The sequence below is a fragment of the Pseudomonas sp. ACN8 genome (assembly GCF_002303925.1).
Lineage (GTDB): Bacteria > Pseudomonadota > Gammaproteobacteria > Pseudomonadales > Pseudomonadaceae > Aquipseudomonas.
In genome coordinates this window covers 1-57,671 of the sequence record NZ_MRCS01000021.1, presented here as the reverse complement: position 1 = coordinate 57,671, position 57,671 = coordinate 1, and the positions used below count along the sequence as shown (strand labels likewise).

Annotated in this window: 51 protein-coding genes and 2 pseudogenes (1 of these 53 running past the window's edge); 41 read left to right on the top strand and 12 right to left on the bottom strand. The window is 55.2% G+C overall.

The window, feature by feature from the left end:
- Both BSF44_RS13910 and BSF44_RS13905 read left to right on the top strand, forming a co-directional pair.
- Window positions 1–540: the 3' portion of a thiolase family protein gene (locus BSF44_RS13910; protein WP_095943977.1), read on the top strand. 645 nt of this gene lie to the left of the window's left edge; 540 of the gene's 1,185 nt are visible here — the last part of the coding sequence; the start codon falls outside the window, past its left edge; the stop codon is at window positions 538–540.
- Between the two features lie 265 nt (window positions 541–805).
- Window positions 806–1,765, top strand: coding sequence for a DMT family transporter (locus BSF44_RS13905; protein ID WP_095943976.1), 960 nt, complete (start codon window positions 806–808; stop codon window positions 1,763–1,765).
- 99 nt (window positions 1,766–1,864) lie between these two features.
- Here BSF44_RS13905 and BSF44_RS13900 read toward each other — a convergent pair whose 3' ends face one another.
- On the bottom strand, window positions 1,865–3,259 hold the full coding sequence (locus tag BSF44_RS13900) for a class II fumarate hydratase (RefSeq protein ID WP_008048978.1): 1,395 nt from the start codon (window positions 3,257–3,259) through the stop codon (window positions 1,865–1,867).
- Between the two features lie 191 nt (window positions 3,260–3,450).
- On the opposite strand from BSF44_RS13900, the gene BSF44_RS13895 reads away from it, so the two are divergent.
- The 7 genes from BSF44_RS13895 to BSF44_RS13865 all read left to right on the top strand — a co-directional run bounded on the left by BSF44_RS13895 (window position 3,451) and on the right by BSF44_RS13865 (window position 11,270).
- Complete coding sequence (locus BSF44_RS13895; RefSeq protein ID WP_007997268.1) at window positions 3,451–3,975, top strand: DUF2059 domain-containing protein; 525 nt, start codon at window positions 3,451–3,453, stop codon at window positions 3,973–3,975.
- A 12-nt stretch (window positions 3,976–3,987) separates the two neighbouring features.
- On the top strand, window positions 3,988–4,287 hold the full coding sequence (locus BSF44_RS13890) for a BolA family transcriptional regulator (protein WP_008048982.1): 300 nt from the start codon (window positions 3,988–3,990) through the stop codon (window positions 4,285–4,287).
- Window positions 4,288–4,389: 102 nt separating this feature from the next.
- Window positions 4,390–5,331 (top strand): rhodanese-related sulfurtransferase, encoded by a 942-nt coding sequence (locus tag BSF44_RS13885; RefSeq protein ID WP_046042587.1) that lies wholly within the window; start codon window positions 4,390–4,392, stop codon window positions 5,329–5,331.
- A 3-nt stretch (window positions 5,332–5,334) separates the two neighbouring features.
- Window positions 5,335–5,970: a DsbA family protein gene (locus tag BSF44_RS13880; protein ID WP_095943975.1), complete on the top strand. Its 636-nt coding sequence runs from the start codon at window positions 5,335–5,337 to the stop codon at window positions 5,968–5,970.
- Window positions 5,963–7,780, top strand: coding sequence for an ABC transporter ATP-binding protein (locus BSF44_RS13875; RefSeq protein WP_095943974.1), 1,818 nt, complete (start codon window positions 5,963–5,965; stop codon window positions 7,778–7,780). Before BSF44_RS13880 ends, BSF44_RS13875 begins: the two co-directional genes overlap by 8 nt.
- 192 nt (window positions 7,781–7,972) lie before the next feature.
- Window positions 7,973–10,432: an EAL domain-containing protein gene (locus BSF44_RS13870; protein ID WP_095943973.1), complete on the top strand. Its 2,460-nt coding sequence runs from the start codon at window positions 7,973–7,975 to the stop codon at window positions 10,430–10,432.
- 76 nt (window positions 10,433–10,508) lie between these two features.
- Window positions 10,509–11,270 (top strand): TenA family transcriptional regulator, encoded by a 762-nt coding sequence (locus BSF44_RS13865; protein WP_371918249.1) that lies wholly within the window; start codon window positions 10,509–10,511, stop codon window positions 11,268–11,270.
- 138 nt (window positions 11,271–11,408) lie between these two features.
- On the opposite strand, the gene BSF44_RS13860 is transcribed toward BSF44_RS13865, so the two are convergent.
- The 5 genes from BSF44_RS13860 to BSF44_RS13840 form a co-directional block, all read right to left on the bottom strand.
- Complete coding sequence (locus BSF44_RS13860; RefSeq protein ID WP_095943971.1) at window positions 11,409–12,335, bottom strand: GGDEF domain-containing protein; 927 nt, start codon at window positions 12,333–12,335, stop codon at window positions 11,409–11,411.
- Between the two features lie 377 nt (window positions 12,336–12,712).
- On the bottom strand, window positions 12,713–13,453 hold the full coding sequence (locus BSF44_RS13855) for a YciK family oxidoreductase (RefSeq protein ID WP_007999919.1): 741 nt from the start codon (window positions 13,451–13,453) through the stop codon (window positions 12,713–12,715).
- Between the two features lie 150 nt (window positions 13,454–13,603).
- The gene (mupP, locus tag BSF44_RS13850) at window positions 13,604–14,275 is read right to left on the bottom strand and encodes an N-acetylmuramic acid 6-phosphate phosphatase MupP (RefSeq protein ID WP_057713765.1); all 672 of its coding nucleotides are present in this window, start codon (window positions 14,273–14,275) and stop codon (window positions 13,604–13,606) included.
- 4 nt (window positions 14,276–14,279) lie between these two features.
- Window positions 14,280–14,978, bottom strand: a complete 699-nt coding sequence (gene ubiG, locus BSF44_RS13845; protein WP_007985381.1) for a bifunctional 2-polyprenyl-6-hydroxyphenol methylase/3-demethylubiquinol 3-O-methyltransferase UbiG — start codon at window positions 14,976–14,978, stop codon at window positions 14,280–14,282.
- Window positions 14,979–15,036: 58 nt separating this feature from the next.
- A complete protein-coding gene (locus BSF44_RS13840; protein ID WP_095943970.1) occupies window positions 15,037–16,371 on the bottom strand; it encodes a TRZ/ATZ family hydrolase in 1,335 nt (444 codons plus the stop codon).
- 108 nt (window positions 16,372–16,479) lie between these two features.
- Here BSF44_RS13840 and mtnA point away from each other — a divergent pair, with 108 nt between their 5' ends.
- From mtnA to BSF44_RS13690, 30 genes and pseudogenes are all read left to right on the top strand, one after another.
- Window positions 16,480–17,556 carry an S-methyl-5-thioribose-1-phosphate isomerase gene (mtnA, locus tag BSF44_RS13835; protein WP_095943969.1) on the top strand — a complete coding sequence of 359 codons (1,077 nt, stop codon included), beginning with the start codon at window positions 16,480–16,482 and terminating at the stop codon, window positions 17,554–17,556.
- 416 nt (window positions 17,557–17,972) lie between these two features.
- Window positions 17,973–20,627, top strand: coding sequence for a DNA gyrase subunit A (gyrA, locus tag BSF44_RS13830; protein ID WP_095943968.1), 2,655 nt, complete (start codon window positions 17,973–17,975; stop codon window positions 20,625–20,627).
- 247 nt (window positions 20,628–20,874) lie between these two features.
- Entirely contained in the window at window positions 20,875–21,960 is a 1,086-nt protein-coding gene (gene serC, locus BSF44_RS13825; RefSeq protein ID WP_095944015.1) for a 3-phosphoserine/phosphohydroxythreonine transaminase, read from the top strand.
- Window positions 21,960–23,054, top strand: coding sequence for a prephenate dehydratase (gene pheA / locus BSF44_RS13820; RefSeq protein WP_007939916.1), 1,095 nt, complete (start codon window positions 21,960–21,962; stop codon window positions 23,052–23,054). The genes serC and pheA overlap by 1 nt, the downstream gene beginning before the upstream one ends.
- A gap of 13 nt (window positions 23,055–23,067) precedes the next feature.
- Window positions 23,068–24,180, top strand: a complete 1,113-nt coding sequence (gene hisC / locus BSF44_RS13815; RefSeq protein WP_095943967.1) for a histidinol-phosphate transaminase — start codon at window positions 23,068–23,070, stop codon at window positions 24,178–24,180.
- A gap of 28 nt (window positions 24,181–24,208) precedes the next feature.
- Window positions 24,209–26,416, top strand: a complete 2,208-nt coding sequence (locus BSF44_RS13810) for a bifunctional prephenate dehydrogenase/3-phosphoshikimate 1-carboxyvinyltransferase (protein ID WP_256589077.1) — start codon at window positions 24,209–24,211, stop codon at window positions 26,414–26,416.
- Window positions 26,413–27,102, top strand: a complete 690-nt coding sequence (cmk, locus tag BSF44_RS13805) for a (d)CMP kinase (protein WP_095943965.1) — start codon at window positions 26,413–26,415, stop codon at window positions 27,100–27,102. Before BSF44_RS13810 ends, cmk begins: the two co-directional genes overlap by 4 nt.
- Window positions 27,103–27,222: 120 nt before the next feature.
- Window positions 27,223–28,914: a 30S ribosomal protein S1 gene (gene rpsA, locus BSF44_RS13800; RefSeq protein ID WP_007973639.1), complete on the top strand. Its 1,692-nt coding sequence runs from the start codon at window positions 27,223–27,225 to the stop codon at window positions 28,912–28,914.
- A 214-nt stretch (window positions 28,915–29,128) separates the two neighbouring features.
- The gene (locus BSF44_RS13795) at window positions 29,129–29,413 is read left to right on the top strand and encodes a hypothetical protein (RefSeq protein ID WP_095943964.1); all 285 of its coding nucleotides are present in this window, start codon (window positions 29,129–29,131) and stop codon (window positions 29,411–29,413) included.
- A 149-nt stretch (window positions 29,414–29,562) separates the two neighbouring features.
- The gene (gene ihfB, locus BSF44_RS13790) at window positions 29,563–29,859 is read left to right on the top strand and encodes an integration host factor subunit beta (protein WP_003189779.1); all 297 of its coding nucleotides are present in this window, start codon (window positions 29,563–29,565) and stop codon (window positions 29,857–29,859) included.
- A 30-nt stretch (window positions 29,860–29,889) separates the two neighbouring features.
- Window positions 29,890–30,117, top strand: a complete 228-nt coding sequence (locus BSF44_RS13785; protein WP_095943963.1) for a LapA family protein — start codon at window positions 29,890–29,892, stop codon at window positions 30,115–30,117.
- 227 nt (window positions 30,118–30,344) lie between these two features.
- Window positions 30,345–31,427, top strand: coding sequence for an LPS O-antigen chain length determinant protein WzzB (locus tag BSF44_RS13780; RefSeq protein ID WP_095943962.1), 1,083 nt, complete (start codon window positions 30,345–30,347; stop codon window positions 31,425–31,427).
- 291 nt (window positions 31,428–31,718) lie between these two features.
- Window positions 31,719–32,783: a dTDP-glucose 4,6-dehydratase gene (gene rfbB, locus BSF44_RS13775; protein WP_095944014.1), complete on the top strand. Its 1,065-nt coding sequence runs from the start codon at window positions 31,719–31,721 to the stop codon at window positions 32,781–32,783.
- A gap of 7 nt (window positions 32,784–32,790) precedes the next feature.
- Window positions 32,791–33,660, top strand: coding sequence for a dTDP-4-dehydrorhamnose reductase (rfbD, locus tag BSF44_RS13770; RefSeq protein WP_095943961.1), 870 nt, complete (start codon window positions 32,791–32,793; stop codon window positions 33,658–33,660).
- A complete protein-coding gene (gene rfbA, locus BSF44_RS13765) occupies window positions 33,657–34,550 on the top strand; it encodes a glucose-1-phosphate thymidylyltransferase RfbA (RefSeq protein ID WP_095943960.1) in 894 nt (297 codons plus the stop codon). The genes rfbD and rfbA overlap by 4 nt, the downstream gene beginning before the upstream one ends.
- Window positions 34,547–35,110: a dTDP-4-dehydrorhamnose 3,5-epimerase gene (gene rfbC, locus BSF44_RS13760; protein ID WP_095943959.1), complete on the top strand. Its 564-nt coding sequence runs from the start codon at window positions 34,547–34,549 to the stop codon at window positions 35,108–35,110. The genes rfbA and rfbC overlap by 4 nt, the downstream gene beginning before the upstream one ends.
- The gene (locus BSF44_RS13755; protein ID WP_172435348.1) at window positions 35,110–35,514 is read left to right on the top strand and encodes an FdtA/QdtA family cupin domain-containing protein; all 405 of its coding nucleotides are present in this window, start codon (window positions 35,110–35,112) and stop codon (window positions 35,512–35,514) included. The genes rfbC and BSF44_RS13755 overlap by 1 nt, the downstream gene beginning before the upstream one ends.
- Complete coding sequence (locus BSF44_RS13750) at window positions 35,507–35,971, top strand: acyltransferase (RefSeq protein WP_095943958.1); 465 nt, start codon at window positions 35,507–35,509, stop codon at window positions 35,969–35,971. Before BSF44_RS13755 ends, BSF44_RS13750 begins: the two co-directional genes overlap by 8 nt.
- Window positions 35,968–37,095, top strand: a complete 1,128-nt coding sequence (locus BSF44_RS13745; protein ID WP_095943957.1) for a DegT/DnrJ/EryC1/StrS aminotransferase family protein — start codon at window positions 35,968–35,970, stop codon at window positions 37,093–37,095. Before BSF44_RS13750 ends, BSF44_RS13745 begins: the two co-directional genes overlap by 4 nt.
- Entirely contained in the window at window positions 37,092–38,369 is a 1,278-nt protein-coding gene (locus BSF44_RS13740; protein ID WP_095943956.1) for an O-antigen translocase, read from the top strand. Before BSF44_RS13745 ends, BSF44_RS13740 begins: the two co-directional genes overlap by 4 nt.
- Complete coding sequence (locus tag BSF44_RS13735) at window positions 38,366–39,811, top strand: hypothetical protein (protein WP_095943955.1); 1,446 nt, start codon at window positions 38,366–38,368, stop codon at window positions 39,809–39,811. Before BSF44_RS13740 ends, BSF44_RS13735 begins: the two co-directional genes overlap by 4 nt.
- Window positions 39,811–40,992 (top strand): hypothetical protein, encoded by a 1,182-nt coding sequence (locus tag BSF44_RS13730; protein ID WP_141250028.1) that lies wholly within the window; start codon window positions 39,811–39,813, stop codon window positions 40,990–40,992. Before BSF44_RS13735 ends, BSF44_RS13730 begins: the two co-directional genes overlap by 1 nt.
- Window positions 40,982–41,902 carry a glycosyltransferase family 2 protein gene (locus tag BSF44_RS13725; protein WP_095943953.1) on the top strand — a complete coding sequence of 307 codons (921 nt, stop codon included), beginning with the start codon at window positions 40,982–40,984 and terminating at the stop codon, window positions 41,900–41,902. The genes BSF44_RS13730 and BSF44_RS13725 overlap by 11 nt, the downstream gene beginning before the upstream one ends.
- Window positions 41,903–41,976: 74 nt before the next feature.
- Window positions 41,977–42,888 carry a glycosyltransferase gene (locus tag BSF44_RS13720; protein WP_371918247.1) on the top strand — a complete coding sequence of 304 codons (912 nt, stop codon included), beginning with the start codon at window positions 41,977–41,979 and terminating at the stop codon, window positions 42,886–42,888.
- On the top strand, window positions 42,885–43,850 hold the full coding sequence (locus tag BSF44_RS13715; protein ID WP_095943952.1) for an SDR family oxidoreductase: 966 nt from the start codon (window positions 42,885–42,887) through the stop codon (window positions 43,848–43,850). The genes BSF44_RS13720 and BSF44_RS13715 overlap by 4 nt, the downstream gene beginning before the upstream one ends.
- Complete coding sequence (locus tag BSF44_RS13710; RefSeq protein WP_095943951.1) at window positions 43,847–44,866, top strand: glycosyltransferase family 4 protein; 1,020 nt, start codon at window positions 43,847–43,849, stop codon at window positions 44,864–44,866. Before BSF44_RS13715 ends, BSF44_RS13710 begins: the two co-directional genes overlap by 4 nt.
- 82 nt (window positions 44,867–44,948) lie before the next feature.
- On the top strand, window positions 44,949–46,943 hold the full coding sequence (locus BSF44_RS13705) for a nucleoside-diphosphate sugar epimerase/dehydratase (protein ID WP_095943950.1): 1,995 nt from the start codon (window positions 44,949–44,951) through the stop codon (window positions 46,941–46,943).
- 247 nt (window positions 46,944–47,190) lie between these two features.
- Window positions 47,191–47,466 carry an IS66 family insertion sequence element accessory protein TnpB gene (gene tnpB / locus BSF44_RS13700; RefSeq protein WP_256589075.1) on the top strand — a complete coding sequence of 92 codons (276 nt, stop codon included), beginning with the start codon at window positions 47,191–47,193 and terminating at the stop codon, window positions 47,464–47,466.
- Between the two features lie 18 nt (window positions 47,467–47,484).
- Window positions 47,485–48,159, top strand: a pseudogene (locus tag BSF44_RS13695) (transposase); the annotation flags it as partial.
- A gap of 98 nt (window positions 48,160–48,257) precedes the next feature.
- A complete protein-coding gene (locus BSF44_RS13690; protein WP_095943949.1) occupies window positions 48,258–50,027 on the top strand; it encodes a hypothetical protein in 1,770 nt (589 codons plus the stop codon).
- Window positions 50,028–50,196: 169 nt separating this feature from the next.
- Here BSF44_RS13690 and BSF44_RS13685 read toward each other — a convergent pair whose 3' ends face one another.
- The 6 genes from BSF44_RS13685 to BSF44_RS13660 are packed head-to-tail and all read right to left on the bottom strand — an operon-like array spanning window position 50,197 to window position 56,101.
- On the bottom strand, window positions 50,197–50,556 hold the full coding sequence (locus BSF44_RS13685) for a GtrA family protein (protein ID WP_218194552.1): 360 nt from the start codon (window positions 50,554–50,556) through the stop codon (window positions 50,197–50,199).
- A gap of 22 nt (window positions 50,557–50,578) precedes the next feature.
- Window positions 50,579–51,538: a WxcM-like domain-containing protein gene (locus BSF44_RS13680; protein ID WP_095943947.1), complete on the bottom strand. Its 960-nt coding sequence runs from the start codon at window positions 51,536–51,538 to the stop codon at window positions 50,579–50,581.
- Window positions 51,531–52,463, bottom strand: coding sequence for a glycosyltransferase family 2 protein (locus tag BSF44_RS13675; RefSeq protein ID WP_095943946.1), 933 nt, complete (start codon window positions 52,461–52,463; stop codon window positions 51,531–51,533). Before BSF44_RS13675 ends, BSF44_RS13680 begins: the two co-directional genes overlap by 8 nt.
- A gap of 13 nt (window positions 52,464–52,476) precedes the next feature.
- Entirely contained in the window at window positions 52,477–53,568 is a 1,092-nt protein-coding gene (locus tag BSF44_RS13670) for a DegT/DnrJ/EryC1/StrS aminotransferase family protein (RefSeq protein WP_095943945.1), read from the bottom strand.
- On the bottom strand, window positions 53,565–54,641 hold the full coding sequence (locus tag BSF44_RS13665) for an acyltransferase (RefSeq protein WP_095943944.1): 1,077 nt from the start codon (window positions 54,639–54,641) through the stop codon (window positions 53,565–53,567). The genes BSF44_RS13670 and BSF44_RS13665 overlap by 4 nt, the downstream gene beginning before the upstream one ends.
- On the bottom strand, window positions 54,641–56,101 hold the full coding sequence (locus BSF44_RS13660; protein ID WP_095943943.1) for a hypothetical protein: 1,461 nt from the start codon (window positions 56,099–56,101) through the stop codon (window positions 54,641–54,643). The genes BSF44_RS13665 and BSF44_RS13660 overlap by 1 nt, the downstream gene beginning before the upstream one ends.
- 842 nt (window positions 56,102–56,943) lie before the next feature.
- Here BSF44_RS13660 and BSF44_RS31110 point away from each other — a divergent pair.
- Both BSF44_RS31110 and BSF44_RS13650 read left to right on the top strand, forming a co-directional pair.
- A pseudogene (locus BSF44_RS31110) lies at window positions 56,944–57,051 on the top strand (hypothetical protein); the annotation flags it as partial.
- Window positions 57,052–57,163: 112 nt separating this feature from the next.
- The gene (locus BSF44_RS13650; protein WP_095943941.1) at window positions 57,164–57,499 is read left to right on the top strand and encodes a ComEA family DNA-binding protein; all 336 of its coding nucleotides are present in this window, start codon (window positions 57,164–57,166) and stop codon (window positions 57,497–57,499) included.
- The last annotated feature ends 172 nt before the right edge of the window (window positions 57,500–57,671 follow it).

Sequence of the window (57,671 nt, the reverse complement as noted above, 5' to 3'; positions counted from 1 at the left end):
CGAGATGACTGCAACCGCCCGGACACCACCCTGGAAAGCCTGGCCGGATTGAAACCGGTGTTCGCCGAAGATGGCTCGGTCACGGCGGGCAACTCTTCGCAACTGTCCGACGGCGCGTCCATGACCCTGGTGATGAGCCTCGAAAAAGCACTGGAGCTGGGGCTCAAGCCGAAAGCGTTCTTCCGCGGCTTTACCGTGGCCGGTTGCGCGCCGGACGAGATGGGCATCGGCCCGGTGTTTTCGGTACCGAAACTGCTCAAGGCCAAAGGCTTGCGGATTGACGACATCGACCTGTGGGAACTCAACGAAGCGTTCGCCTCGCAGTGCCTGTACAGCCGCAACCGGCTGGAAATCGACAACGCCCGGTACAACGTCAACGGCGGCTCGATTTCCATCGGTCACCCGTTCGGCATGACCGGCTCGCGCCAGGTCGGGCATCTGGTTCGTGAATTGCAGCGACGCAATCTGCGGTACGGCATCGTCACCATGTGCGTGGGTGGCGGGATGGGGGCTACGGGGTTGTTTGAGTCGGTGCGTTAAGCCTCGATATTTTTCGTTGTCTGCCAGATAGCTTTCGCGAGCAGGCTCGCTCCCACAGGTTTGGTGGCGTACACAACATTTGTGATCGCCGCTAATCACTGTGGGAGCGAGCCTGCTCGCGATGGGCTCACCTCGGTTGTAAAAAATCCCCCTCAAAGATTGCGACCCGCACAGTTTCATTCGCGGCCAGTCCAAAACTGTGCCTGTGTACGCCACCGCTGCGAGCCTAGAATGACGACTTCTGTCAATTGGCGTTGGGGTTCACATGCACATTTCATCGGGTCGCTGGGGTTACGGTCTGTTCCTGGCCTTGTTGACCGCGCTGTTGTGGGGAATCCTGCCGATCAAGCTCAAGCAGGTGTTGCTGGTGATGGATCCGGTGACGGTGACCTGGTTTCGCCTGCTGGTGTCCGGCGGCTGCCTGTTCATTTACCTGGCGGCCACCAGGCGTCTACCCAGCCGCAAGGTGCTCGGACCTCGTGGTGGCTGGTTGGTGCTGATGGCGGTGCTCGGACTGGTCGGTAACTATGTTTTGTATCTGATGGGTCTGAACCTGCTCAGCCCCGGCACGGCGCAATTGGTGGTGCAGATGGGCCCGATCATGCTGCTGATCGCCAGCCTGTTTGTGTTCAAGGAGCGTTTCAGCCTGGGGCAGGGGATTGGCTTGCTGGTGCTGTTGATCGGCTTTGCGCTGTTTTTCAACCAGCGCTTGAGTGAGTTGCTCACGTCGCTGACGGACTACACCGCCGGCGTGCTGCTGGTGCTGCTGGCGTCCACGGTCTGGACCTTCTATGCCTTGGGGCAGAAGCAATTGCTGACGGTGTGGAATTCGCTGCAGGTGATGATGGTGATCTACCTGTTTTGCGCGCTGTTGTTGACGCCGTGGGTGCATCCGCTCGAAGCGTTGCAATTGAACCCCTTGCAGGGGTGGTTGTTGCTGGCGTGCTGTCTTAACACCCTGATTGCCTATGGCGCGTTTGCCGAGGCCCTGGCCCATTGGGAAGCTTCCCGGGTCAGCGCGACGCTGGCCATCACGCCGCTGGTGACCTTTGCCGCGGTTGCCATGGCTGCGTGGCTGTGGCCCGACTATGTGCATGCCGAGACGATCAATGGCCTGGGATATGGCGGCGCGGTGCTGGTGGTGCTGGGGTCGGCGCTGGTGGCGTTGGGGCCTTCGTTGATTGCCGGATTGAAGGCCAGAAAAGCCAAAATGGTCGTTGGCTGAAAATCTTCATCGCGCCCTTCGCGAGCAGGCTCGCTCCCCCAGAGATCCAGTGTGGGAGCGAGCCTGCTCGCGAAGACGGACTTTCAATCAGCGCAAAATTCAGCCCTTGGCCCCAGCCTCCAGCATGTTCTCCGGCCTCACCCACGCATCGAACTCTTCGTCAGTCAGATACCCGAGCTGCAACGCCGCCTCGCGCAAGGTCAGGCCTTCGCTGTAGGCCTTCTTGGCGATCTCCGCCGATTTGTCATAGCCGATGTGCGGGTTGAGCGCCGTCACCAGCATCAGACCGCGCTCCAGGTGTTCAGCCATTTTTTCCGCATCCGGTTCCAGGCCGGCCACGCAGTGCTGCTGGAAGTTGCTGCAGCCATCAGCCAGCAAACGGATCGATTGCAGCAGGTTATGGATGATCACCGGTTTGAACACGTTCAACTGCAAGTGACCCTGACTGGCGGCAAAACCGATGGCGACGTCGTTGCCCAACACCTGGCAGGCGAGCATCGACAGTGCTTCGCACTGGGTCGGGTTGACCTTGCCCGGCATGATCGAACTCCCCGGTTCATTGGCCGGCAGCCTGACTTCGGCGAAGCCGGCGCGCGGGCCGGAACCCAGCAGGCGCAGATCGTTGGCGATTTTCATCAGTGTCACGGCGAGGGTTTTCAGCGCGCCGGACAACGTGGTCAGCGGCTCATGGCCGGCCAGTGCGGCGAACTTGTTCGGCGCGGTGATGAACGGCAAGCCGGAGAGGGCTGCCAATTCCGCGGCGATGGCCTCGCCGAAGCCGTGGGGTGAGTTCAGCCCGGTGCCGACGGCCGTTCCGCCCTGGGCCAGCTCGCAGACCGCGGGCAGTGCACTGCGGATTGCCCGCTCGGCGTAATCGAGTTGCGCGATGAAAGCCGAGATTTCCTGACCGAAGCTGATCGGTGTCGCATCCATCATGTGGGTTCGACCGGTCTTGACCAGTTTCATATGGCGTGCGGCCAGTTCGGCCAGCCCGCCGGTCAGTTCACTGATCGCCGGCAGCAAGTGCTGCTGCACCGCCTGGACGGCTGCGATGTGCATGGCGGTGGGAAAACAGTCGTTGGAACTCTGGGAGCGATTGACGTGATCGTTGGGGTGCACCGGGGACTTGCCGCCACGAGGGTTGCCGGCCAGCTCGTTGGCGCGACCGGCGATCACTTCGTTGACGTTCATGTTGCTCTGGGTACCGCTGCCGGTTTGCCAGACCACCAGCGGAAACTGGTCGTCGTGGTCGCCGGCGAGCACTTCGTCGGCCGCCTGCTCGATCAGGCGCGCGATATCGGCGGGCACGTCGCCGTTGCGATCATTGACCCGTGCCGCGGCTTTCTTGATCAGCGCCAGGGCATGCAACACGGCCAGCGGCATGCGTTCGTTGCCGATGGCGAAGTTGATCAGTGAGCGTTGCGTCTGAGCGCCCCAATAGGCTTCATCCGGGACTTCAACCTGGCCGAGGCTGTCGGTTTCGATACGGCTCATCTTGCTCACTCCTGTAGGTCCGATTGCGCAGTTTAGGCCGTGATCGACGGCCGTGGTTCCATCAGTCTGAATTTGACCATTCAACCCCTCTAAATCAGGCGCGACAAGGCTTGGGGTTGAGCGACACACTTTTTTAGGCGCAGAATGGACGCCCTTGGGGTCTTACCTCGCCAGCTAGAAAAGGAAACTCGATGACTCGTCTTCGTGCCATCTGTACCGCCGTTGCTTTGGTCTGCGCCAGCGGCCAGGTTCTTGCCGACACCGCCAGCCATAACGCCAGTGCCGAGGCTTTCCTGACCATGGCGCACGCTGACAAACTGGGCACCCCGGTGTACATGCAAGTACAGCAGATGTTTGCCCAGCGTTTCGAACAAACCAAAGCCCCTGAGTCGAAAAAAGCCGTGCTGGAAACCTACCAGGCCAAGGCCAACGCCGCTCTGGACCAGGCCATTGGCTGGAACAAGCTGAAACCGGACATGGTCAAGCTCTACACCACCAACTTCACCGAATCCGAGCTCAAGGACCTGGTTGCGTTCTACCAGTCGCCACTGGGCAAGAAAGTCCTGGAAAAAATGCCTCAGCTGACCCAGCAATCGGCCCAGATGACCCAGGCCAAGCTGGAAAGCGCGGTGCCTGTGGTCAACAAGCTGCTGGCTGACATGACCGCCGAGCTGACGCCGAAAGACGCGGCTGCTCCAGCCAAGAAAAAGCCTTAAGCGGAGTTCGGTATGACCATGCAACAACGCATCGAATCGACGCTGGCCCTGCTTCAGCCCGAGCATCTGCAAGTGCTGGATGAAAGCCACATGCACAGCCGTGGGCTGCAAACCCATTTCAAGGCGGTGGTGGTCAGCGCGCAGTTCGAAGGCCTGAACCGGGTCAAGCGTCACCAGAAGGTCTACGGCACGCTTGGCGAGCTGATGGGCGAGTTCCATGCGTTGGCGCTGCATACCTACACGCCAGAGGAATGGGCCCGGATCGACGCGGCTCCGGCCTCGCCGACCTGTGCCGGCGGCAGCAAGCACTAAACACAGGTTTTTTGTTAGAATGCCCAACGCGCCGCTAACCCGGCGCGTTTTTTTTCGCATCCGGTTCACCCCTTACGAGGGTAGCCACCTGGAGATTTACCCATGACACAACAGATTGTCGTGGCGGCACTGTATAAGTTCGTCACCCTGGAAGATTACGTCGCCCTGCGCGAGCCCCTGCTGCAAGCGATGGTCGACAACGGCATCAAAGGCACCCTGCTGATTGCCGAAGAAGGTATCAACGGCACCGTGTCCGGCAGCCGCGAAGGCATCGACGGGCTGATGGCCTGGCTCAAGAACGACCCGCGCATGGACGACATCGACCATAAAGAGTCGTACTGCGACGATCAGCCGTTCTATCGCACCAAAGTCAAACTCAAGAAAGAAATCGTCACCCTCGGCGTGGAAGGCGTGGACCCGAACAAAAAGGTCGGCACCTACGTCGATCCGCAGGACTGGAACGCCCTGATCAGCGACCCCGAAGTGCTGTTGATCGACACCCGTAATGATTACGAAGTCTCGATCGGTACCTTCGAAGGCGCCATCGACCCGAAAACCACCAGTTTTCGCGAGTTTCCCGATTACATCAAAGCCAACTTCGACCCGGCCGTGCACAAGAAGGTCGCAATGTTCTGCACCGGCGGCATCCGCTGCGAGAAGGCCTCGAGCTACATGCTCAGCGAGGGCTACGGTGAGGTTTTTCACCTCAAGGGTGGCATCCTGAAGTACCTCGAAGAGGTGCCGCAGGAAGAAACCAAGTGGCAGGGCGACTGCTTCGTGTTCGACAACCGCGTGACCGTTCGTCACGACCTGAGCGAAGGCGACTACGATCAATGTCATGCCTGCCGCACGCCGGTGAGCGTGGAAGACCGCGCGTCCGAGCATTACGTGGCCGGCATCAGTTGCCCGCATTGCTGGGATAAGCTGAGCGAGAAGACCCGTCGCAGCGCGATCGACCGGCAGAAGCAGATCGAACTGGCCAAGGCTCGTAACCAGCCTCACCCGATCGGCTTCAACTACAAGCAAGCATCCTCCGAGGCCTGAACCATGTCTGCACGCCTGCTTTATGTGATGGACCCGATGTGTTCCTGGTGCTGGGGGTTTGCCCCGGTGGCCAACGCACTGGTCGAGCAGGCGCAAGCCGCGGGTGTGGATGTGCATCTGATCGTGGGTGGTTTGCGCACCGGTAGCGGTGCGGCGCTGGAGCCGACCACCCGACGCTACATCCTTGAACACTGGCAGGCGGTCACCGAAGCCACCGGCCAGTCTTTCAAGTTTGAGGGCGCGTTATCCGATGGCTTTGTCTATGACACCGAGCCTGCCTGCCGGGCACTGGTGACGGCGCGCGGACTGGCGCCGGATTGCGCCTGGAAGCTGCTCGGGCTGATCCAGCATGCGTTTTATGTCGAAGGCCGGGATGTCACCCGCGCCAGCGTGCTGGTGGAACTGGCCGAGCAAGCCGGCGTGCCGCGCATCGAGTTCGCCGCCGCGTTTGACCGCGCCGATATGCATGCCGCAACGGCGGCTGATTTCACCTGGGTCCAGGACTTGGGCATTGCCGGTTTCCCCACTCTGCTGGCCGAGCGTAACGGCCAACTGGCGTTGTTGACCAATGGCTATCAGCCGTTGAGCGAGTTGTCCCCGCTGCTCGGCCGCTGGCTGGAGCGTGCTGCCTGTGCATGACCTGCCTGATGATGTCGCACCCGCTAAACGTGTCGACCGTCTGAGCTGGGCGGAAATCCGCCGCCTGGCCCTGCATCACAAGAAATCCCTGTGGATCGCCAACGGTGTGGCCGTGCTGGCGACCCTGTGCAGCGTGCCGATTCCCTTGCTCCTGCCGTTGCTGGTGGACGAGGTGTTGCTGGGGCATGGTGATGCCGCGCTGAAGATCATGAACCACGCGCTGCCCGAAGGCTGGCAGAAGGCCGCGGGCTACATCGGCCTGATGCTGGTGGTGACCTTGACCCTGCGTTGCACCGCGTTGCTGTTCAACGTGGTGCAGGCGAAATTGTTCGCCGGGTTGGCCAAGGACATCGTCTACCGCATTCGCATACGCCTGATCGAGCGTCTCAAGCGTATCTCCTTGGGCGAATACGAAAGCCTGGGCAGCGGCACGGTGACCACGCATCTGGTCACCGACCTGGACACCCTGGACAAATTCGTCGGCGAAACCCTCAGCCGTTTCCTCGTGGCCATGCTGACCCTGGTCGGCACGGCAGGCATTCTGATGTGGATGCACTGGAAACTGGCATTGCTGATTCTGCTGTTCAACCCGCTGGTGATCTATGCCACGGTGCAATTGGGCAAGCGGGTCAAGCACCTGAAGAAACTCGAGAACGACAGCACTTCGCGCTTCACCCAGGCACTGACCGAAACGCTGGATGCCATCCAGGAAGTTCGCGCCGGCAACCGCCAGGGGTTTTTCCTCGGTCGCCTGGGGCAACGCGCCCGGGACGTGCGTGACTATGCGGTGAATTCGCAATGGAAAACCGATGCGTCGAATCGGGCCAGCGGTTTGCTGTTCCAGTTCGGCATCGATATTTTCCGGGCCGCGGCGATGCTCACCGTGCTGTTTTCCGACCTTTCAATCGGCCAGATGCTCGCGGTGTTCAGTTACCTGTGGTTCATGATCGGTCCGGTTGAACAACTGCTGAACCTGCAATATGCCTACTACGCTGCCGGCGGTGCGCTGTCGCGAATCAACGAACTGCTGTCCCGTGCCGATGAGCCCCAATACCCGGGCGGCGTCGACCCTTTCGCCGGTCGCGAGACGGTCGGGCTGGAAGTACAAGGGTTGAGCTTCGGTTACGGTGATGAACTGGTCCTGAACCAGATGAACCTGTCCATCGCCCCCGGCGAAAAGGTTGCGATCGTCGGCGCCAGTGGCGGTGGCAAGAGCACGTTGGTGCAACTGCTGCTGGGCTTGTACACGCCGTTGGCCGGAACCATTCGCTTCGGCGGTTCGACCCAGCAGGAGATCGGCCTGGAAACCGTGCGGGAAAATGTTGCCGTGGTCCTGCAACATCCGGCGCTGTTCAACGATACCATCCGGGCCAACCTGACCATGGGCCGCGAACGCAGTGACGAGGCCTGCTGGCAGGCGCTGGAAATTGCCCAGTTGCATGGCACGGTCCGGGATTTGCCCAATGGCCTGGACAGCATCGTCGGGCGCTCCGGGGTGCGTTTGTCCGGCGGGCAACGTCAACGCCTGGCCATCGCCCGAATGGTGCTGGCCGAGCCCAAGGTGGTGATCCTCGACGAAGCCACCTCGGCACTGGACGCCGCCACCGAATACAACCTGCACCAGGCTTTGGCGCGGTTCCTGAGCAACCGCACCACGTTGATCATTGCCCACCGCCTTTCGGCGGTAAAACAGGCGGATCGGGTGCTGGTGTTCGACGGCGGGCAAGTTGCCGAGGATGGCGACCACCAGCAACTGATTGCCGACGGTGGGTTGTACGCCAAGCTGTATGGGCATTTGCAGCGGTTGTAGCGGTTGTAGCGAGGTCGCTTCAAGGTTGCAGAGCGCTGTTTCAATACTATAAAAATTCATCGCGAGCGAATTCAGTGGCCGATACTCCCTCCGGGCAAAGCTTGTCGCTTGCCGGAAGCAGGATCGCCCCCTAGTCTAGCTATAGCGATTTCGTCCGGAAGACGAGCAGACAGTGCCAATGCAAGGGACCCCATGAATCAAACGCGGACTCTCGGAACGCCACGGCTGTTGGGTATCGTCTGGCCATTTATCGCCGTTGTGGTGTTTCAAGCCTTGTTGGGCGGCGTTAGCCTTTACGTGCTGTCGGCGGTTCGCGGCTATGTTGCCGGCGAAAGTCTCTGGTCCAAGGGCCAGAAAGACGCCATCTATTACCTCAACCTCTACGCCGACAGTGGCGACGAAGCGATTTTTCGTAAATACCAGCACGCGATGTCCGTGCCCCAGGGCGGACATGAGTTACGTGTGGCACTGGACCACCAACCGCCGAATATCGAGGCGGCACGTGTGGCGATTCTCAAGGGCGGCAACCACCCGGATGACGTTTCCAGCCTGATTTGGCTGTACCTCAACTTTCGTCACTTCAGCTACCTCGAAAAAGCCATCGACCTCTGGACCGTGGGTGATGCCTATCTTGTCAAACTCGATAACGTTGCCAGGGACATGCATCGGCACATCGCTGCCGGCCCGGCTTCCAGGGCGGATGTACAGCGCTGGAGGGAGCAGATTTTCGCGATCAATGATGAGGTGACTCCGGCGGCGAAAGCCTTCAGCGATGCACTGGGGGAGGGGTCGCGGGTCATTCTTCGTCTGCTGTTGCTGACTAACCTCGCCACGGCTCTTGGATTGATCGCGCTGGCGCTGATGCGCACCCATAAACTACTCAAGCAGCGCCATGCCTTCGCCGATGCGTTGCAAGTGGAGAAAGAGCGGGCGCAGATCACCCTGCAATCGATTGGTGACGGCGTGATCACCACGGATGTTTCCGGTGCGATCGCCTACATGAACCCCGCGGCCGAGGCGTTGACCCACTGGAAGGCCGAGCAGGCGACGGGGTTGCCGCTGGCGGCGCTGTTCAACCTGCTGGACGAAAATGCCCAGACCGATGGATTCACCCTGATCGAGCATATTCTCAGCGGCCAGCTCAGTGGCGGCAGTGAACACTCCAAGCTGATCCAGCGTCTGGACGGCAGCACGGTGTCGGTCACGCTGGTGGGCGCGCCGATCCGTAATGCCGGCAAAGTCAGCGGGACGGTGTTGGTGCTGCATGACATGACCCAGGAGCGGCAATACATCGCGAATCTGTCGTGGCAGGCGACCCACGACGCCTTGACCGGGCTCGCCAACCGTCGCGAGTTCGAATATCGCCTGGAACAGGCGCTGCACAACCTGACCCGCCATTCGGGTCGCCATGCCCTGATGTTCCTCGATCTGGACCAGTTCAAGCTGGTCAACGATACCTGCGGCCACGCGGCGGGCGACGAACTGTTGCGGCACATCTGCGCGCTGTTGCAATCCGGGCTGCGCGAAGGCGATACCCTGGCGCGCCTTGGCGGCGACGAATTCGGCATCCTGCTGGAAAACTGCGCACCGGAAGCGGCGGAGAAAATTGCCGAAAGCCTGCGCCAGACTGTGCAGAATCTGCATTTTGTCTGGAAGGGCCGGCCTTTCGTGACCACTGTCAGTATCGGGCTGGTCCATGTCGCGCAGAATCCGACGACGCTTGAAGCCTCGCTGCGTGCTGCCGACATGGCGTGCTACATGGCCAAGGAAAAGGGCCGTAACCGGGTTCAGGTCTATCATCCGGATGACTCGGAACTGTCCCTGCGCTTCGGCGAAATGGCCTGGGTGCAGCGTTTGCACATGGCGCTGGAGGAAGACCGCTTTTGCCTGTACGCCCAGGAAATTGTGCCCTTGGGTCATGTCGAACAGGGCGGCGGGCACATTGAGATTCTGCTGCGATTGCATGATGAAGCCGGGCGGATGATCCTGCCCGACAGCTTCATTCCGGCTGCCGAGCGTTATGGCTTGATGAGCTCGCTCGATCGTTGGGTGGTGCAGAACGTGTTCAAGATCATTGCCCAATGCAGGGCCGAGCAAGGCCATGGGCCGCTGGCCATGTGTGCGATCAATCTGTCAGGCACGACCATTGGGGATGAGGCATTCCTGGACTTCCTGCGCGAACAGTTTGTGACGTATTCGATTCCGCCTGAAATGATTTGTTTTGAAATTACTGAAACCAGTGCTATTTCAAATCTTGGCAGCGCCATTCGATTCATTAATGAACTCAAAGGCTTAGGATGCTATTTTTCACTGGATGACTTTTGTGCCGGAATGTCCTCATTCGCGTACCTGAAACATTTGCCTGTAGACTTCCTGAAGATCGATGGGAGTTTCGTAAAGGATATGCTGGACGACCCGATCAACCGCGCCATGGTCGAAGTGATCAACCACATTGGCCATGTGATGGGTAAGCGCACGATTGCCGAGTTTGTCGAAACGCCCCAGATCGAGCAGGCATTGCTGGAGATCGGGGTGGATTACGCTCAAGGGTATGTGATTGAACGCCCGCATCTGTTTACCTTTGATAGCCTGCTAAGCCGTCCCGCCAGGCCTCAGCCGCTGTTGTTCAAGGCCCCTGGCACGTTCCGTTGAAACTCCTGCCGGTCTTACAATCACAATCAAAAGGAGCTCGACAGTGATCGATACATTCAACCGAACCGGACCGCTCATGGAAGCTGCAAGTTACCCTGCCTGGGCCCAGCGCCTGATCCAGGATTGCAGCGAGAGCAAGCGCCGGGTTGTCGAACACGAACTGTACCAACGCATGCGAGACAACAAACTCAGTGCGAAGACCATGCGCCAGTACCTGATCGGTGGCTGGCCGGTGGTCGAACAGTTCGCGTTGTATATGGCACAAAACCTGACCAAGACCCGCTTTGCCCGTCATCCCGGCGAAGACATGGCCCGTCGCTGGCTGATGCGTAACATCCGCGTCGAACTGAACCACGCCGATTACTGGGTGCACTGGAGTCGCGCGCACGGTGTCAGCCTGGAAGAGTTGCAGGCTCAGCAGGTTCCACCCGAGCTTCACGCCCTGAGCCATTGGTGCTGGCACACCAGTTCCGCCGACTCGCTGATCGTTGCGATTGCCGCTACCAACTACGCGATCGAAGGGGCGACCGGGGAATGGTCGGCGGTCGTGTGTTCCAACGGTATCTACGCCGCCTCGTTCCCCGAGGAAGATCGCAAGCGGGCGATGAAATGGCTGAAGATGCATGCGCAGTATGACGATGCCCATCCATGGGAAGCCCTGGACATCATCTGCACACTGGCGGGCACCAACCCGAGCAAATCCCTGCAGGTGGAGCTGCGTCAGGCTGTTTGCAAGAGCTACGACTATATGTACCTGTTTCTCGAACGTTGCATGCAAATGGAACACGCAGAGCGGGCACCGGTCGTGCGTGAGCGGATGGCATTGGTCGAAAGCTGATTCAATCGCTGCTTGAAAAACAACTGTGGGAGCGAGCCTGCTCGCGAATACGGACTGTCAGTCAACATCATCGTTGAAGGTCAGGTCCCATTCGCGAGCAGGCTCGCTCCCACATTGGTTTGTGCCGTGACTGAAATTTCAGCCCGCCATCTCCAGCCGGTTACGACCTTCGCGCTTGGCCACATACAATGCGCTGTCTGCCCGCCGCAACAGGCTTTCGGCAGACTCGCCGGGCAACAGGGTCGAACAGCCTAGGCTGACCGTCAGCAGGATCTTGTGGCTATTGGCCAGGTACTCTTCAGACTGCACTGCAAACCGCAGCCGCTCACCGACCATGGCCGCGGCCTCGCGACAGGTATTCGACAGCAGGATCAGGAACTCCTCGCCGCCATAGCGGAACACCATGTCCACGTTGCGCAGTTGGTTTTTGATCGAGGCAGCGACCGCCTTGAGCACGTCATCGCCAGTGCTGTGGCCGTGGGTATCATTAACCAGCTTGAAATGATCGATGTCCAGCATCAGCACCGACAACGGTTGCAGGTGGCGCCGGGACAGCTCGATTTCCCTTTGCAGTGTCTGGTCCATGGCGATGCGGTTACCGGCGCCCGTCAGCGGGTCGCGCAGTGCGCTTTGGGTAGCGGTACGGTACAGCAGCGCATTGCGCATCGGGAAAAGCAGCGCGGCCAGCAGTGATTCGAGATGGCCCTGTTCCAGTTCGCTGAAACGCTGATTGCGACGGAAGATCAGCTCGCCCAGATGTTCGCCTTCGTGGCTGAGGCTGTAGCTGATGGAGTGGTGGCCGCGTTGGCCGAACTCCAGGCGCAGGTCACTGCTCTTGTGCTGGTAGCACAAGGCATCCAACGGCACCAGCCGTTGAATCTCGCGATAGAAAGTCCCAAGAATGCGTTGCGGTTCCAGGCTGGTTTGCAGCTGCAGGCTCAGCTGCTGGCGCAATTGCGCAAGACTGACAGGTCTTTCCAGGAGGGGCGGCTGCTGACCAAAGCCCAGGCGCTGCAATTTGGCGCTATCGAAGTCAATTGCGTTGGTCTGGGAGGGTGGTTTCATAAGGCGTGCGCCCCTAAGCAGTAAGGCTGTCTTACAAGCAGGGTGAGAGCGGCTTAGGGCTGCGCGTCGTACTGGTCCGTCAGTCCCGTAGGACATTTCGTACAAGTTTAATCCGCTTTGTAGAAGAAGAGTAATCTCTGGACTCAAGCTTCACCCCCGTCTGCTTTCACGTTACGTGTCTGAGCAAACTTAGAGCGAAAGTCGTGCCATTCGGTTCATCCGAATAAAAGTTGTTTTGAATCAATCGGTTGATTGTCGTCTGCTACCTGGGTGACGTAGGGTGTGACGTTTGTTTGACAGGTGCCTGGTTCGAATCCTGAAGCCTTCGAGTGCCGCGACAGGAAGCTGGCGCGGCACCAAAAAGCGACGTACGGTCGTTACTGGGCGTTGAACGCCTGGCCATTGATACCGGTGCTGTCCGGGCCCATCAGGTAAAGGTAGACCGGCATGATCTCCTCGGGCGTCGGGTTGTTCAGGGGGTTTTCACCCGGGTAAGCCTGGGCGCGCATGCTGGTGCGGGTGGCGCCGGGGTTGATGCTGTTGGAGCGTACCGGGGCCACGGTGTCGACTTCGTCAGCCAGGGTTTGCATCAGGCCTTCAGTGGCGAACTTGGAGACGCCGTAAGCGCCCCAGTACGCACGTCCCTTGCGGCCGACGCTGCTGGACGTGAACACCACCGAAGCATCCTGCGACAGCTTGAGCAGCGGCAGCAGTGTGCTGGTGAGCATGAACATGGCATTGACGTTGACTTGCATGACCCGCATGAAGTTTTCGCCGGAAAGCTGCTCGATCGGCGTGCGCGGGCCGATGATCGAAGCATTGTGCAGCAGGCCGTCGAGATGCCCGAATTCGCTTTCGATCATCGCTGCCAACTCATCGTATTGATGGGGCAGGGCGGTTTCGAGGTTGAAGGGGATGACTGCCGGTTGTGGATGGCCGGCGGCTTCGATCTCGTCGTAGACCTGGGTCAGGTTGGCTTCGGTCTTGCCCAGCAGCAGCACGGTTGCGCCGTGTGCCGCGTAGGTTTTTGCCGCTGCGGCGCCGATGCCGCGTCCTGCGCCGGTGACCAGAATGACCCGATCCTTGAGCAGTTCGGGGCGGGCGGAATAATCAAACATAAAAAACCTCAACAAATCAGAAGACAGCGGCCGTTGTAGGAGCGAGCTTGCTCGCGATGGTCTTGAACGATTACACGACAAACCCGACACCCTGCGGCGTTCTCGGGTTTCTCGCGAGCAAGCTCGCTCCTACAGAGGTCTGCGACAGACTTAGCAACTGCAAAGCGCGCTATCGAGCACCTTGCGCAACTCCAGTGGATGATCGACCACCACGTCCGCCCCCCAATGCCGCGGATTGTCATCCGGGTGGATATAGCCGAAGGTCACGGCGGCAGTCTTGGTGCCGGCATCGCGGCCCGACTCGATGTCGCGCAGGTCATCGCCGACGAACAGCACGCTGGCCGGGTCCAGGTCGAGCATCTTGCAGGCCAGGATCAGCGGTTCCGGATCCGGTTTGCTGTTCTTCACATGATCGGGGCAGATCAGCAGCGCCGAGCGTTCAGCCAGCCCCAGCTGTTGCATGATCGGCTCGGCGAAACGCAGCGGTTTGTTGGTGACCACGCCCCAGATCAGGTTGGCCTTCTCGATGTCCGCCAGCAGTTCGCCCATGCCGTCGAACAGCTTGCTGTGGACTGCACAACCGACGAGGTAGCGCTCCAGGAACTCCAGGCGCAGTTCCTCGAACCCCGGCGATTCCGGGTCCATGGAGAAGGTCACCGCGACCATCGCCTTGGCACCGCCGGAAATCTCGTCGCGGATGTGCTTGTCGTTCATCGGTGGCAAGCCGCGGTCGGCACGCATCGCCTGACAGATCGCAATGAAGTCCGGCGCGGTGTCGAGCAGGGTGCCGTCCATGTCGAAAAGAACTGCTCTGATTGGCATCGGCTTACTCCTCGCGCAGGGTCTGGATCATGTAGTTGACGTCCACGTCGGCCGCCAGTTTGTAGTGCTTGGTCAGCGGGTTGTAGGTCAGGCCGATGATGTCCTTGACGGTCAGACCGGCCATGCGGCTCCAGGCGCCGAGTTCGGAAGGGCGGATGAATTTCTTGAAGTCGTGGGTGCCGCGCGGCAGCAGCTTCATGATGTATTCGGCGCCGACGATGGCGAACAAGTACGCCTTCGGATTGCGGTTGATGGTGGAGAAGAACACCTGGCCGCCGGGTTTGACCATGCGGAAGCAGGCACGGATGACCGACGACGGGTCCGGTACGTGCTCAAGCATTTCCAGGCAGGTGACCACGTCGAACTGCTCGGGCATTTCCTCGGCCAGGGCTTCAGCGGTGATCTGCCGGTATTCGACGTTCACGCCCGACTCCAGCTGATGCAACTGGGCAACCGCCAACGGCGCTTCGCCCATGTCGATGCCCATCACGGTCGCGCCGCGCTGAGCCATGGCTTCGCTGAGGATGCCGCCGCCGCAACCGACGTCGAGGACCTTCTTGCCGGCCAGGTTGACCCGCTCGTCAATCCAGTTGACCCGCAGCGGGTTGATGTCGTGCAGCGGTTTGAATTCGCTTTCGCGGTCCCACCAGCGATGGGCCAGGGCCTCGAATTTGGCGATTTCGGCGTAGTCGACGTTGCTCATGGTTTAAGTCCTCTAAAACTTGAAAAATCCTGTTGCCCCGGATTGTGCTCCAGGGTGCTTACGATTCGGTGCGGCCACTGATGCGCTGGCCCCAGGCCTTGGCGACAGTGCCAAGCTGTTGTTCATCCAGGCGTGTCAGGCGACGGTCGTCGAGCAACTGCTTGCCCGCAACCCAAAGGTGTTTCACGCAGTCCCGGCCGGTGGCATATATAAGCTGCGAAACCGGGTCGTAGACCGGCTGCTGGGCCAGGCCGGAGAGGTCGAAAGCCACCATGTCCGCGGCCTTGCCGATTTCCAGCGAGCCGGTTTCGGCCTCGATACCCAGCGCCCGGGCACCGTTGAGGGTGGCCATGCGCAAGGCACGATGGGCATCCAGCGCGGTGGCCGAGCCGGCGACAGCCTTGGCCAGCAGGGCCGCGGTGCGGGTTTCGCCGAGCAGGTCCAGGTCATTGTTGCTGGCTGCGCCATCAGTGCCGATCGCGACATTGACCCCGGCCTGCCACAAACGCTCGACCGGGCAGAACCCACTGGCCAGCTTCAGGTTCGACTCCGGGCAATGAATCACATTGCTGTTGCTTTCTACCAGCAGCGCCAGGTCGTCTTCGCTGATCTGGGTCATGTGAACCGCCTGGAAGCGTGGTCCCAGCAAGCCCAGGCGTGCCAGTCGGGCCAGCGGTCGTTCACCGCGTTGCTCGACCGATTGCTGCACTTCGAAAGCGGTTTCATGTACGTGCATGTGAATCGAAGCGTCCAGTTCTTCGGCAATCACCCGGATTTTTTCCAGGTTTTCGTCGCCCACGGTGTAGGGTGCATGGGGGCCGAAGGTGACTTTGATGCGCTCGTGGTGCTTGAGATCGCCAAACAGCTCGACGCCCTGACGAATGGCTTCGTCCGCCGTAGCAGCGCCCGGAATAGGGAAGTCGAGGATCGGGATTGCGATCTGCGCGCGAATGCCGCTGTTGTGCACGCGCTCACTGGCAACCTTCGGGAAGAAGTACATGTCAGAGAAGCAGGTGATGCCGCCTTTGATTTGCTCGGCGATGGCAAGGTCGGTGCCGTCGCGCACGAAATCTTCGTTGACCCATTTGGCCTCGGCGGGCCAGATATGGTTTTCCAGCCAGGTCATCAATGGCAGGTCATCGGCCAGGCCGCGAAACAGTGTCATCGCCGCGTGCCCGTGGGCATTGATCAGGCCGGGGCTGAGCAGCATGTCGGGCAATTCGCGGGTTTCGGTTGCGTTAAGCTTCAGCGCGGCGGAACGTGGGCCGATAAACACGATGCGTCCATCACGGATGCCCACGCCATGTTCCTTGAGGACAACACCAGCGGGTTCGACGGGTACCAGCCAGGTCGGCAGCAATAACAGGTCGAGCGCAGCGGCAGTGTTCGGCATCGAGGGTCGGTTCCAGTGCTTTTGTATAGGATGGCGAAGTATACCCGAGCGTCTTCGCGGGGGGATCGCTATAATCGGCGGCTTTTGTTCATGAGTGCGGGGTGAGGGATGCGCGATCGACTGTTGGCTGCGGAAAAGGTAAAGGCCATCGATTGGCGTGATGGCGCTCTCCATCTGCTGGATCAGCGTATTTTGCCGTTCGAGGAAACCTGGATTGCCTACACCAGCGCCGCTGGCGTGGCCGAGGCCATTCGCTCGATGGTGGTGCGTGGCGCGCCGGCCATCGGCATTAGCGCAGCCTATGGCATCGTACTGGCGGCCCGCGCCCGGATTGCCGAAGGTGGCGACTGGTACGCTGCGCTGGAAGAGGATTTCATGCTGTTGGCCGATTCCCGTCCCACCGCGGTCAACCTGTTCTGGGCGCTGGGCCGCATGCACGACCGGCTTGATCGCCTGAAAGACAATGCCGATCCGCTGGAGGTGCTGGAGGCCGAGGCCATCGCCATTCATGAAAGTGATCGCGAAGCCAACCTGACCATGGCGCAGTTGGGTGTCGACCTGATCCGCAAGCATCAGGGCAACGCCCAGGCGATCCTGACCCACTGCAACACCGGCGCGCTGGCCACGGGCGGCTTTGGCACGGCGCTGGGGGTGATTCGTGGGGCTTTCATCGAGGGTATGGTCGAGCAGGTCTATGTCGACGAAACCCGCCCATGGTTGCAGGGCTCGCGGTTGACCGCGTGGGAACTGGCCAATGAAGGCATTCCCGTGACCCTCAATGTCGATTCCGCCGCGGCGCATATCATGAAGACCAAAGGCCCTACCTGGGTCATCGTCGGCGCGGACCGGATCACCGCCAACGGCGACGTGGCCAACAAGATCGGCACCTATCAGCTGGCCGTCAACGCCATGCACCATGGTGTGCGCTTCATGGTGGTGGCGCCGAGTTCGACCATCGACATGAACCTGGCCAGTGGCGATGACATTCCGATTGAAGAGCGTGATGGTCGCGAGCTGCTGGAGGTGGGTGGCAAGCGCGTCGGCGCCGATGTCGATGCCTTTAACCCGGTGTTCGACGTGACGCCGGCGGACCTGATCGATGCGATCGTCACCGAAAAAGGCATCGTCGAACGCCCGGATACAGCGAAAATGGCGCAGTTGATGTGCCGTAAGCGTCTGCATTGATCGGCCGTGGCGTTCGAATGGGCGCCATCGCCAGCAGGCTGGCTCCCACAGGTTTTGTGATCGACACCGGTCAATGTGGGAGCCAGCTTGCTGGCGATTGGGGTCTGAAAGTCAATAAACATCCGTAATTCGGCCCCGAATTCAGCATTCGCAGCGGCTCTAAGCCTCTCTCGTCCCCTTCAAGCCTGTCACCGGTCAACTAACTACTCTCCATGCGCATCTGGGGGATAGGTGCGTGGCGGCTCTTGTGATAACATCCGGCGGTTTCCAGGGTTGCCCGAAGTGGCGACCCGTACTGCGCAGATCCATGGCATAACTCGTTGATTTGTTGTAAGCCAATGCATGGCACTGAGCCTGCAGCGGCGAGCTTCGTTGGTCCTGACGAAGTTTCACCAGAAAAAGGAATCAGGCTTCTCATGGGCGAACTGGCCAAAGAAATCCTCCCGGTCAATATCGAAGACGAGCTGAAGCAGTCCTACCTCGACTACGCGATGAGCGTAATTGTCGGGCGGGCACTGCCGGATGCGCGCGATGGCTTGAAGCCCGTGCACCGGCGCGTGCTGTTCGCGATGAGCGAGCTGGGCAACGACTTCAACAAGCCGTACAAGAAATCTGCCCGTGTTGTCGGTGACGTGATCGGTAAGTATCACCCGCACGGTGATACCGCGGTGTACGACACCATCGTTCGGATGGCACAGCCATTCTCCCTGCGCTACCTGCTGGTAGACGGCCAGGGCAACTTCGGTTCGGTGGACGGCGACAACGCCGCGGCCATGCGATACACCGAAGTGCGCATGACCAAGCTGGCGCACGAGCTGCTGGCTGACCTGCATAAAGAAACCGTGGACTGGGTGCCGAACTACGACGGCACCGAAATGATCCCGGCGGTCATGCCGACCCGTATTCCCAACCTGCTGGTCAACGGCTCCAGCGGCATCGCCGTGGGCATGGCGACCAACATTCCGCCGCACAACCTCGGTGAAGTCATCGACGGTTGCCTGGCGCTCATCGACAACCCAGAGCTGACCGTCGATGAACTGATGCAATACATCCCCGGTCCGGACTTCCCGACCGCCGCGATCATCAACGGTCGCGCCGGCATCATCGAAGCCTACCGCACCGGTCGCGGGCGCATTTACATGCGCGCCCGCTCGATGATCGAAGACATCGACAAGGTCGGTGGCCGCCAGCAGATCGTCATCACCGAACTCCCATACCAGCTGAACAAGGCGCGTCTGATCGAGAAGATCGCCGAGCTGGTCAAAGAGAAGAAGCTTGAAGGCATCACCGAGCTGCGCGACGAGTCCGACAAGGACGGTATGCGCGTCGTGATCGAACTGCGTCGCGGCGAAGTGCCTGAGGTCATCCTCAACAACCTCTACGCCCAGACCCAGCTGCAAGCGGTGTTCGGTATCAATATCGTCGCGCTGATCGACGGCCGTCCACGGATCCTGAACCTCAAGGACCTGCTGGAAGCCTTCGTCCGTCACCGTCGCGAAGTCGTTACCCGCCGTACCGTGTTCGAACTGCGCAAGGCGCGCGAGCGTGGTCACATCCTTGAAGGTCAAGCGGTTGCCCTGTCGAACATCGACCCGGTCATCGCCCTGATCAAGGCGTCGCCAACCCCGTCGGAAGCCAAGGAAGCGCTGGTCAGCACCCCTTGGGAATCCTCGGCCGTGGTGGCGATGGTCGAGCGTGCCGGCGCCGATTCGTGCCGTCCGGAAAACCTCGATCCGCAATACGGTCTGCGCGATGGCAAGTACTTCCTGTCGCCGGAACAGGCGCAGGCCATTCTGGAACTGCGTCTGCACCGTCTGACCGGTCTGGAACACGAAAAGCTGCTGGCCGAGTATCAAGAGATCCTCAACCAGATCGGCGAGCTGATCCGCATCCTCAGCAGCGCCACGCGCCTGATGGAAGTGATCCGCGAAGAGCTGGAAGTGATTCGCGCCGAATACGGCGACGTGCGTCGTACCGAAATCCTCGATGCCCGTCTCGACCTGACCCTGGGTGACATGATCCCGGAAGAAGAGCGCGTCGTGACCATTTCCCACGGTGGCTACGCCAAGACCCAGCCGCTGGCTGCGTACCAGGCCCAGCGTCGTGGCGGTAAAGGCAAGTCGGCGACCGGCGTCAAGGATGAGGACTACATCGCTCACCTGCTGGTTGCCAACAGCCACACCACGCTGCTGCTGTTCTCCAGCAAGGGCAAGGTGTACTGGCTGAAAACCTACGAAATCCCTGAAGCGTCCCGCGCTGCCCGTGGTCGTCCGCTGGTCAACCTGTTGCCGCTGGATGATGGTGAGTACATCACCACCATGCTGCCGGTCGAGGAATACACCGAAGGTCACTACATCTTCATGGCCACCGCCAACGGCACCGTGAAGAAGACCCCGCTGGAATCCTTCAGCCGTCAACGCAGCGTCGGCCTGATCGCGCTGGAGCTGGATGAAGGCGACGTATTGATCAGCGCGGCCATCACCGATGGCGAGCGCGAAGTGATGCTGTTCTCCGACGGCGGCAAGGTTACCCGCTTCAAGGAATCCGACGTTCGCGCCATGGGCCGTACCGCCCGCGGTGTACGCGGCATGCGTCTGCCGGAAGGCCAGAAGCTGATTTCCATGCTGATCCCGGAAGAAGGCAGCCAGATCCTCACCGCTTCGGCGCGCGGCTACGGCAAGCGCACGGCGATCACCGAGTTCCCTGAGTACAAGCGTGGCGGTCAGGGCGTTATCGCCATGGTCAGCAACGAACGTAACGGCCGTCTGGTCGGTGCGGTCCAGGTGCTCGACGGCGAGGAAATCATGCTGATTTCCGACCAGGGCACCCTGGTGCGTACCCGTGTCGACGAAGTGTCCAGCCTGGGTCGTAACACCCAGGGCGTGACCCTGATCAAACTGGCCAACGACGAAACACTGGTCGGGCTGGAGCGGGTTCAGGAGCCGTCGGAAGTCGAAGGTGAAGAGCTGGAAGGTGTAGAGGGTGAAGGGTTTGTCGGTGAAGTCGTGATCGACGACGTTGCCGAAGACCAGCAACTCGACGCCGCCGCTGACGAAGAGCCACAGGAATAAGCGGGTAAGCAGGGGGCGGATGAAAATTCGCCCCCTTGTTGTTTGTCCGTAATGAAATATCGACACCTCCGGAGATCCCTTGTGGGAGCCAGCCTGCTGGCGATGCAGGCGCCGCGGTACGTCTGAAGTATCGCGGTGATGCAATCGCGAGCAGGCTCGCTCCCACAGACCTGTTTCAACAGGGACCCGGTGTCGGCTGATAATGTGATTTATTGCGTGATACCACCAAATCAGAGCGAGATTGGATGTGAGCAAGAGAGCCTATAACTTCTGTGCCGGTCCCGCGGCGCTTCCCGAAGCTGTCCTGCAGCGCGCCCAGGGTGAACTCCTCGACTGGCACGGCAAGGGTCTGTCGGTCATGGAAATGAGCCATCGCAGTGATGAGTTCGTATCCATCGCCACCAAGGCCGAGCAGGATCTGCGTGATCTGCTGAATATCCCCTCGAACTATAAAGTGCTGTTTCTGCAAGGTGGCGCCAGCCAGCAATTTGCTCAGATTCCTCTGAACCTGTTGCCGGAAAACGGCTCTGCCGACTATATCGACACCGGTATCTGGTCGCAGAAGGCCATCGAAGAAGCTTCGCGCTACGGCCACGTCAACGTTGCCGGCACCGCCAAGCCTTACGACTATTTCGCCATTCCAGGCCAGAACGAGTGGAAGCTGTCGAAAGACGCGGCCTACGTTCACTACGCGCCGAACGAAACCATCGGCGGCCTGGAATTCCAATGGATCCCGGAGACCGGTGATGTTCCGCTGGTCGCCGACATGTCTTCGGACATCCTGTCGCGCCCGGTGGATGTTTCGCGCTTCGGCATGATCTACGCCGGCGCCCAGAAAAACATCGGCCCGAGCGGTATCGTCGTCAACATCGTTCGCGAAGACCTGCTGGGCAAGGCCCGTTCCCTGTGCCCGACTATGCTCAACTACAAGGTCGCGGCCGATAACGGTTCGATGTACAACACCCCTCCGACTCTGGCCTGGTACCTGTCCGGCCTGGTGTTCGAGTGGCTCAAGGAGCAAGGCGGCGTAGAGGCCATCGGCAAGCTCAATGAAGTCAAGCAGCGCACGCTGTACGGCTTCATCGATGCCAGCGGCCTGTACAGCAACCCGATCAACAAGTCGGACCGCTCGTGGATGAACGTGCCGTTCCGCCTGGCCGATGATCGTCTGGACAAGCCGTTCCTGGCCGGTGCCGACGAGCGTGGCCTGTTGAACCTCAAGGGGCACCGTTCCGTGGGCGGCATGCGCGCCTCCATCTATAACGCCGTCGACATCAACGCCGTCAACGCGCTGGTTTCGTACATGGCAGAGTTCGAGAAGGAACACGGCTAATGTCTGAGCAAGAACTCAAGGCACTGCGCCTGCGCATTGATGCCCTGGACGAAAAGGTCCTGGAGTTGATCAGTGAGCGCGCGCGCTGCGCCCAGGAAGTCGCGCGGGTAAAGATGGCCTCGCTGGCCGAAGGCGAAGTGCCGGTGTTCTATCGTCCTGAGCGCGAAGCTCAGGTGCTCAAGCGTGTCATGGAGCGTAACCAGGGGCCGCTGGGCAACGAAGAGATGGCGCGGTTGTTCCGTGAAATCATGTCTTCGTGCCTGGCGCTCGAGCAGCCGCTGAAAGTGGCTTACCTGGGCCCTGAAGGTACGTTCACCCAGGCGGCGGCCATGAAGCACTTCGGCCACGCCGTGATCAGCAAGCCGATGGCGGCGATCGACGAAGTGTTCCGTGAAGTGGCGGCGGGGGCGGTGAATTTTGGCGTGGTGCCGGTGGAGAACTCCACCGAAGGCGCGGTCAACCACACCCTCGACAGCTTCCTGGAACATGACATGGTGATCTGCGGCGAGGTCGAGCTGCGTATCCACCATCACCTGTTGGTTGGTGAAAACACCAAGACCGACAGCATCAGCCGCATCTACTCCCACGCCCAGTCCCTGGCCCAGTGCCGCAAGTGGCTGGACGCCCATTACCCGAATGTCGAGCGCGTGGCGGTGTCCAGCAACGCCGAAGCGGCCAAGCGGGTCAAGGGAGAGTGGAACTCGGCGGCGATTGCCGGCGATATGGCGGCCGGCCTGTACGGCTTGACCCGTCTGGCCGAGAAGATCGAGGACCGTCCGGATAACTCCACGCGCTTCCTCATGATTGGCAATCAGGAAGTGCCGCCGACCGGCGACGACAAGACCTCGATCATCGTTTCGATGAGCAACAAGCCGGGTGCGCTTCATGAGTTGCTGGTGCCATTCCACGACAATGGCATCGACCTGACTCGAATCGAGACTCGTCCGTCGCGCAGTGGTAAGTGGACCTACGTGTTCTTCATCGACTTCGTCGGCCACCACCGCGACCCGCTGGTCAAAGGTGTGCTTGAAAAGATCAGTCAGGAAGCAGTGGCACTCAAGGTGCTGGGTTCCTACCCGAAAGCAGTTCTCTAAGGGGTGGTAGCAAATGAGTGGCAATTTCCTCGCTCTGGCGCAGCCGGGCGTGCAACAACTTTCGCCTTACGTTCCGGGCAAACCCGTGGACGAACTGGCGCGTGAGCTGGATCTCGATCCAGCCAGCATCGTCAAACTGGCGAGCAACGAAAACCCGCTGGGTGCTGGCCCCAAGGCACTGGCGGCGATCCGCGATGCGCTGGTCGAGCTGACCCGTTATCCGGACGGCAATGGTTTTGCGCTCAAGAGTCTGTTGGCCGAGCAGTGCCGCGTCGAGCTGAATCAGGTGACGTTGGGTAACGGCTCCAATGACATTCTTGAGCTGGTGGCGCGCGCCTACCTGGCGCCGGGCTTGAATGCCGTGTTCAGCGAGCATGCGTTCGCTGTCTACCCGATTGCCACCCAGGCGGTCGGCGCACAGGCCAAGGTGGTTCCAGCCAAGGATTGGGGGCATGACCTGCCTGCCATGCTGGCGGCGATCGATGCCAACACCCGAGTGGTGTTCATCGCCAACCCGAACAACCCGACCGGGACCTGGTTCGACGCCGAGGCGCTGGACGAATTCCTGCAGGATGTTCCGGAGCATGTACTGGTGGTGCTGGACGAGGCTTACATCGAGTACGCCGAAGGCAACGATCTGCCGGATGGTCTGGACTTCCTCGCGGCTTATCCAAACCTGCTGGTTTCCCGCACGTTCTCCAAGGCCTATGGTTTGGCGGCGCTGCGCGTGGGTTATGGCTTGTCCACGACGGTAGTCGCAGACGTGCTGAACCGTGTGCGCCAGCCGTTCAATGTCAACAGCCTGGCCCTGGCCGCGGCCTGTGCAGCGTTGAAGGATGAAGAATATCTGGCGCAAAGCCGTCAGTTGAACGAGTCCGGCATGCGGCAACTGGAAGCCGGTTTCCGTGAGCTGGGGCTGAGCTGGATTCCATCCAAGGGCAATTTCATTTGCGTCGATCTCGGTCAAGTCGCGGCCCCGGTGTTCCAGGGCTTGCTGCGTGAAGGCGTGATCGTGCGTCCGGTGGCCAATTACGGCATGCCGAACCACTTGCGCATCACCATTGGCCTGCCGGCAGAGAACAGTCGCTTCCTTGAGGCGCTGACCAAGGTTCTGGCTCGTGGTTGATGTCACTGCGTTGCAATCTGCTGAGCCTATGATCGGTCGCCTGGTGGTGGTCGGTCTCGGGTTGATCGGCGGTTCGTTTGCCAAGGGTTTGCGTGAAAGCGGTCTGTGCCGCGAGGTGGTCGGGGTGGATCTCGATCCACAATCGCGCAAACTCGCGGTCGAGTTGGGTGTGGTGGATCGCTGCGAAGAAGACCTGGGTGTTGCCTGTCAGGGCGCCGACGTCATTCAGTTGGCGGTGCCGATCCTGGCCATGGAGAAAGTGCTCGCGCGTCTGGCGGGCATGGATCTGGGGCAAGCGATCCTGACCGATGTCGGCAGCGCCAAGGGCAATGTGGTGCGTGCGGCCACCGAAGCATTCGGCAGTATGCCGTCGTGCTTTGTGCCGGGGCACCCGATTGCCGGTTCCGAGCAAAGCGGGGTGGAAGCCTCCAACGCCGGGTTGTTCCGTCGCCACAAAGTGATCCTGACGCCGCTGGATCAGACCGATCCGGCAGCCCTGGCGGTCGTTGACCGTTTGTGGCGCGAGCTGGGTGCCGATGTCGAGCACATGCAGGTCGAGCGTCACGACGAAGTACTGGCCGCGACCAGCCATCTGCCGCACTTGCTGGCGTTCGGCTTGGTCGATTCGTTGGCCAAGCGCAATGAAAATCTTGAGATCTTCCGTTACGCTGCGGGCGGTTTCCGCGATTTCACAAGAATCGCCGGAAGCGACCCGGTGATGTGGCACGACATCTTCCTCGCCAACCGCGAAGCTGTCCTGCGCACACTCGATACATTTCGCAGCGACCTCGACGCCTTGCGCGACGCGGTCGATGCAGGGGATGGGCACCAATTGTTGGGCGTTTTCACTCGCGCCCGGGTTGCCCGCGAGCATTTCAGTAAAATCCTGGCCCGCAGGGCCTATGTGGACGCTATGAATTCCAACGATCTGATTTTCCTGGCTCAACCTGGTGGCCGCCTGTCCGGTCGGATTCGCGTACCGGGTGACAAATCGATTTCCCACCGTTCGATCATGCTTGGCTCCCTGGCTGACGGTGTCACCGAAGTCGAAGGTTTCCTGGAGGGCGAAGATGCCCTGGCGACCTTGCAGGCGTTCCGTGACATGGGCGTGGTCATCGAAGGACCGCACCACGGTCGTGTGACCATTCACGGCGTTGGCCTGCATGGCCTGAAGCCTGCACCGGGCCCGATCTACCTGGGCAACTCCGGTACTTCGATGCGTCTGCTGTCCGGCCTGCTGGCTGCGCAGAGCTTCGACAGCACCCTGACCGGCGACGCTTCGCTGTCCAAGCGCCCGATGAATCGCGTGGCCAATCCGCTGCGTGAAATGGGCGCGGTGATCGAAACCGCCGCTGAAGGTCGCCCGCCGATGACCATTCGTGGTGGCCACAAGCTCAAGGGCCTGACTTACACCATGCCGATGGCCAGTGCCCAGGTTAAGTCCTGCCTGCTGTTGGCCGGTCTGTATGCCGAAGGCAAGACCACGGTTACCGAGCCTGCTCCGACCCGCGACCATACCGAGCGCATGCTGCGTGGCTTCGGCTACCCGGTGACGGTCAACGGTGCGACCGCATCGGTCGAGTCCGGCAACAAGCTGACCGCGACCCACATTGAGGTCCCGGGTGATATTTCGTCCTCGGCGTTCTTCCTGGTGGCGGCATCGATCGCCGAAGGTTCGGAGCTGGTGCTGGAGCACGTGGGCATCAACCCGACCCGTACCGGTGTGATCGACATCCTGCGCCTGATGGGCGCCGACATTACCCTGGAAAACCAGCGTGAAGTGGGTGGCGAACCGGTAGCTGACTTGCGCGTACGTGCAGCTAAACTCAAGGGTATCGAGATTCCCGAGACGCTGGTTCCGCTGGCGATCGACGAGTTCCCGGTGCTGTTCGTCGCCGCCGCCTGTGCCGAAGGGCGCACCGTGTTGCGTGGCGCTGAAGAGCTGCGGGTCAAGGAGTCGGATCGCATCCAGGTCATGGCGGATGGTTTGCTGGCGCTGGGCGTCAAGTGCGAGCCGACCCCGGATGGCATCATCATCGATGGTGGCCAGATCGGCGGCGGTGAAGTGCACGGTCATGGTGATCACCGTATCGCCATGGCGTTCAGCGTTGCTTCGCTGCGCGCCAGTGCACCGATTCGCATTCATGATTGCGCCAACGTCGCGACGTCGTTCCCGAATTTCCTGGCGCTGTGCGCACAGGTCGGTATTCGCGTGGCACAAGAGGCGCAGTCGTGATCAACATTGCACCGGTCATCACCATCGATGGACCAAGCGGTTCGGGCAAGGGCACGGTAGCCGGGATCCTGGCCAAACGCCTGGGCTGGAACCTGCTGGACTCCGGTGCGTTGTACCGATTGCTGGCCTTCGCTGCGCATAACCACGGTGTCGACCTGACCAATGAGGAGCTACTGAAGAAACTCGCCGCTCATCTGGATGTGCAGTTCATCGCGGCGACGGAGGGGCAATTGCAACGCATCATTCTGGAAGGTGATGAAGTCAGCGATGTCATTCGCACCGAAAGCGTCGGTTCCGGTGCTTCCCAGGTGGCTGCGCTGCCCGCTGTACGCGAGGCGCTGCTGCAGCGCCAGCGGGCTTTTCAGGAAGCGCCGGGTCTTGTGGCGGATGGTCGCGACATGGGCACGGTGGTTTTTCCTGACGCGCCGCTGAAGATTTTTCTGACCGCCAGCGCCGAGGAGAGGGCGCGCCGTCGATATTTGCAGTTGAAGGGCAAGGTCGAGGGTGTTAGTCTGTCGAGTCTGCTAGATGAGATACGTGCGCGCGATGAGCGTGACACCCAGCGAGCGGTAGCCCCGCTCAAACCGGCGGCTGACGCCATACAGCTGGATTCCACGGAATTATCCATCGATCAGGTGCTGGAACGCATCATGAGCGAGATCGCCATTCGCGATATCGCCGGGTGACCAAGAAGGCCGCAGGGGACCAGTCATAGTCCTGCGGTGGCTTCTTTTAAATGAAACTAACCCACACCGTCTGGGGTGTGGAGATGGGCGTATTCTTCGCCCTCATCAACAGGAATTAAAATGAGCGAAAGCTTTGCGGAACTCTTTGAAGAAAGCCTAAAAACCCTGAACCTTCAGGCAGGCTCCATCATCACCGGTGTTATCGTTGATATCGATTACCAGGCTCGCTGGGTAACCGTTCACGCTGGCCTGAAGTCTGAAGCACTCATCCCGCTTGAGCAGTTCTACAACGACGCTGGCGAACTGAACATCAACGTCGGTGACGAAGTTCACGTTGCTCTGGACTCGGTTGAAGACGGCTTTGGTGAAACCAAGCTGTCCCGTGAAAAAGCCAAGCGCGCTGAATGCTGGATTGTTCTGGAAGCAGCCTTCGCAGCCGAAGAAGTGGTCAAGGGCGTTATCAACGGTAAGGTTAAAGGCGGCTTCACTGTCGACGTTAACGGCATCCGTGCGTTCCTGCCAGGTTCTCTGGTTGACGTCCGTCCAGTGCGCGACACCACGCACCTGGAAGGCAAAGAGCTGGAATTCAAGGTCATCAAGCTGGACCAGAAGCGCAACAACGTTGTCGTTTCCCGTCGCAGCGTCCTGGAAGCCGAGAACTCCGCCGAGCGCGAAGCTCTGCTGGAATCCCTGCAGGAAGGCCAACAAGTCAAAGGTATCGTCAAGAACCTCACCGATTACGGCGCATTCGTCGATCTGGGTGGCGTCGATGGCCTGCTGCACATTACCGACATGGCTTGGAAGCGTATCAAGCATCCTTCCGAAATCGTCAACGTTGGCGACGAGATCGATGTCAAGGTTCTGAAGTACGATCGCGAGCGCAATCGTGTTTCCCTGGGCCTGAAGCAGCTGGGCGAAGATCCATGGGTTGCTATCAAAGCCCGTTACCCGGAAAGCACTCGCGTTACCGCGCGTGTAACCAATCTGACCGACTACGGCTGCTTCGCTGAGCTGGAAGAAGGCGTTGAAGGTCTGGTACACGTTTCCGAAATGGACTGGACCAACAAGAACATCCACCCTTCGAAAGTCGTACAAGTCGGCGACGAAGTGGAAGTTATGGTTCTGGACATCGACGAAGAGCGTCGTCGTATCTCCCTGGGCATCAAGCAGTGCAAATCCAACCCGTGGGAAGATTTCTCTGGCCAGTTCAACAAGGGCGATAAAATCTCCGGCACCATCAAGTCGATCACCGATTTCGGTATCTTCATTGGTCTGGACGGCGGCATCGACGGTCTGGTTCACCTGTCCGACATCTCCTGGAACGAAGTGGGCGAAGAAGCCGTTCGCCGCTTCAAGAAGGGCGACGAGCTGGACACCGTTATCCTGTCGGTTGACCCAGAGCGCGAGCGCATCTCCCTGGGTATCAAGCAACTGGAAAGCGATCCGTTCTCCGAGTACGTTCAAGAGAACGACAAAGGCGCCATCGTTAAAGGCATCGTGAAGGAAGTTGACGCTAAAGGCGCCATCATCACTCTGGCCGACGATATCGAAGCGACTCTGAAAGCCTCCGAAATCAGCCGTGACCGCGTTGAAGACGCGCGCAACGTTCTGAAAGAAGGCGAAGAAGTAGAAGCCAAGATCATCAGCGTTGACCGCAAGAGCCGTGTAATTCAGCTCTCGATCAAGTCGAAAGACGTTGAAGACGAGAAAGAAGCAATCCAGAGCCTGCGCGACAAGCCAGTAGCTACTGATGCTCCTGTGGCCACCACTCTGGGTGACCTGCTGCGTGCACAAATGGAAAAGCAGAACTAAGTTCTGACTTTCTGTAAAAAAGGGCGACTTCGGTCGCCCTTTTTTGTGTCCGGCGTTTGGTGAATCGGGTGCGGATGCATGCGGTTGCTTGGGTCGTGAACCAAAAACGCCGAAAGAGGGTCTGAATGTTTAGTCGGATCAATCGCTTATTTGCAGCTAGTCTTTAGGCTGAGGCTAATGATCGCCCGATAGGCTTTCTGGCAAAAGGACGTGAATGAACAAGCTCATTGTCGCAGTAGCGGTGCTGGCATTAGCGGGTTGTACCACTAACGCCAAAACTCACGCAGTGCGTGGGGTTAGCGGTGTTGAGGTTGATTGCTCGGGGCTCGGTTCGAAATGGGAGAAGTGTTACAAGCGTGCGGCCAGGGAATGCAAAGGGGCGGGCTACCAGGTTGTGACAAGGTCTGATGATCTCAAGGAAGAGGAGGAGGAAGAGGGGCTTTTGGGGTTCAACCCGGCGGGTTTCCTGACGCGCACTATGCTGGTGATTTGCCGATGACAGGGTGATCGCCCAGAGTCTTCCCGTTCGAGGAATCCAGCATTTTGGTGGGCTGGGATGGATGGCGAAACTCAGGCTGTTCAAAATCGTGCAGGCATGCTAAAACCTTTGGAGCGCTGATCTAGCTGCTTGAAAAAGAAGGGAAAAATATGACGAAGTCGGAGTTGATCGAACGAATTGTCACCCATCAAGGGCTGCTCTCATCCAAGGATGTGGAGTTGGCCATCAAGACCATGCTTGAGCAAATGTCCCAATGTCTGGCTACCGGGGATCGCATCGAGATCCGGGGGTTTGGCAGCTTCTCTCTGCACTATCGCGCACCACGGGTAGGGCGCAATCCGAAAACCGGCCAGTCTGTCAGTCTCGACGGCAAATTCGTTCCTCACTTCAAGCCAGGTAAAGAGCTGCGTGACCGGGTGAATGAAGAAGAGGAGGAGGGGGTTTGATCCTCGTCAACGATTACCGAGGGAGTGTTCATGCGTAATTTAAAGCGCGTGCTTCTTGGCGTTTTCATTCTGTTGTTATTGATAGTGGTTCTGACGTTCGCGCTGGAAAACCAGCAGTCGACTTCACTGATGTTCCTCGGTTGGTCATCTGCGCAGATGCCAGTCGCTGCTTATATCCTTTTGGCTCTTCTTATAGGGATGGTGGCAGGGCCGCTGTTGGCCTGGATTTTCGGTCGGAAAGCAGGTTGGCGAATTTAGCAGGGCGCCGGACTAAGCAGGTGTTTCTGCTCGGGAAACCGGGCAGCGTCCGTGTTATTATTTCGAGCTGCCTGCGGGCTCCGTCTCTGTCATCGCCCTCGTGCTCCATCGTTCTTTAAACGGTTCGCAATCGCAGGGCGATCTTCGTGGTGAGGCGTTGCCAGATGGCATTTTGATTTTTATCAGGCTGGCAGAAATATAGTATTAATTGAAGGGCTAAATAATTTATGCAAAACAGTAATAGCACAGTTAACTCTTCAGTTGAACTAGATATTTTTGAAATTTTTGGTGTGGTTTGGGCACGAAAATGGATGGTTGTCGGTACTGCACTGGCGTGTGGTCTCGTCGCTGGTGTTTACGCTTTCTTAACTACGCCAGTATACGAGTCAAGATATTACATATTTCCTCCTACAGTAAATGACATTGCCAATCTTAACTTTGGGCGCGCGGAAAGGTCAGAGCTGAAACCTTTTACAGTCGATCAGGTTTATAAAATTTTCCTGCGTAACCTTCAGTCTGAATCGCAGCGTCGGGCGTTTTTTGAGTCGACTTATCTGCCTGCTGAGGGCGGTGATGCCACGAGTGTTTCCAGTGGATCCCTGTACAATACGTTTTCTAAAAGCATGACGGTGGAACCCGTCGGCAAGGAAGAGGACGGGCGTTGGTCGGTTTCGCTGCGACACAGTAATCCTGAGCGATCCGTTGCCTGGCTGACTTCTTATGTTAATCAGGTGGGCGAGAGCACTGCGCGCGAGCTCGCTCAAAATGCAAAGAAGGAGGCTGTGGTCGCTGGGCGAAGCCGTGTACTTGAAATCGATACTTTACGCGAGTCCAGTCGCAAGATCCGGGAAGACAACATCACGAAAATTCGTGAAGCCTTGTTCATTGCACAATCCAGCGGTCTCGAAAATACAGTTGTTTTTGCCGGAAGGGGTTCTGAAAAACTGGCAGGAAACATGTTTGAAGACAACACCTACATGCGTGGTAGCAAGGCGCTAGAGGCTGAGCTCAAGAACCTCGAAAGTCGGGATTCTGAGGACCCTTTCACTCCGGGTCTGCGTAATCTTCAGAAAGACGTTGATTTCTACAAAAAACTCGAATCTGAAAAATTTGAAATTGCAGCCTTTCGTCATGATGGCGTTCTGGATTTGCCGGTTTCCCCCGTAAAGCCAAAAAAAGTGCTGATCGTGTTTCTGGGTATTGTGATTGGTGGGTTGTTGGGCTCTTCGATCGCGCTGTTGAATCACTTTATTACCAAGCGTAGAGACGCTGATGAAAGTACCGTACAGGTAGTCAATCACCGCTTGTAGGTCAGTTTGGTTCCAGTAAGAGAAGTCAATTCAGACGGTGCGTATTCAGTAAAAAAAAGGCGCTTGAAGAGACGAGTACCGGGTTGCCTGTCGGAATTTCAGCCCTGGGCTCTTGCCTTGCGGCCTCTAGCGCGGAACGAGTGTAAACTGCCCCCCTGTGTCGAAGGCTGGTTTGCTTGACTGCGATGCACAGCTCGCAAGCCCGGGTGCATAACGTGTCGAACGGGTGTTGCGTGAGCATTAAAGACGATTAACGTATATCGAGCGTTATTCGAGTCTAAGGAGATGATGTTGAAAATATTAGTAACCGGTGGCGCTGGATTTATTGGCTCGGCAGTAGTCCGTCATATCATCGCCAACACCAAGGATTCGGTGATCAATCTGGATAAATTGACTTACGCCGGTAACCTCGAGTCCTTGGGTGATAGTGCCAAAAGTGACCGATATGCCTTCGAGCGTGTCGATATTTGCGACGCCACTCAGTTGCAGTGTGTGTTCGATGAGCATCGGCCTGATGCGGTTATGCACCTGGCTGCAGAGTCCCATGTTGACCGCTCGATCAGTGGTCCATCGGACTTCATTCAGACTAATATCGTCGGTACATACACCCTGCTGGAAGCAGTCCGTCAATACTGGAATAGCCTGGACGCAACCGCTCAACAGAATTTCCGGTTCCATCACATTTCGACCGACGAAGTGTATGGCGATCTTGAAGGCCCGGAAGATCTTTTCACTGAACAGACTCCTTACCAGCCGAGCTCTCCTTACTCTGCGAGCAAGGCAAGCTCGGATCATCTGGTTCGGGCTTGGAGCAGAACTTATGGCTTGCCAGCTGTAGTCACCAACTGCTCTAACAACTACGGCCCATGCCATTTCCCGGAAAAACTGATCCCGCTGGTTATCCTGAACGCGCTGGAAGGTAAAGCCTTGCCTATTTACGGCAAGGGCGATCAAGTCCGTGACTGGTTGTATGTAGAAGATCACGCCCGCGCACTTTACAAAGTCGTAACCGAGGGCGAGATAGGCGAAACCTACAATATCGGTGGTCACAACGAGAAGAAAAACCTCGAAGTGGTCCATACGGTTTGCGCTTTGCTGGATGAGCTATGCCCGGATTCACCGCATCGCCCACATGCTCAACTGATTACTTACGTCCAGGATCGTCCGGGCCACGACCAGCGTTATGCAATCGACGCCAGCAAAATTCAACTTGAGTTGGGTTGGGTGCCGGAAGAAACGTTCGATTCCGGTATCCGTAAGACGGTGGAGTGGTACCTGAACAATCAGTCTTGGGTAGAGCACGTTAAAAGCGGCAGCTACCAGCAATGGATCGACCAGAACTACTCTGAGCGGTAAGCCTGATTTGAAGCTTTTGTTGCTGGGTAAAAACGGACAGGTAGGCTGGGAGCTTCAGCGATCACTGGCAAACCTGGGCGAAGTGATAGCACTGGACCGCAATGTCGAGGATGGTTTATGCGGTGATCTCGCCGATGTGCCCCGCTTGCGGGCAACCATCCAGCGAGTTGCGCCAGACATCATCGTCAATGCTGCCGCCTATACTGCGGTGGACAGGGCCGAATCCGATAAGGATCTGGTACAGGCTATCGCGGAAGAAGCCGCGAAGCTGGGTAGTTGGTTTGCTCACTATTCCACGGATTACGTGTTCGACGGTGCTGGCTCGGTGCCCTGGCAGGAAGGCGATGTTGTTTCTCCCGTCAATTACTACGGCATGACCAAGTTGATGGGGGAGCAGGCCATTACTGCGGCAGGCTGCAAATACCTGATCATGCGTACTTCTTGGGTCTACGGCGCACGAGGAAACAATTTCGCTAAAACGAGGTTGCGCCTCGCAGCAGATCGCGATGAGCTCAACATTATCGACGATCAGGTTGGAGCTCCAACGGGTGCTGATCTGATCGCTGATGTCACTGCGGCCATGATCCGCCAGGCACTCGTCGATCCTGAGGTCGCGGGTATTTATCACTTGGTGGCAGCAGGTTTCACTTCGTGGCACGAATACGCAAGCTTGGTCATCGAACAAGGCAAGGCGAGCGGTCTTCCCCAGCAGGTGCAAGCGCTCAATACAATACCGACCACGCAGTTCCCGACGCCTGCGCGTCGACCATTGAATTCCCGGCTCAATACCGAGAAACTGCGCGATACTTTTTCCACCCACTTGCCGGATTGGCGTAGTGGTGTGACCCGGATATTAAAGGAAGTGTTAGAAAAATGACCTTCATCAAACGCAAAGGCATCATTCTGGCAGGCGGCTCTGGTACGCGCTTGCATCCATTGACGTTGGGCGTGTCGAAACAGATGCTTCCTATCTTCGACAAGCCGATGATTTTCTATCCGCTCTCCGTGTTGATGCTGGCCGGGATGCGCGAAATTCTGATCATTTCTACTCCAGAAGATCTGCCGTGTTTCAAGAAGCTGCTGGGGGATGGCAGTCAATACGGTATTGAGTTGACCTACGCTGAGCAACCAAGCCCGGATGGATTGGCGCAGGCCTTCATCATTGGAGAAGAATTTATCGGCAACGATCCTTGCTGTCTGATTCTTGGCGACAACATTTTCTACGGTCAGCACTTCTCCGATAACCTTCGCTCGGCCATGTCTCAAGCCTCCGGGGCTACTGTATTTGGTTACCACGTGTCTGATCCTGAGCGTTTCGGCGTGGTGGAGTTCGACAGCACCGGCCGCGCCCTCAGCATTGAGGAAAAACCGAGCCATCCGAAGTCCAACTATGCGGTTACCGGGCTGTATTTTTATGACAATCGTGTCGTGGAAATCGCCAAGAACATCAAGCCGTCGCCTCGTGGCGAGCTGGAAATCACTGATGTCAACAAAGCGTATCTGGACGATAAATCACTGACCGTGGAAATGCTCGGTCGTGGCTTTGCCTGGCTGGACACCGGCACTCATGAGTCGCTGCTGGAAGCGAGCCACTTCGTACATACCATTGAACATCGCCAGGGCCTCAAAGTGGCTTGCCTGGAAGAAATCGCGTTCAACAGCGGCTGGATCACTCCAGAGCAGCTCAGCACCCAAGCTGAAAAACTCAAAAAGACTGGCTATGGTCAATACCTGCAGAAGCTACTTGTAGAGGCTGCTGGCAAATGAAATTGATCCAGACCTCGATTCCCGATGTGGTAATCGTCGAGCCTGCGGTTTATGGCGATGAGCGCGGCTGGTTCATGGAAAGCTTTAACCAGGAAAAATTTCACGCTGCTTTGAAAGATCTCGGGTTACCCGTTCCTCGCGCGTTTGTTCAGGATAACCACTCCTGTTCAGCCAAGGACGTATTACGGGGGCTGCATTTCCAGCGCTCGCCCCATGCGCAGGGTAAACTGGTGCGTGTCGTTCTGGGCTCAGTGTACGATGTCGCAGTGGATATACGGTCGGACTCCGCGACTTACCTGCAATGGATTGGCATTGAGCTTTCCAGCAGTAACCATAAGATGCTCTGGATTCCGGAAGGCTTCGCGCACGGGTTCGTTGCGTTGGAAGATAATACCCATTTCCTCTACAAGACTACGGACTATTACGATAAAGCCTCTGAGGGCGCGCTTCATTGGAGCGACTCGCAACTCGGAATCAATTGGCCGGGATCTGATCACTACATCATCAGTGAAAAAGACGAGCAAGCACCCGGTGTCGCTAGTTTGTCGGTGATCCAGTGATGAGCTTGATAAAGTTTCTGGATATCAAGACATTGGGTGATGAACGAGGTCATCTTATAGCGCTTGAAAACGATAAAAACATTCCGTTCGCCATCAAGCGCGTGTATTACCTGACCGATACCCAGCCTGGCGTACCGCGAGGTTTTCATGCCCACAAAGAGCTGACGCAAGTTGCGGTCTGCGTCTCCGGGCGTTGCTTGATGAAAATAGATGATGGCCATACTCAGGAAGAAGTCTGGCTGGATGTTCCTGACAAAGCGATCGTTATCGAGAAAATGATCTGGCATGAAATGCATGAGTTCAGTTCAGATTGCGTCCTGCTTGTGCTTGCCAGTGATTTCTACGATGAACAGGATTACATCAGGAACTACGAGGTTTTCGTGGAGCAGGTAAAGAATGCCTAAAATCCATCCGTTCGCCGATGTCAAAAGTACTAGGATCGGTAAAAACACCCAAGTGTGGCAATTTGCTGTGGTTTTTGACGGTGCGGTTATTGGCGAGAATTGCAATATATGCGCGCACACGCTAGTTGAAAACGGCGTGACGGTCGGCAATAACGTGACGATCAAGTCGGGAGTATTCCTTTGGGAGGGTACTGTTGTCGCTGATAACGTTTTTATCGGGCCAAACGCAACGTTCACCAATGACGTAATGCCGCGTTCCAAGGTTTATCCGGAGACTTTTTCGGGCATCTCTATTAAACAGGGTGCAAGCATTGGCGCCAACGCAACGATTTTACCGGGCGTGACTATTGGTGAGCAGGCAATGGTAGGAGCCGGGGCAGTCGTTGTTTCCAATGTTCCTGATCGGGCAGTTGTTGTGGGTAACCCAGCTAAAGTTATTAGGTATCTGAGCGAATGATTAGTTTCCTTGATTTGAAATCCATCAACCACGCTTGCCGCGATGAGCTAATTGAAGCCTGTACGCGCGTTATCGATTCCGGTTGGTACATTGGAGGAAGCGAACTTCAACAATTTGAAAGCAGCTATGCGCAGTACTGTGGAACCAAACATTGCATTGGCGTAGCTAATGGACTGGATGCATTGGTGTTGGTAATCAGAGCCTGGAAAGAACTGGGTTACCTTAGCGAAGGTGACGAAATTCTGGTTCCGTCTAATACCTATATCGCGAGCATTCTTGCGATTTCGGAAAACGGGTTGGTGCCTGTCCTGGTAGAGCCTGACCTGACAACGTTCAATATTTGCCCGGTCAATGCCGAAGCCGCCATCACCGCTAAAACCAAAGCGATTCTTCCGGTACATCTTTATGGTCGGATAGCCGACATGCCTGCAATCATTGCATTGGCTGAACGCACCGGATTGCTCGTCTTGGAGGACTCCGCACAATCCCACGGAGCGAGTATCAACGGGGTAAAAGCAGGTGCATGGGGGCACGCTTCCGGTTTTAGCTTCTACCCAGGCAAGAATCTAGGCGCTCTTGGGGACGCCGGAGCAATAACCACGAATGACGATATTTTAGCCTCTACGCTTAGAGCATTGCGTAATTACGGTTCGCATGAGAAATACAAGAACCTTTATCGGGGAATGAATAGTCGACTGGACGAGATTCAGGCGGCCATGCTTTCGGTAAAGCTTAAGTACCTTGACGAGCAAACTGTTCATCGTCGACAAATTGCGAGCCTGTATACAGCTAATATTAAAAATCCTGCGATCAGGTTGCCAGTATCTTCAAGCTTCGACTCATCGGGCGATCCAAGTCATGTATGGCACGTGTATACCGTGCTCTGTGAGGATCGGGATGCCTTGCAAAAGCATTTACTTGCAAATAATGTACAAACTCTTATCCATTATCCAATTCCTCCTCATCAACAGCAGGCGTATTCTGAATTGGCAGCTTGTTCTCTGCCTGTATCGGAACAGGTTCATCGTCAAATACTTAGCTTGCCGATGGGCCCGGATTTATCTCTGGAAGACGCGCGTGCTGTAGTAGCTACCTGTAATAGTTTTCAGTCAGACAGGACATGAACCTAGTTAGAACCAGTCTGCTAAATGGAATAGCAGTCGTCATAAAGATGTTGACCTTGTTGGGGCTTAATAAGGTTCTTGCCGTGTATGTCGGGCCTGCTGGTTACGCAGCAATCGGGCAGTTCCAAAACGCGGTGCAAATGATCACGACGTTTACAGGTGGAGCAATCAGCAACGGTGTCGTGAAATATACGGCACAATTTCACGACAGTCCTGACCGACAGGTCAAGCTGTGGAGAACAGCCGGTACCATTACGATTGTGGGCAGTGTACTGGTAGGTGGTCTGGTTGCATTGTTTCATCGTCAGCTTGCTTTGATGTTTTTAAAAGATGAAAATCTAGGCGATGTTTTTCTCTGGTTCGCTGGCGGCATGGTTTTTTTTTCGTTAAATGCTTTGCTGCTGGCAATATTGAATGGCAGAAAGGAGATTCTGCTGTATGTGGTAGCGAATATCGTCGGAAGTCTTCTGTCGTTCTCTGTAACTTTTTACCTGGCTACTCAACTTGGTTTGTATGGGGCACTGATAGCGCTGGTAATATATCAGTCGGTTAGTTTTGTTGTTACGCTGCTTTTATGTCTCAGGACAGAATGGTTCAATATCAGTTCGCTCATTGGGCGTGTCGATAGAGACACCCTGCGCAATTTGTCAGGTTATTTTTTGATGGCCGTTGTATCTGCTGCCTGCGTTCCTCTAGGGCAGATGCTGGTGCGAAATCATTTAGCCAATACATACGGCTTGGAAGTGGCTGGTTATTGGGAAGCAATGTGGCGATTGAGCGCGGCTTATCTTTTGTTAGTGACGACTACTTTGAGTGTCTATTATTTGCCTCGACTCTCTGAGTTAAAATCTGGTATTGAAATAAAAAGAGAGGTTTTGGACGGCTATAAACTGATATTGCCTGTTGCAGTTGTCGCCGGGCTGCTCATGTACCTGCTTAGAGATATTGTGGTCTCGCTGCTGTTTACTTCAGAGTTTTATCCCGTTCGTGATTTTTTCTCAGGTCAGGTGGTCGGTGATAGTTTAAAAATATGCAGCTGGATTATGGCGTATGTGATGCTCAGTAAGGCCATGGTTAAATTATTTGTGGTTACTGAGTTTTTATCTTGTGCAAGTTTTTATGTTCTTTCAGTTGTCTTTACAGATCTGTGGGGTATGGCAGCGGTCACATGGGGTTATGCAGCGAACTATGCGCTGTATAGCGTGGTGATGTATCTGTTCGTTTATCGAAAACTGGATGATCATTCTGCTTCACATTCGGGGCAAGCCATATGAAGAAATTAATGGCTGATCTAGAGTCCAGAATAATCTCTGAGACTGACGCGAATAAAGCATTAGAAACAGCAGTCCTGTATGGAACCCTGTTGTGGTTTGCTGATATTGGAATTTATGATGCCCCGGCGATCGAAAGTAATTTAATTGAACGCTGTTTGGGGATGTTCAAACATGGCGTCTTTGAACGCTTGGAGAGTTGCGCGTCAGTCGTTCACGTCATCAGCGAGCCATTACTCACTGGTGGGCACACCAGGCTTATGGAAAAGCTCGCTGGAATGCATGAGGATCCAGTAGATCTCATTATTGTTCGTTGCGCATCTCCTCGCGCGGAACTGCGTATTAAAAGCTTCTTTTCGAAAACGTCGAAAGTCTCAATGGATCGACCACTTGATATCGTTATCCAGCTTGTGAAATTGTTTTTCTCATATGAGAAAATTGTTTTGCATATACATCCTGATGATATCTGTGCAGTCGTTGCCTGTGGTGTTGCAAAACGTTTGTTTGGTACAGAAATATTTTTTGTAAATCACGCGGATCATGTTTTCTCATACGGCACATCAGTCGCCGACTACTACTTTGAGCTTAGTAGTTACGGTAGAAGATTGGATTTAGAAAAAACTATATATGGAAAAAAGTCGTTCTTGGGGATTCCAGTAAAGGCATGTGTTGCGCCGCGAAACCTTGATTTAGCGCCAGATAAAAACCAGCAGCTGCTTTTTGTTTCCGCGGGCTCTGACGTCAAATACAAACCCAACAAAGGTAAGGATTTGTTCGCGCTCGTCTCTCGAATTCTTGATGTGTACAGCTCGTCCAGATTTTTAATCATTGGAACGGACTTAAAAACGTCTTTTTGGTGGTGGCCACTAAAGATAAAGTATCGCGGACGATTGCAAATTTGCTCTCATCTCGAATTTGACGAATATAGCAAGGCTGTAGCAGAAGCTGACTACTACGTAGACAGTCATCCTATTCCCGGAGGCACTGCATTCGCAGAGCAATATTTGAGCGGCCGGCGCTGTGTCGGATTGGTCTCGCCCATTCAAGGGTATTCTCCAGCTGACAAGTTGAAACGTGGGAATGTTGATGAAGTCCTATTTTGTATCAATGAATACCGTCACTCGGATTCGATCTTTACTGAAATAGAAACCGTCAACGGGATCGAAAACGTTAAACGTCGCTATTTGGCATGTGTGTTCAAAGGCCAAACCACTGAGAATATGCTGGATATATCGAACGAGTGGACGGGGGATATTACTTTTTTCATGAAGGACAAGCGTCGAGCGAATGTAGATATTTCTGTGAGCTCGTTTCTGTCACTCTACAATCTTGGTGACGGATTTGCTTTGCGCTTGTTTCGTAATTTGACATTTTCTAAGAAAGTCAAGTTGCTTGTTAAAATTCTGGTTTCTGCGGGCAGATTCAATAAGAAGGTCTCAGTATAGTGGGCGTCAATAAAACGGTTTCCTACAATAAAGGTGCTGCGACTTTTCTTGTATTGCTCTACTGTCTGTCAACGGTGCTCACGCCAGTTTTTTTACTGAACAAATTAATATTTGCTCCGCTATTTCTTTTGTCTATCGGTTTTTTGTTTTTTAGACCAGCAATAACATATGCACCACTATTAATTGTTTTGATTTTTATCTATGGGTATTTTTTGGGCTTTTTAAGTGGGGCTGATGATTCTTTAGGCAGGCAAATGCTCTTCGGCTCTGTCGCGCTATTTCTTATTTATTTTATAAATAATTTCAAAGTTGATATGTCTCGCGCTGTTAAATTCACGGGGGCGATTTTCGCGCTTGTAATGTGTGGGCTCTCATTCTTGCTGATGGTTCTGCCCAGTTTGCCTATAGGCAGGATCCTTCTGGATTATTACAATGCTAACGAGTTAGGGTTTTACGGTGTTCGAAATTTTGGTGGTTTGCAGATGTTTATGCTCCATCATCGATCAACTCCTTTTCTATTGGTGCCGCTTTCCCTGTTTTTTATTGATTTTTTGAACCTCAAAAAAATCGGTGCTTTATTTTTTGTAATTGTTGTATCGACCGCTATTGTCTGTTCTGCCTCTCGAGCTCTTATGGTGATGGCGCTGGTATCATTGTCGGTCCTGTATTTTTCTCACAAAAATTGGTCGATGCGGTTGCTGATGATTATTGTTGCAGTTCCGCTGGTAGCGTTTGCCTTGTATTTTCTGGCTAGCGAGACCAGCATGTTTAGCTCGAACGAGCAGTCAAACAGCATTAAAATTGGTCATCTCATTTCTTTTTTTGGCATCATTGATTGGGATATGTTGTTGTTTGGCAAGGGGCTTGGGGCGTATTTCTTTACAGAAGGATATGGAGCTGTCGTATCTCAGACCGAAATTACCTGGATGGATGCAATTCGGTTCTTTGGTCTTCCTTTATCCGCGTTGCTACTTCTCGTTCTGTTGTTTCCTGTTCGTAATATTTCACTCGATTCAGTATCGGCTTCGAGCAGGCTAATAATGATTCTTTACTTGATCATGTCCATGAGTAATCCGGTATTGTTCAACTCATTCGGCTTTTTGGTAGTCTTGTGGTACTGGTCTATAGTGTTGAGGGGGCAAGATGCACCGCTTGTAAAGGAAAATACAAATGGAGAGTAAATTGAAGTCTATTGCCGCTGTGGTTGTAGGTTACAACCCAGATATTGAAGTTCTCGATGATCTTCTGATGTCGTTATCTGCCCAGGTTTCTTTGTTGATACTGGTTGATAATGGTGGAGCAGAGAATTATCTGAGCAAACACCCTGATGTGAAATCGTCCGTCAGGTATTTGCCAATGGAAGGGAACAAAGGTCTAGGGGTCGCACTCAATGCAGGATTTGAGCTGGCGGTGACTGCTGGATTTCCCTATATGGTGACATTCGATCAGGACAGTCACGCTGCTTCTGATCTTATTGCAAGCCTTGAATCAGCGATGATGCTTGCCAAGTCACGCGATGAAAAGTGCATTGCTGTCAGTCCCACTTTTTTTGATCGAAGAGATGGAGGAAAAAAAATCGCTTTTCCTTTTTATCGGTCTGTTGATGGGGTGATCAAGCCTATTTTTACATCAGACGATCCTCATGGTTTAGTGAGGGCGGACGCTCTTATTACATCTGGAATGTTTGTTGATACCCGAGCCTGGAAGGAGGGGATCAAGTACGATGAAGGTATGTTTGTTGATTTCACTGACACTGAGTGGTGTTTCCGGGTTAGTGATCATGGCTATAGCCTGTACGGGTGCCTGAACGTTGAAATGGGGCATGCGCTGTCCGACGCACCACCGGTGAAGATTTTTGGTTTGAGTTTTTTTAGATACTCGCCCGTTCGTCGTTATTTTTTCTTTAGAAACACAGTAGCAGTCTGTCGAATGCCACATACACCTGACTGTTGGAAGAAAAGATTGTCTATTGCGCTAATGTTGCGTTTTGCTGTGAATTTGCTGATCGACAGTAATAGGCTTCAATCGTTTAAGATGATGGTTCGGGGTATTCGTCATGGATTACGAAATAGCTTGGGTTCTGCCCATTGAGATAGGCACGTCAGCCATGGAGTTCGCTGATCTTTAGATTCATGCGAGATTTTCATTCGAAGAGAGATATGAGGATGGTACCTCGCTATTTAGTTATGTTGGCTGCTTATAACGGCCGTCAGTGGATTGCAGAACAAGTTAACTCCATTCTCAATCAAGAAGACGTATCGGTCACTCTCTTGATCAGCGTCGATACGTCTGATGACGGGACGGAGCAGTGGGTCACTGATTTAGCAGAATCGGATTGTCGCGTGAAGTACCTGCCTCATGGCGGAAAATTTGGGGGCGCCGCTCGAAATTTTTTCCGGTTGGTAAAAGATGCACCAACGGAAAACTTCGATTATTTTTCATTTGCTGATCAGGATGACATCTGGTTGCCGAGGAAGTTGATCCAAGCGGTTCACGTTATGTCTAAACAAGGCGTCGACGGCTATTCGGGCAACGTTACTGCTTTTTGGCCAGATGGAAGGGAGTGTGTAATCATTAAATCCCAGCCACAGGTTCAGTATGATCATTTATTCGAAGCTGCTGGGCCTGGCTGCACTTACGTGTTTTCAAAAATCCTGTTTGTTAGGTTACAGGAGCATATTGCGCATAATTTCTCACAAGTGCAGAACGTAACCCTTCATGATTGGTACTGTTATGCCTTTAGTCGAACGCATGATTTCACTTGGGAAATAGATAGTAATTCCTATATGCGATATCGACAGCATGCCAATAATCAAGTCGGAGTCAACAGTGGAGTAAAAGCCTTTCGTGCCCGGCTTTCAAAGGTGTTCGATGGCTGGTGGCTAAACCAGTCTTTGCTTATTTCAACGTTGATCGGAGTCCGCGACACCCCCTTCGTCCGGAGTTGGAGCAATTTGCGCCGCCTGGATCTGGCGCGGTTAGCATTCGCGGGCTTCAGATGCCGAAGACGGTTACGCGATAAATTTGTATTTACTGGCCTTTGCCTTACCCTTGTGATTTTGAGGCAAAATAAATGACCAGAATTTTGGTTACCGGGAGTAGTGGGTTTGTTGGAAATAGCCTCGTAGAGCAACTTTCCCTGCATAATGAGCTTAATTTAGCGGTCCTTGTTCGTCAGTCACCTATCACACTTAGAGAAGGAGTCGATTACTATATATTTTCTGATTTTTCTGAAATTGGCGTTGGACATCAGTCACTTGTAAATGTAGACGTTTTCATACATTTGGCGTCTCGTGTACATGTTATGAATGACACGGCAGCGGATCCGCTTGCGGCATTCCGTGCAATCAATGTCGAGTATACGTTGAATTTGGCGCGTAATGCGGCAGCCGCAGGGATCAAGCGATTCATCTTCGTCAGCTCCGTCAAGGTGAACGGAGAAGGTACTCCTCCAGGTTGTCCTTACAAGGAAACCGATACTCCAAATCCGGTGGATTTTTACGGTATCTCCAAGCTGGAAGCTGAGGAAGGACTTCGATTGATCGCAGCCGAAACGGGTATGGAAGTTGTCATCATCCGCCCCGTACTTGTTTATGGACCTGGCGTTAAGGCGAATTTTGAGAACATGATGAGATGGTTGCAAAAGGGCGTACCGCTTCCTTTTGGGGCGATACAAAACCAGCGCAGTCTTGTGGGACTGGATAATCTTGTAGATATGATCCAGACCTGCATAAATCATCCAGCTGCCGCTAATGAAACATTTCTGGTGAGTGACGGCGAAGACGTATCCACTTCGCAGTTGTTGCGTAAGCTCGGGACTGCATTGAATTGTCCGCCCCGTTTGATACCTGTTCCAGAATGGTTGCTCATAGCGGGTGCAACGTTACTGGGCAAAAAAAGCCTATCGCAGCGACTATGTGGTTCGTTGCAAGTCGATATCACTAAAGCTCGGCAAATGCTTGGGTGGCAGCCTGTGCTGACGCTCGACCAAGCTCTACGCAAGACCGCTGAACATTTTATTAGCGAGCAAAATCAATGACCTATTGGTACGTCCTTCCATTTGCTGCGGTTCTCTCATTGCTTTTGACTGCAGTGTTGCGTCGATACGCATTGCATCGCAGTATCATCGACATCCCCAATGCCCGCAGCTCCCACTCCATTCCTACGCCGCGCGGCGGTGGTGTTGCGATTGTATTGGCATTTCTGTTTTGCCTGATTTTCATGGCCAGCGCTGATTTGCAGCCGATAGCGCAACTTATTGCGATGATCGGCTCCGGAGCGTTGGTCGCAGTGATCGGTTTCATGGACGATCACGGGCATATTGCTGCAAGGTGGCGTTTGTTGGGTCATTTCGTCGCATCCGCGTGGGTAATGTTCTGGATGGGCGGCTTACCCGCACTGAACTTTTTTGGGTTTTCTCTCGATCTGGGGTGGTTCGGAGGGGCGCTCGCCGCCATCTATCTCGTCTGGATGTTGAATCTCTATAACTTCATGGACGGTATTGACGGTCTCGCCAGTCTAGAGGCGATCGTCGCATGCCTCGCGATGTCGGTCATTTATTATCTTGCCGGTCAGGAAGCCATGATCTGGGTGCCATTGATACTGATGATGACGGTGGCCGGATTTCTGTACTGGAATTTCCCCCCGGCGCGCATCTTCATGGGCGATGCCGGTAGTGGTTTTCTCGGCATCGTTCTGGGTGCCCTTTCGATTCAAGCCGCGTGGGCAGGCAGTGAATACTTTTTTGCCTGGTTGATCATGCTCGGCGTCTTCGTCGTCGATGCGACTGTTACCCTGATTCGCCGCCTTGTCAGAGGCGACAAAGTGTATGAGGCGCACCGCAGTCACGGTTATCAATACGCATCCCGTCATTTTGGCGGGCACTTTCCGGTCACTGTTGGTGTCTCTCTGATTAACCTGCTGTGGTTGTTTCCTGTCGCACTGAGCGTAACCTTGCTTAAGCTGGACGGCGCGACCGGATTGGTAATAGCCTATGCCCCCTTGATCGTCCTGGCCTTCAAGTTCGAGGCAGGTTCGCTTGAAAAAACCGTCTGAGGACGGCGACCCTTTATGGATAAATTTTCGGAAAAGTTGGCGCGTGAAGTCAGGGGATAAAAACGAAGTGATAGATGGATTTATGGGGCAATTGCGCGCTTGGTTGCTTTCTCTGACCCGGCGTCAGAAGCGGTTGATACAGGTTACGGCGGACATCCTGCTGGTGTGGGTATCGCTGTGGCTTTCCTTCGTCGTTCGCCTGGGTATTGAAGAACTTATCAATCCTTTTACGACCCATCAATGGCTCTTTGCCTTCGCTCCAATTGTCGCCATTCCGCTGTTCATCCGCTTTGGCATGTATCGCGCCGTGATGCGTTATTTCGGGAATGACGCATTAATTGCAATCATCAAAGCGGTCAGTTTGTCCTCTTTGGTTTTGGGCGTAATCGTCTACTGGTACAGCAACCACGAAAATGTGGTGCCACGCTCGATCATCTTCAACTATTGGTGGTTGAGCCTTGTGATGATTGGCGGTCTGCGGCTCGCCATGCGTCAGTACTTTCTCGGTGACTGGTTTGCTGCGGCCCAGCATGTTCCTTTCACCAGCCGAGATGATGGACTGCCTAAAGTTGCCATCTATGGCGCGGGCGCGGCGGGCAATCAACTGGTCGCTGCATTGCGCATGGGACGCGTGATGCGGCCAGTCGCATTCATCGACGATGATAGTGGCATTGCTGACCGGATCATTTCCGGATTGCAAGTCTTCAAACCCAAACACATTCAACAGATGATCGATTCGACCGGTGCCCAAGAGATCCTTCTCGCGATCCCTTCATCAAATCGAGGCCGGCGCCGTGAGATCCTCGGGTTTCTTGAAGGTTTTCCGTTACACGTTCGCAGCGTACCTGGCTTCATGGATCTTGCCAGTGGCCGCGTCAAGGTCGACGACATTCAAGAAGTAGACATCGCAGACTTGCTGGGTCGTGATGCGGTGCCGGCGCAGGGAGGTCTGCTCGAGCACTGTATCAAGGGGCAATGCGTTCTCGTTACGGGGGCCGGCGGATCAATCGGTTCGGAGCTTTGCCGTCAGATCCTTTCCTTGCACCCAATCACGCTTTTGTTGTTCGAACACAGCGAATTCAATCTGTATTCGATTCTGTCGGAGCTTGAGCAAAGTATTGCTCGTGAGTCGTTGTCGGTGCGTGTGTTGCCCATCCTCGGATCCGTGCGTAATCAGGACAAGTTGCTCAATGTCATGACGGCGTGGGGTGTGGACACTGTTTATCACGCGGCGGCGTACAAACATGTACCGATGGTTGAGCACAATATCGCCGAAGGCGTTCTGAACAATGTTATCGGAACGCTCAACACTGCGCAGGCAGCATTGACCGCCGGCGTGGCTAACTTTGTACTGATTTCTACCGACAAAGCCGTACGTCCTACCAATGTCATGGGAAGTACCAAGCGACTCTCGGAATTAACGCTGCAGGCTCTCAGCCGTGAGCTTGCACCCGTGTTGTTCGGTGATGATTCGAATGTTTCGCGCGTGAATAAGACTCGCTTCACCATGGTTCGTTTTGGCAATGTGCTTGGATCTTCAGGTTCGGTCATTCCGCTTTTTTACAAGCAGATCAAATCTGGCGGACCTTTAACAGTAACGCACCCCAAGATCACTCGTTACTTCATGACGATTCCCGAAGCCGCCCAGTTGGTTATCCAGGCGGGTTCGATGGGGCAGGGGGGCGATGTGTTTGTTTTGGACATGGGCGAGCCGGTCAGAATCGTCGAGTTAGCCGAGAAGATGATTCACTTGTCGGGTTTAAGTGTTCGATCGGAGAGAAATCCTCACGGTGATATCGCTATCGAATTCACAGGGTTGCGCCCCGGTGAGAAGCTCTACGAAGAGCTCTTGATCGGGGACAATGTTTCAGCAACTGAGCACCCGATGATCATGAGCGCGAATGAAGATCATCTCTCTTGGGACGTGCTCAAGGCCAGGCTGACCGATCTCCTTAACGCAGTCGGTCAAGATGATTACACCCGCGTCCGCCAACTCCTTCGCGAAACCGTCAGTGGCTACACCCCCGAGGGTGAAATCGTTGACTGGATCCACCAACAGCGCCGTCTCGAACCCTGATTGTTTCACAACCTGTAACACTCGCATTTTTAACATGTGCCCACTATTACCTACGATTGAGGAGCAGCTTGGGAAAAGCGTAAGCGCTCCATGAACCCCACATTCAAAGCCGTCATCTGATCCCCGATGCTGTGCTCCCGATTCTTTTCCGGAGCCTGCACCTCATGATGCGTCCCGACGCCAAAGTCGAAAAAGTCTGTCTCTACCCAAGCCCGTCGACTTCCGAAAATCCATCGACGGTCTGGCTGTGCTGGTCGAGTTGGACATTAAGGTCGCGGTTTTTGACCTCGTGCTTTTCGTCTTCCTCAACAAGCCCCGCAACCGAGTGAAGATTTTATATTGGGAGCGCAATGGCTACTGCCTATGGCTCAAACGGCTGGAGTCCGAGCGATTCAAAACATCGCCCGATGTCACCGACAAGGCAATTGTCCTGACCGTCCAGGAACTCAACTGGATGCTCGACGGTTTTGACCTCTGGCGCAACCGCCCCCATCAGGTTTTGACGCCACGATTCGTGGCCTGATTCGGTATAATCCAGGGCATGATTTCGATGCCCAAAGACCTTCCTGGCGACCCCGCGCTGTTCAAGCAATTGCTAGAGCAGATGCTGATTGAGCGCGAGTCTAACAAGGGCCGCATCGTTCATCTTGAAGAAGAAAACGCGCTGCTGCGCCAGCGCCTGTTCGGACGTAAGTCCGAGCAGACAGCCGATCTGGCAACGCCTCAGCTAGCCCTTTTCAACGAGGCGGAAAGCCTTGCCGAGCCTGTCGACGAAGACGTTGAAGAAGAGGTTGTTGCTCCGACCAGGCGCCGAGGCAAGCGCAAACTGTTGTCGGCTGAGCTGCCGCGTATCGAAGTCATCCACGAACTGTCTGAACACGAACTGACGTGTGCCTGCGGTTGCCGCAAACATGCTATCGGCGAAGAAACCAGCGAGCAGATGGATATCGTGCCGATGCAGATCCGGGTGAACAAACACATCCGTAAAGTTTACGGTTGCCGTGGTAGCGAAACCGCTCCAGTCACCGCTGACAAACCTGCACAGTTAATCGAAAAGAGTATGGCCAGCCCGAGCGTGTTGGCGATGCTGCTAACCACCAAGTATGTCGACGGCTTGCCGCTGCATCGTTTCGAGGCGGTGCTGAGTCGGCATGGCATCAAGATATCTCGCCAGACATTGGCGCGCTGGGTGATCCAGTGCGGCGAGCACCTTCAAGACTGGCCGGGGATTTGACGTTTGGCTCGCGCCGAGTCAAATCATTGCGATACCATTCGCCGCTCTTACTGTTTCCCTTGAAAAGGCATTCGAATCGCATGATGTGTACAAAAATAAAACAATGTGGCAGGCCAGCTGCAATTGTGCCCGTGCTCGCGCTCGCGGTGATTTTCCTTGCCGGGTTCGTCGCATACATGCGTGTGCTGCATCCGCAGGTTGTATTTATGGATTCATTGCGATTCTTGATGTACTTCGATAATTCTGAGCAAGGACGTGCATCACTACTATCGACGTGGGACCAAGGCCAACACCACGGGCTCATTGCGCAAACCGCCGTCTATTTAAACGCCAAGTTGTTTGGGCTTAGAGTGTTTTCGGCCGCATTGCTCAGCGGTTTGGTTCTTGCAATCACCGGTATTGTGCTGGGACTTTATCAGTACAGGACCTTGGAGCCGAAGGGAGCCATAAGCTTTCTTGCCTTTATAGGGTTGGCGGCAATCACCTTCCTTGCATTATTTAGTTTGGCCAACTGGGAATTGTATGCACTCGATGTTGGTGTAACCCTATTTGGCAAGAACTTGATTTTCATTTTGTACTGGATTGGCCTCGAGCGTGCCCTCGGATCGTCTGACGGCTCGAAGGCGCTTCGTTGGACGATTCTTGCATCAACACCATTAATTACCTTGGTGCTTGCTTATGGGTGGACTTATGCGTTTGTATTCGCCTCGATATTCTGCATCTTCGTATCTGATCCAAAGGACGGAGGGGCGGTGCGATTTCGACGCGCAGTGGCCGGTGCTCTTGTTATTTCGATAGTTTTGTATGTCATCGGCGGCTATGTTGCTCCCGGAGAGATTTCCAGTACGGGCGACTCTAGCCTTTTAAATGCTGTGGTAGGACTCTCTTTCGCTCTCTCGACTGCGTTCATGGGGAATGAAACTATCGCGGTGCTCGGTTTGCCGACATGGGTACAGCATCTGGCCGCTTTCGTTCTGCTCGGAACTGCGTGCGGGACCGTGATTGCTGGGGTCTTCTCGTCGAAGAAACTCCCCTTACTTCCTTTGGCGATGATCATCTATGGTGGTCTTCACGTAGCGGCCGTGTCATATGCGCGTGGTCGATTTGACCCGGTTAATGCAATGGCATCCAGATACTCTCTGGACATTACGCTGATAGTCATTGGCGTTATCTGGTCCATATTTCTGGCTATAAAATCGACATCTATGACAGGTGTGAAGCCGAAGGTGCTAGCGGTACTGGCATTGGTCATATCCCTGGCATTTGTCGTTGGGCATGGCTTAACCGCCTCGGATGAGTGGGCAAAGGCTCCATACCGCCACGAGGTTTATATGGGGATGCTTGATGTAACCTTGTTTGGTGTAAACACCGAGGAAGATGCAGCTCTACTTCAGCAACCTATAGAAATAGCTCGTCGTGGCGTCGAAATTCAGCGTGAGTACGGTCTAGGCCCATATCGGCGGATTGGCTGCGCTGAGCCTGTGCAGGGAGCTGGATGGATCGATGTGCGTGACGGTAGTGGATGGACTTCTGGCAGTGCGCGCGCCGTACTGAGAAATTGTGGCGGAACATTGGTGTTGGATGCGTATATACCGGACTCGTGGCCCGCGAAGAATATTTCAGTTTCTGTAGGTGGTGCCGCGCCAACGGTTGTGAGAGTCACTCCTGGCGTTAGAGCACCAGTCTATGTACCGGTCAATACAGCAAGCAAGTTCCTTGATGTCACAATAACCGTGGACAAGACCACTCGACCGTCTTTGATCTCCAAAGACTCGTCGGACGATCGGGATCTTGGTTTGTTCGTAGCGTCAATGCGCAGCGAGGATAGGCCTAGGGCAGCGAGCAATTGATCGACGCACCAATGGGAGGGGCAGCTATTTCGCTTCCAGGCGAGTTCACTCGACCCCAAAGCAGGATTCTGGTCGTGGCTATGGTGAGCCGGCCAGCTTCAACATGGCCAAACGGAATTCGGCGATAAAAAAATACCAGGGTCAAAGCGAAAACAGTGGTGGTATCACCTTATGTGCGACGCAGGAACCAGCGCGTCATCACAAAAGTAACGGGGATAGTCACCACAATGACGACCAGCGGTGCAACGCTCTGAGGAATGCTGAAGCGCTCGACAAAGACGCTTAACAGTGCTGCCGACAACAGATACTGCACCAGGTATACCAGTGGAAAGGCAAAGAAGCCTTTCCAACTGACGGGGGTCTTGAAAACGACCGTTGCGTTGAACCAATAGGAAAATACTACGCCAGTGGCAAAGGCCAGGGCGTACGCCACTTGATAAGGCAATACGACCTGAAGGCCGAAGTACAGGCCGAAGGTAAAGGCGGTGTTGATGCCACCGCCAACAACAAACTTGACCAGGTCGGTCAACGTCTTTCGCCTCGACATCCGCTCAAGCCTGCTTTTGAGATTTGATCAGATCGACAAACTGACCGTAGTCGCGGATGTAGTCGTCGGCGTCGTAATAGTCGGATGCGAACACCAACAACATGGCATCGGCTGAGTACTTGTACTGAATGCCCCAGGTCTTGGGCGGCAGGTACAAGCCCATGTTAGGGCGATCCAGTGTGATTTCTTCACGCGTCTGGCCATCATCCACGACTACACGGATGCTGCCTCTGACTGCGATCAGAAATTGGTGGCACTGGTGGTGAGCGTGCTCGCCACGGGTATCGGCAGTGGGTACGTCATAGACCAGGAAATAGCGTTTCGGGTTGAACGGAATCTCGCGTTCGAATTCACCCACCGACAGGCTGCCACGCAGGTCAGGAACAGCCTTGAAGGTATGCAATGTGACTCCGGACACTTTGGTGCCGGTCACTGCCGGTTTCGACGAGGCACTGACCTTCATGCTCTCGTTGGTACTCTCGACGGCGTCAGCGTAACCAATGATCTTGGCCGGGTTGCCGACGACTATTGCAAACGGAGGGACGGATCGGGTTACAACGGCACCAGCGCCGATCATGGCGTTTTCACCAATGGTCAGGCCGGGGAGAATGGTGGCGTTGGCACCGATGGTCGCTTTGGTCTTGACGATTGTGCGCAGGAATTCATCCGGATACTGCTTGCTGCGCGGGAAGCGGTCATTGGTGAAAGTGGCATTGGGGCCAATGAACACATCGTCCATGATCTCGATACCATCCCACACCTGAACTCCGCATTTGATCGTGACGCGGTCACCAATGACCACATCGTTCTCGATAAAGACGTTATCGCAAATGTTGCATTCGGAGCCGAGACGGGCTTCGGGCAATACATGCGCGAAAGCCCAGATCTTGGTGTCCTTACCGATATGTGGGGATTCGCAAAGCCCTTTGGGGTGAACGAAATACTCGGCGTTTTCATTATTCATGATTGAAATTCTCTGTCCTCATCGGGATGGCTAACGGCCTGGCCTTGGTATTTTCGTAGGTACGCCATGCGTATGAACCTACGATCCCCAGGCCCAACAGGTTGGCTGCCCCCAGAAAGACGATGACATTAATGGTCATTGCGTAACCTGAAACTGTGATCAGTCCAAGAAGCCGCGCAATGGCTACGGCGATACCGAAACTGGCAGCTAGAAGGGTAGTTACACCACCCAAACGTGTCAGGAGGCGGATGGGAAGGTCGGTAAATGCGAAAATGCTGTCCATCATGTAGTTCACTTTTTTGGTGAACGTCCATGCCGACTTGCCGTGCTCACGCTTAAGGCGGTTGTAGGAAATAGTCTTGCGCCGATAGCCCAGCCAGAAAATCTGTGCGATCAACGAACTGTGCCTTTCATCGAGGGTCAGGAGCGTGTCGCGAAAGGTTTTGTTGCAGCCGAAGACATCCACGCCACCTTCTGGAATTTCCGGTACTACATAGCGTCGATACAGGTTCCAGAATGTTTTGGAGGCAATACGCGACAGAAGGGGGTCGTCCCGACCTTCACGGACGCCGAGAACCACATCGTACTGCCCACTGAGCAGTTGCGTGTTCATCTCCAGCACCAGCTCCGGTGGTTCCTGCAAGTCGGCAGCCATGACCGCAAAACGATCACCACGACCGGCCTCAAGGCCTACCCGAATGGCCGGGAACGAGCCAAAGTTGCGGGAGAGCAAGACCAGGCGGGATTCGAAGCGTTGCTTGGGTAACTCATCCCGCAAGATCTCGTAGCATCGGTCTGGACTGCCGTCGATCACAAAGACCACTTCGAAATCGCCTGCTAATTTGCTGTTCAGTCCATCGATGGCGATCAACAAGTCCGGCAATGAGCCTTCGTTTTTATAAACAGGAATGACTAAAGTTAGCAAGCGATGATGCTCCTTATTGTTCGAAGTATTTTTTCACAGCTGTGATGACTGTCTCTACCGCTTCATCGGTCATGCCGGGGAAGCAAGGTAGGGTCACCAGGTTTTTGCACGTGCTTTCGGTCACTTCCATGGAGCCGACAACATGGGGCTCGGTATAGGCTGCTTGCTGGTGGTCCGGAACCGGGTAATGAACGTCAGTGGTAACGCCTTGGGACTTCAGGAATTCACGCAGAGCATCACGATTCTGAATGCGCGCGACATACAAGTGTGCGGCGTATGACTCGTCGACCGATGGCAAAGCTTCGAAACCCAGGTCCGCAAAGGCGGCATTGTAGCGAAAAGCGATGTCGCGGCGCGCAGCGTTCCAGGCGTCCAGCAACGGCAGCTTGATCCGTAGAATCGCGGCTTGCATTTCATCCAGGCGACTGTTTTTGCCGCCGGCATGCCCAACGTGATACTTGGAGGACCAGCCGTACTGGCGCAGAGTCTTGAGGCGTGCGGCCAATTCCTCATTGTTGGTCACAACTGCACCACCATCACCCAGGGCGCCGAGGTTTTTGGTGGGGTAGAAACTGAAACAAGCCACATCACCAAAGCTTCCGGCCTGACGACCATCGCGCTGTGCGCCGTGAGATTGTGCGCAATCCTCAATCAATTTCACGCCGGCCGCATGGGCCAGAGCCAACAATTCTTTGATATCTGCCAACTGACCGTAAAGGTGAGTGACAATCACGCACTTGGGCTTGTGTTTGAGTGCCTCTGAAAGAGCCTCGACCGACATGGTCATGCTGGACGGGTCGATGTCGACATAGAGTGGTGTGGCGCCGATGGCATGAATGGCCGTGCTGCTGTAGAAGCCGGCGTTGGCCACGGTAACTACTTTATCACCACGCTCAACACCGACGCTGCGCAGGGCAATCTCGATTGCATCTGTGCCGTTTGCCATGGTCACACAGTGCTCGACGCCTACATAGGCGGCGAACTCCGCTTCGAAACCAGTCACTTCTTCACCCAGAACATACCAGTGACGGTCCAGAACCTTTTTAACCGCACCAAGGAAGTCCAGATTTTTATTCATTGCTACATCGGAAAAGAGAGGGATCATATCAATGCTCCTTGGTTATTCAATCCGGAATTGATCGCTGATGTTGTAGGTTTTTTGATGAAAACCTTTTTTAGGCGCATGGCTCTTTTTTCGACGAGATGCCAAGAGGCAATACCGCAAGTCAAGGCGATCGTACTGGCAACCAGGCAGTTTTGAATCCCTGAAAACTGTGGGAATGCCCAGGCGGTCAGCTGTTGTGCCGGCCAGCCGTAAAGATAGACGCCGTAAGAGTAATCTCCCCACTTATCCATCCATGCGAATTGTTTCAGAAAACTGACCGAACAGAAGAAAGTCACCAGCAGCAGTATGTAGCCATAGACAAATTTTTCAGTACCCAGCGTAATGCCGGCCAGAAATAGTGCGATCAGCAAAAAGTACGGACTGACGGGCACGCTGTCGCGGTTGATGTATAGAAACGAGCCTATATAGAACAACAGGCAGACATGCAACATCGTCGAACCGAATGCCGGCGGCAGAGATCCCTGGTTGTTCCAAATCACCACAATCAGAACGAAAAACAACGTATTGAACACGGCACGATTGCGCATCAAGCCGAAGAGGTAGAAAAACAGGACAACGACATATAGCCAGACTTCGATCACTACCGACCAGAGCGAACCGTTCACTGCGTGATTATGATTTTGAGTGAATACGCCCGGCAGGAAAAAAGCACCTTGGTAGGCAAATGCCAGGTTCTTAAAGTAAGACCAGACCTCGCCATTGGTGAGGTAGTCCGATACGGACAATGTGGTGACGATACTGCCCAGCACAAACGTCACTAGTATCAGATTGACCCAAAGTGCCGGAAAAATCCTCAGCACCCGGGAGATGACATAGCTCTTCACGCCGCTGTTCAGGATACTGGCCGTGACCAGAAAACCGCTGATCAGGAAAAAAAGGTCGACTGCAACTCCGCCAAAAAATGCGTAACCTGTGGTGACCGCTACCCAGTCTGACGGGGCACCGGCAACAATCGCCGAAGTATGGCCGTAGATGACCGCTAGCGCAGCTACTAGCCGGATAAAGGTCAGATTATTGTTCTTTCCTGCGAATAAATCCGCCAACGTACGCATTATTTAGCCTCGGCGATCGAAATTTTTATGCAGTTTGCATTTGCGTCTGCTTCGCCTGTCACCACGATCTTTCCATGGGACATATTCGCCCCCAGCTGGAAGCCCGGATAGAGCGGAGAGTTCTTGTCGACAACGATATTCCAGACAGTATGCAGACCCATCACAGTGTCCAGATATTGGCCACTGTGCATGTACCACGGTGAGAAAGCACCGGCGCCGTAAACGCACACGGATGGTGCGGCATTGATGGCGGTCTTATTTTCATCAAGTTGTTTGAGCACCCGGGTATTGTCTGAAGCAATAACGTTGTACCAATTGGCAATGGCGGATCGACCTGGAGTGTCTACCACATACAACAGGATGGTGAGAGTCGCCAGCAACGCGCAGGTTACATAAGCGCTCATCGAGTTCGCGGAGTTGGTCTTGAACAATTCTGTCAGTGCGACATAGACGCCGCCAATGATGAACGGCAGCCAGATCAACTCATAGTATGGGTTTACGTGGTTCGGCAGGACGGAATAAGGGGCGATCAGTGTCAACGCTGCCCCAACTATATAAAGTGTTTTCGGGATCTGCTTGTCACGTACCAGCACGTACAGCGCCACAATACCGGAAAAGACTATTGCCGCCGCAACGATGCGCCCGTGGCCAATCATGGTCGAATGTCCGGTGCCTGTCAGGTAACGCCACACCGTGGCTGCCACGCTGGTCACCGAGGTATCGATGAAGTATGGGGAGTGGACATCGTTTTCGCCCAGGAAGCTGGAAGCGGCCAGGAACTTCGCGCCTGCAACCATGAGCAGTGACGCTGCCAGGCCGATCAGGCCAACGACGATGCGTTTTTTGACCGGGTTGTTCGACCTGATCAGAACGTACGCGAAAGAAAACGCATAGAACAGAATAAAGTCTTCCTTGGCCAGTGTGGACAGCAACAGCAACACCACTGATGCATATAGCCAGACGTTACTGGTCTCGCGATCATCCTTGAACACGAAATATACGGCTGCGAGACCCAGGCAGCCCGACATCATGTGCGTCACCATACCTGTGTAACGAGCGTATTCGGCGACGATAGGACTGGATAGCGAAGCTACCGCAAACAACATCAGAGTTATCCAGTACTGGCGAGGTTGCAAGACCTGAACCAGGATCCTCCAGCACAGGAATACGTAGGTGGCGGTGAGGATCCTGACAGCCCAGCTCAGGTACTCAGGGCCCATGGAGGAAAATATGTAAATCGCCCAGGTCGAAAGCGGACGGTTCCACGACCAGGCCAAACCTCCTGAAGCCAGCGCATAGTTGGCGTAATCGTCGTGATGAGCAGGAATGGAGCTTGGTAGCAAGGCTGAGACAGAGTAGTACGCCATTAGATAGAAGATGGCACAAATTAATGCATATGAAAGGAGATTCACGTGCCTTGAAATAATCGTTTTTTGCATCGGGTTCATTGAGATGCTCATTTCTTTTCCATGTTTTTGTAAGTGTGTGGCGTACACGTGCCCCACTTGGCGTCATTTATTGCTTTGTTCTGCTCGAACAGAGCCTGATGATCAGCGCTTTTAAGCTTATTGAAGGACGTAGACAATTGATGGTGAATAAACACATCTTCCGCACACAGAACTCTTAGGCCTGACTGCTCTACACGGCGGCAATAGTCATCGTCTTCGAAGAATCCTCGACCGAAGGCCTCATCCAGCGGGCCGACCGATTCATACACTTTTCGCGTGAACATCACGCACAAGCCAACGAAAAGAGTGATGGCGAAGTCGGTTTTGCTTTCATCTGCCGATACACCCCAGCGTGCCTTGAAAACTACCGAAAAAAGACCATGACAAACCCAATGTCGAACCGCGATAACGGCCAGGCAAATCGCGTTTACTCAACTGCATTGTCAGCCGTTTGTTGCGCCAAAAGCTGTTTATCATTTCCACGGGGTTTGCTGAATAATTTCGCATCAGTAATGTGGCTCGACTTCTTGTACAGGTGGCCGATCGACGTTCAAGTATTGACAATGGCCCCTGTGAGCCCAGCGTCTCAACCGCGTCGCGCATGGTAGCGTATTGGACTGTGCCTTTTCACCTTGTAATCGCCGTTTTCCTAAGCGGTGGTGGTTGCAGGTGCGGCAGGTTCTTTCCAGGAGGGGCTTATCATTGCAAGTGAGTGGAACCGGGGGATACCGAGGCTTTTTGCCGTTTCTGGCAGGTACGGCCTTACGGAAAACAAACGGTCAAGAGAAGGTGTTGAATAAATGAAACAGTACGGGTGGATGAGAAGGGTTGGCTGAGCTTCTCACAGCAGTCGAAAAGACGATTATTCCCGCGTACGCCAGTTACGCGAAACCGTCAGTGGCTATACCCCCGACGGCGAGATTGTCGACTGGATCTATCAGCAGCGTCGCCTCGAACCCTGATTGTTTCACATGCTGTAACGGACACATTTTTGACACGCTCCAGACATCACCTAAGTTTTGAAGGCAGCTTCGGAAAAGCTGCTTTCTCAATCGATGTCATGGAGCGTCATTTATGCGTACTGGCTATTTCTACTCTCTCGTTTTTGCCCTGCTGACCAGCACTTCAATTGCCGTCGTAGCTGCACCTGCAGTCAAACAGGAAGCTGGAAATCCTCCTGTGGTGATGGAAGCTTCAGAGAAAGAGCAGTCCGGCAAAATCAACCTCAATGCGGCGGATGCAGCAACACTGCACCGCGAACTGTCCGGTGTGGGCGAAGCCAAGGCGAAAGCGATTGTTGCGTATCGTGAGGATAATGGACCCTTTGCTTCAATTGACGAACTGCTTGAGGTCAAGGGTATCGGCAAAGCCATTCTCGATAAAAACCGCGAGAAGCTTGAGGTGAACTAAACTTGTAAATCTACGCCAAGGGGCCGGTCATTGACCGGCCTTTTTACATGTGCGCCCAGCATGGGCGCAATCTTGCGGGTGAAAGTCCCGCCGTAAGCTGGCCACAGCGAACGAAGTGAAGCGCAACTGCATGAGGGCGACCGAGTGTGGGGAGGAAGCGTGGAGCGAAACC

Coding starts and splice junctions, on each gene's coding strand:
- BSF44_RS13905 (WP_095943976.1), top strand. CDS start 806: ATGCACATTTCATCGGGTCGCTGGGGTTACGGTCTGTTCCTGGCCTTG.
- BSF44_RS13900 (WP_008048978.1), bottom strand. CDS start 3,259: ATGAGCCGTATCGAAACCGACAGCCTCGGCCAGGTTGAAGTCCCGGAT.
- BSF44_RS13895 (WP_007997268.1), top strand. CDS start 3,451: ATGACTCGTCTTCGTGCCATCTGTACCGCCGTTGCTTTGGTCTGCGCC.
- BSF44_RS13890 (WP_008048982.1), top strand. CDS start 3,988: ATGACCATGCAACAACGCATCGAATCGACGCTGGCCCTGCTTCAGCCC.
- BSF44_RS13885 (WP_046042587.1), top strand. CDS start 4,390: ATGACACAACAGATTGTCGTGGCGGCACTGTATAAGTTCGTCACCCTG.
- BSF44_RS13880 (WP_095943975.1), top strand. CDS start 5,335: ATGTCTGCACGCCTGCTTTATGTGATGGACCCGATGTGTTCCTGGTGC.
- BSF44_RS13870 (WP_095943973.1), top strand. CDS start 7,973: ATGAATCAAACGCGGACTCTCGGAACGCCACGGCTGTTGGGTATCGTC.
- BSF44_RS13865 (WP_371918249.1), top strand. CDS start 10,509: ATGGAAGCTGCAAGTTACCCTGCCTGGGCCCAGCGCCTGATCCAGGAT.
- BSF44_RS13860 (WP_095943971.1), bottom strand. CDS start 12,335: ATGAAACCACCCTCCCAGACCAACGCAATTGACTTCGATAGCGCCAAA.
- BSF44_RS13855 (WP_007999919.1), bottom strand. CDS start 13,453: ATGTTTGATTATTCCGCCCGCCCCGAACTGCTCAAGGATCGGGTCATT.
- mupP (WP_057713765.1), bottom strand. CDS start 14,275: ATGCCAATCAGAGCAGTTCTTTTCGACATGGACGGCACCCTGCTCGAC.
- ubiG (WP_007985381.1), bottom strand. CDS start 14,978: ATGAGCAACGTCGACTACGCCGAAATCGCCAAATTCGAGGCCCTGGCC.
- BSF44_RS13840 (WP_095943970.1), bottom strand. CDS start 16,371: ATGCCGAACACTGCCGCTGCGCTCGACCTGTTATTGCTGCCGACCTGG.
- mtnA (WP_095943969.1), top strand. CDS start 16,480: ATGCGCGATCGACTGTTGGCTGCGGAAAAGGTAAAGGCCATCGATTGG.
- gyrA (WP_095943968.1), top strand. CDS start 17,973: ATGGGCGAACTGGCCAAAGAAATCCTCCCGGTCAATATCGAAGACGAG.
- pheA (WP_007939916.1), top strand. CDS start 21,960: ATGTCTGAGCAAGAACTCAAGGCACTGCGCCTGCGCATTGATGCCCTG.
- hisC (WP_095943967.1), top strand. CDS start 23,068: ATGAGTGGCAATTTCCTCGCTCTGGCGCAGCCGGGCGTGCAACAACTT.
- BSF44_RS13810 (WP_256589077.1), top strand. CDS start 24,209: ATGATCGGTCGCCTGGTGGTGGTCGGTCTCGGGTTGATCGGCGGTTCG.
- rpsA (WP_007973639.1), top strand. CDS start 27,223: ATGAGCGAAAGCTTTGCGGAACTCTTTGAAGAAAGCCTAAAAACCCTG.
- BSF44_RS13795 (WP_095943964.1), top strand. CDS start 29,129: ATGAACAAGCTCATTGTCGCAGTAGCGGTGCTGGCATTAGCGGGTTGT.
- ihfB (WP_003189779.1), top strand. CDS start 29,563: ATGACGAAGTCGGAGTTGATCGAACGAATTGTCACCCATCAAGGGCTG.
- BSF44_RS13785 (WP_095943963.1), top strand. CDS start 29,890: ATGCGTAATTTAAAGCGCGTGCTTCTTGGCGTTTTCATTCTGTTGTTA.
- BSF44_RS13780 (WP_095943962.1), top strand. CDS start 30,345: ATGCAAAACAGTAATAGCACAGTTAACTCTTCAGTTGAACTAGATATT.
- rfbA (WP_095943960.1), top strand. CDS start 33,657: ATGACCTTCATCAAACGCAAAGGCATCATTCTGGCAGGCGGCTCTGGT.
- rfbC (WP_095943959.1), top strand. CDS start 34,547: ATGAAATTGATCCAGACCTCGATTCCCGATGTGGTAATCGTCGAGCCT.
- BSF44_RS13755 (WP_172435348.1), top strand. CDS start 35,110: ATGAGCTTGATAAAGTTTCTGGATATCAAGACATTGGGTGATGAACGA.
- BSF44_RS13750 (WP_095943958.1), top strand. CDS start 35,507: ATGCCTAAAATCCATCCGTTCGCCGATGTCAAAAGTACTAGGATCGGT.
- BSF44_RS13745 (WP_095943957.1), top strand. CDS start 35,968: ATGATTAGTTTCCTTGATTTGAAATCCATCAACCACGCTTGCCGCGAT.
- BSF44_RS13740 (WP_095943956.1), top strand. CDS start 37,092: ATGAACCTAGTTAGAACCAGTCTGCTAAATGGAATAGCAGTCGTCATA.
- BSF44_RS13735 (WP_095943955.1), top strand. CDS start 38,366: ATGAAGAAATTAATGGCTGATCTAGAGTCCAGAATAATCTCTGAGACT.
- BSF44_RS13725 (WP_095943953.1), top strand. CDS start 40,982: ATGGAGAGTAAATTGAAGTCTATTGCCGCTGTGGTTGTAGGTTACAAC.
- BSF44_RS13720 (WP_371918247.1), top strand. CDS start 41,977: ATGGTACCTCGCTATTTAGTTATGTTGGCTGCTTATAACGGCCGTCAG.
- BSF44_RS13715 (WP_095943952.1), top strand. CDS start 42,885: ATGACCAGAATTTTGGTTACCGGGAGTAGTGGGTTTGTTGGAAATAGC.
- BSF44_RS13710 (WP_095943951.1), top strand. CDS start 43,847: ATGACCTATTGGTACGTCCTTCCATTTGCTGCGGTTCTCTCATTGCTT.
- BSF44_RS13705 (WP_095943950.1), top strand. CDS start 44,949: ATGGGGCAATTGCGCGCTTGGTTGCTTTCTCTGACCCGGCGTCAGAAG.
- BSF44_RS13690 (WP_095943949.1), top strand. CDS start 48,258: ATGATGTGTACAAAAATAAAACAATGTGGCAGGCCAGCTGCAATTGTG.
- BSF44_RS13680 (WP_095943947.1), bottom strand. CDS start 51,538: ATGAATAATGAAAACGCCGAGTATTTCGTTCACCCCAAAGGGCTTTGC.
- BSF44_RS13670 (WP_095943945.1), bottom strand. CDS start 53,568: ATGATCCCTCTCTTTTCCGATGTAGCAATGAATAAAAATCTGGACTTC.
- BSF44_RS13665 (WP_095943944.1), bottom strand. CDS start 54,641: ATGCGTACGTTGGCGGATTTATTCGCAGGAAAGAACAATAATCTGACC.
- BSF44_RS13660 (WP_095943943.1), bottom strand. CDS start 56,101: ATGAGCATCTCAATGAACCCGATGCAAAAAACGATTATTTCAAGGCAC.
- BSF44_RS13650 (WP_095943941.1), top strand. CDS start 57,164: ATGCGTACTGGCTATTTCTACTCTCTCGTTTTTGCCCTGCTGACCAGC.